We start from the raw sequence: 54,694 nt of genomic DNA, 5'->3' as shown, positions 1-54,694 counted from the left end.
AAACTGTCGGTGACCCCGGTCAATCAACACCGCCAATCGCACCCGTTCCGGTCGCCCAAAGTGGTTTAGGGCCTCCAAAGCCGCCCGGACGGTGCGACCGCGAAAGATCACATCATCTACCAGCACCACCTCTTGGCCGGTTAGGTCACGCGGCATTTCGCTGCGATCGGGGGTGCGCAACCCACCGGCACTCAAATCGTCGCGGAAAAAAGTGATGTCCAGCTCCCCTACTTGGGGCGGGATCCCCAGCAGAGTGGCAATCCGATCCCGCAGGCGGTAGGCCAGGGGAACTCCCCGGGTGCGAATGCCGATCAACGTCAACTTTTGGAGGTGGGGATGATCCCTGCCGATCGCCTCTGCCAGACCCTCGATCAGCCCGGCCAACTGCTCCGCATCGAAGACCTCGATCTCGGACATGGATCCCTGTCGCCCCCTCGCCAATCGCGGATCTGGTCTGTAGAAGACTTTAGTAGAAGACTTTAAGATAGCCCAACCTGCCGGCGGGATCCCTATCCGGTAAGATAAAACCAGAAGCAATTCCCAAGCCATGGAGGTTTCCTTGAGGGAGGGATCCACGATGTCTGTTGCTTGGCTGGCTTCGGTTCTGGCGAGGCGGTCTTGGCTGAGCCGTTTCCTGCGGGGGATGGTGCTTTGCGGGCTGATACTCTGCCTGGGGGTTACTCCGCTGGGATCCCCGGCCCAGGCAGAGGACTACACCAAACGAGATCTACAGGGGGTGAGCTTTGCAGGGCAAGACCTGAGCGGCTGGAAGTTTCTCAAGGCCAACCTGCGCCAAAGCGATCTCAGCCATGTGAAGGCGGCAGGGGCGAACCTGTTCGGGGCCAATCTCAGCAAAGCCAACTTGCGCGGAGCCGACTTGCGCGGGGCCACTTTGGACATGGCCAACCTACAGGGTGCGGATCTGCGAGAAGCGCAACTGCAGGACAGCATGATGTGGCTGGCCCGAGTCGAAGGGATCCAAATTGATGGGGCGGATTTCACCAATGCGTTGATACGGCAAGACGCCCTCTCCATCCTTTGCGAACGGGCCACCGGCGTTAACCCTGTAACTGGTCGGGCCACCCGCGACACTCTTGAATGTGACTGATCCTCACCCCCGGCTCTTCTCCCAGAGGGAGAGGGGAGATAGGCAGCAGAACCCATCGCCTCACTGCCCTCTGGAATCCGGATTTTAGGAGCTGGGAGCGGCTGCCTCAGAACGGGCGGGCTTGCGTTGAAACTGGCTGAGCAGCGAATTCCAGGCCAAGCGGGCCATCGACAACAGCCAATTCCCCTCCAACTCCCTAAACAAGTCCATGTTCAGCTTGAAGGCATAATTGGCCTCTGCCACAATGCGGTCGATGGTGGCTTGATCCAGCCCCAATGCATCCATCTGGGCACGGTAGCGCTGCTTGAACTTGCCCTCGTGAGGGATCTGCTCGAAATCGTAGAAGGCCGTTCCTTCCCCCTGCGGCAAGCCCATGGCCCGGCGGGCAATGTTTTTGAGGATTTGACCGCCCGACAGGTCGCCGATGTAGCGGGTGTAGGCGTGGGCGATCAGCAGAAGCGGATCTTTTTCCACCACTTCCCGAATGCGGTTGACATAGACCTGGCAGGCAGGGGAGGGCTTGACCAAAGAGCGCCAGTTGGGGCCAACAAAATAATTTAAATCCTTCTCCAGGCTGGCCTTGCGCCACAGCTCTGGGTAGTAGAGCCGGCCCACCAGGGGGTGCTCTCGCAGTTGGGCAAAGCCTTCTTCCAAAGCGCTGTAGACAAAGTAGAAATTGCCCAGGTAGCGGCTGTAGGCCCGTTTATCCACCACTCCCTTCAGGAAACACTTGATAAAGGCCATGTTCTCGGCCATGGTGTGGGACTGCTTGGTGCCCTCTCGCAACTGGGCCGACAGGCTGTTGTCCCGGTTACTCAAATCATTCTTATTCTGATTGTTGTGGCTTTGACTCACAAAACCCTCCTCGCCAACAAACTGTGCTTCATTAGATCACCCGCAGATCACCCGCAAGCCATCCCGAGGTTCCCCCAGCCTGAGAAGCTTTGTAAACCCATTCCTAACCCCTTCTCATGATTGTTGTTGATGGCTCCGCCACAGCCTGCATCAACAGCGTGCATCTCAAAAGCGACGCAAACCGGCGCCAAGTCCACTCTGTCGACCGGCTGAGCCTGTCAGAGCCACCCCTCCGATCCCCAAGGTTGACCGGAAATCCGAGCTGGAGCAGCGGATGATCCGCAAAAACGGTTAAAGATTAGAATAATCTGCTTGAGTGTGAATGGATGTGAACAATCCTTAAGGCATGGCGGAAACCGCCCCTGCCCCGGCAGCCAAAAGGGGATCCCCAGCGGTTTTGCCGAGATTTTCCAAGTGAGCCCTCAAGGGATCCGGACAGCCCCTCGACCTTTGTAACGTTCGTTGACGATCGTTGGCGGGGTTTCTATAATGGAAGGCCTGACTGCAGCGCGACCCCTCCCGAGCAACGCATGACACAATTAGCAGTGCCATCCCCTGTCGCTCCTACCTTTCCTGACCTGGTGGAGATTCAGCGGGAGAGTTTCTTGTGGTTTTTGCGAGAAGGGTTTGAAGAGGAGCTTCTCAGCTTTTCCCCCATCGTCGATTACACCGGCAAGCTGGAACTGCATTTCCTGCCCGAATATCGCCCTGGGGATCCCTCCAAAGGGTACAAGATCAACCGCCCCCGCTACGACCCCGAGGAGGCCAAGCGGCGGGATGCCACCTATCAAGCGCAGATCCGGGTGCCCACCCGCCTCATCAACAAAGAGACCGGCGAGATCAAAGACATGGACGTCTTCATCGGCGAACTGCCCTTGATGACGGATCGGGGCACCTTCATCATCAACGGCGCCGAGCGGGTGATCGTCAACCAAATTGTGCGCAGCCCCGGCGTCTATTACAAATCGGAGCTGGACAAAAACGGGCGTCGCACCTACAGCGCCAGCCTCATCCCCAACCGCGGTGCCTGGCTGAAGTTCGAGACCGACAAAAACGGCCTGGTGTGGGTGCGCATCGACAAAACCCGCAAGCTCTCGGCGGCAGTTCTGCTGAAAGCCTTGGGCCTGAGCGACTCCGAGATTTACGACAACCTGCGCCACCCCGAATTCTTCCAGAAAACCATGGAGAAAGAGGGGCCCTACACCGAAGAAGAAGCCCTAATGGAGCTGTACCGCAAGTTGCGGCCTGGGGAACCCCCCACCGTATCGGGTGGCCAGCAGTTGCTGGAATCCCGCTTCTTCGACCCCAAACGCTACGATTTGGGCCGGGTAGGGCGCTACAAGCTGAACAAAAAGTTAAATTTGAACGTAGCCGAAAGTGTGCGGGTGCTTACCGTCACCGACATTTTGGCCGTCATCGACTACCTGATCAATTTGGAGTACGACATCGGCCATGTGGACGACATCGACCACCTGGGCAACCGCCGCGTGCGCTCCGTGGGCGAGCTGCTGCAAAACCAGGTGCGGGTGGGCCTGAATCGCCTGGAGCGGATCATCCGAGAACGGATGACAGTCTCCGAGTCGGAAAACCTCACCCCGGCCTCTTTGGTCAACCCCAAACCCTTGGTGGCGGCCATTAAGGAGTTCTTCGGCTCCAGCCAGCTCTCCCAGTTCATGGATCAGACCAATCCCCTGGCGGAGCTGACCCACAAGCGCCGGCTATCTGCCCTGGGCCCCGGCGGCCTGAGTCGGGAACGGGCCGGCTTTGCGGTGCGGGATATCCACCCCAGCCACTACGGGCGCATCTGCCCCATCGAAACCCCAGAAGGCCCCAACGCCGGGTTGATCGGATCCCTGGCCACCCACGCCCGCGTCAACCAGTACGGCTTTATCGAAAGCCCCTATTACCGGGTCGAGAACGGCGTGGTGCGCAAAGATCTGGGCATGGTCTACCTCACTGCCGATGAAGAGGACGAGTACCGCGTAGCCCCTGGGGATGTGCCGGTGGATGCCGAAGGCCGCATCACTGCCGATTTGGTGCCGGTGCGCTACCGCCAGGAGTTCACCACCGCTCACCCCACAGAAGTCCACTACGTCCAGGTGGCACCGGTGCAGGTTATCTCTGTGGCCACCTCCTTGATCCCCTTCCTGGAGCACGACGACGCCAACCGCGCCTTGATGGGAGCCAACATGCAGCGGCAGGCGGTACCCCTGCTTAAGCCGGATCGGCCTTACGTGGGCACGGGCTTGGAAGCGCAGGCGGCACGGGACTCCGGCATGGTGGTGGTGTCGCGCACCAATGGCGTGGTGACCTACGTTTCCGCCGACGAAATCGTGGTTCGGCCAGATGACGGCGGCGATCCGATTGTCTACCGCCTGCAGAAGTATCAGCGCTCCAACCAAGATACCTGTCTCAACCAGCGCCCCCTTGTCTATACGGGGGATCGGGTATTGGCTGGCCAGGTGCTGGCGGATGGCCCGGCTACCGAGGGTGGCGAGCTGGCTTTGGGCCAAAACGTGTTGGTGGCCTATATGCCCTGGGAGGGCTACAACTACGAAGATGCCATCTTGATCAGCGAGCGGCTGGTCTACGACGATGTCTTCACCTCGGTACACATCGAGAAGCATGAGATCGAGGCCCGGCAAACCAAGCTAGGCCCGGAAGAGATCACCCGCGAGATCCCCAACGTGGGGGAAGATGCCCTGCGCGACCTGGATGAAAACGGCATTGTGCGCATTGGGGCTTGGGTGGAAGCCGGCGATATTCTGGTGGGCAAGGTCACTCCCAAAGGGGAGTCTGATCAACCGCCAGAGGAGCGGCTGTTGCGGGCCATTTTCGGGGAAAAAGCTCGGGATGTGCGGGACAACTCCCTGCGGGTGCCCAACGGCGAGCGCGGTCGGGTGGTAGATGTGCGCATCTTTACCCGCGAACAGGGAGATGAGCTGCCTCCGGGCGCCAACATGGTGGTGCGGGTCTACATCGCCCTCAAGCGCAAAATCCAGGTGGGGGACAAGATCGCGGGCCGTCACGGCAACAAGGGTATCATCTCCCGCATCTTGCCGATTGAGGACATGCCCTACCTGGCGGACGGCACACCGGTGGATGTGGTGCTCAACCCCTTGGGGGTGCCCTCTCGCATGAACGTGGGCCAAGTGTACGAGTGCCTGCTGGGCTGGGCAGCAGAGCATCTGGGGGTGCGCTTCAAGCTGATGCCCTTCGACGAGATGCACGGTTTGGAAGCCTCCCGTCTGACGGTGGAGGCCAAGCTGAGGGAAGCCCGAGAGAAGACCGGCAAGGACTGGATTTTTAACCCGGAAGGCAAGTACTGCGGCAAAATCCAGGTGTTTGACGGTCGCACCGGAGAACCCTTTGACCAGCCTGTTACGGTGGGCCGCGCCTACATGTTGAAGCTGGTGCATCTGGTGGACGACAAGATCCACGCTCGCTCCACCGGCCCCTATTCTTTGGTGACCCAGCAGCCGCTGGGGGGCAAGGCGCAGCAGGGCGGCCAGCGCTTTGGGGAGATGGAGGTGTGGGCTTTGGAGGCGTTTGGGGCGGCCTACATCCTGCAGGAGCTGCTCACCGTCAAGTCCGACGACATGGTGGGGCGCAACGAGGCTCTCAACGCCATCGTCAAGGGCAAGCCCATCCCTCGACCCGGCACGCCGGAGTCCTTCAAGGTGCTGGTGCGGGAGCTGCAGTCCCTCTGCCTGGATGTGTCGGTACACAAGGTGGAGGTGGACAGCGAAGGGCAAACCCACGATGTGGAAGTGGATCTGATGGCCGATACCTCCAACCGTCATACTCCCTCTCGACCCACTTATGAATCGGTTACGGCTGAGGATCTCTCGCCATCACCAGCCTTTACCAGAGTGCTCCGCACCGCTGACGCGAATGCCAGCCGCAGCCTTGAGGAAGATGAGGACGGAGAAGAGGAAGAGGACTTTTGAGTGTTGAGAGGGCTCCGTGCCGCTGACGCGAACGCGACGGGGATCCCCTTCAACCCACGAAGGAGGGTGGGGCTTCCCTCTCCTTTGGGTTCAGCAAGTCAGGAGGAGAATGGCGATGGCCAAAACAGAGCAACGCTTTGACTACGTCAAAATTGGCTTGGCTTCTCCAGAGCGGATCATGGAGTGGGGCCAGCGCACCCTGCCCAATGGTCAAGTGGTGGGGGAAGTCACCAAGCCTGAGACCATCAATTACCGCACCCTCAAGCCGGAGATGGATGGTCTCTTTTGCGAGCGCATCTTTGGGCCGGCCAAAGACTGGGAATGCCACTGCGGTAAGTACAAGCGAGTACGACATCGGGGGATCGTCTGCGAGCGCTGTGGGGTGGAGGTAACCGAGTCGCGGGTGCGCCGCCACCGCATGGGCTACATCAAGTTGGCCGCTCCGGTCACCCACGTTTGGTATTTGAAAGGGATCCCCAGCCACATTGCCACGCTGTTGGACATGCCGCTGCGGGATGTGGAGCAAGTGGTGTACTTCAACGCCTACGTAGTGGTGGATCCGGGCAATGCCCAGAATCTCTCTTACAAGCAACTGTTGACGGAGGATCAATTCCTCGAGATCGAAGATCAGATGTACGAGGAGGGATCCGAACTGCAACTGCCGGAGAACTGGGCGATGATCGGGGCGGAGGCCATCGAGCGCCTGCTCAAGGATATCGACCTGGAAAAAGAGGCGGAGCAACTGCGGGAGGAGATCACCACTGCTCGCGGCCAAAAGCGGGCACGCCTGATCAAGCGGCTGCGGGTAATCGACAACTTCATCGCCACCGGATCCCGTCCGGAGTGGATGGTGTTGCGGGTGCTGCCGGTGATCCCGCCGGATTTGCGTCCCATGGTGCAGTTGGATGGGGGCCGCTTTGCCACCAGCGACCTCAACGATCTCTACCGTCGTGTGATCAACCGCAACAACCGTCTGGCCCGGCTGCAGGAGATCATGGCGCCGGAGATCATTGTGCGCAACGAAAAGCGCATGCTCCAGGAGGCGGTGGACGCGCTGATCGACAACGGTCGGCGGGGGCGCGTAGTGGCGGGGGCCAACAACCGTCCCCTCAAGTCCCTCTCCGACATCATCGAGGGCAAACAGGGGCGCTTCCGGCAAAACCTGTTGGGCAAACGGGTGGACTACTCCGGGCGTTCGGTGATCGTGGTGGGGCCCAACCTGCGCATGCACCAGTGTGGCCTGCCCAAAGAGATGGCCATCGAGCTGTTCCAGCCCTTTGTCATCCACAAATTGATCAAGCGGGGCATTGTCAACAACATCAAGGCTGCCAAAAAGATGATCCAGAGCAATGACCCACAGATTTGGGATGTGCTGGAAGAGGTGATCGACGGCCACCCCGTCTTGCTCAACCGTGCCCCCACCCTGCACCGCCTGGGGATCCAAGCTTTTGAGCCAATCCTGGTGGAGGGAAGGGCGATTCAACTTCACCCCTTGGTCTGCCCTGCTTTCAACGCCGACTTCGACGGCGACCAGATGGCTGTGCATGTGCCCCTTTCTCTGGAAGCTCAGGCGGAAGCGCGCCTGCTGATGCTGGCCACCAACAACATCCTCTCCCCGGCCACCGGCGCTCCCATCATCACCCCCAGCCAAGATATGGTGTTGGGGTGCTACTACCTGACGGCGGACAACCCCCACGCGCCAGATATTGGCGATCGTTTCTTTGCCAGCTTGGAAGATGCTCTCATCGCCTACGACCGCGGCGCCATTGGCCTGCACAGCAAGGTCTGGGTGCGCTACCACGGCCCGATGGAGTTGGGCAAGGGCGAAAAAGAGTCCGAGCCGCAAATCATCGAAGAACCGGGCGGCATTCGCCTCAAGATCACCAACTACCGCCGTATCCGCGAGGATCAAGACGGCAACGTGATCAGCCAGTACATTCGCACCACGCCGGGCCGGATCATTTTTAACAAGACCGTGCAGGATATTTTGTCTGCGTAGTTACCCTCTGCCGTAGGACGGCTCTTCTCTCCCCTTCTCTCTAGCGAGGCATCATGAGCGAAAAAGGACGATTTTCCGCTGGCCTGTCGCGGCAGGCTGCCGACGGCAACAAAGCCGACGCCCCTTTGCCCCCTGTGCCCTTTCGCAACTATCAAATTGGCAAAAAAGAGCTGCGTAACCTGATTGCCTGGTCTTTTGCCCGCTACGGCACAGCCCGCACCGCTCAGATGGCGGATGCTCTGAAGACCCTGGGCTTCAAATACGCCACCCAGGCAGCCGTCTCCATCAGCGTCGAAGACCTGCGCGTTCCCCCCAGCAAGCGGCAGTTGTTGGCACAAGCGGAAGCCGAGATCGAGGCGGCCACCGAGCGCTACACCCGCGGGGAAATCACAGAGGTGGAGCGCTACCGAAAGGTGATCGACACCTGGAACCAAACCAACGACCAGATCAAGGAGGAGATGCTCAGCAACTTCCGCCAGAACGATCCCCTCAACTCCGTTTACATGATGGCCAACTCGGGGGCAAGGGGGAATGTCTCCCAGGTACGCCAGTTGGTGGGCATGCGCGGCCTGATGGCCAACCCCCAGGGGGAGATCATCGATTTGCCCATCAAAACCAATTTCCGCGAGGGCCTGACCGTTACCGAGTACATCATCTCTTCCTATGGGGCCCGCAAGGGCTTGGTGGATACGGCCCTGCGCACCGCCGACTCTGGCTACCTCACCCGCCGCTTGGTGGACGTGTCTCAGGATGTGATCGTGCGGGAATCTGACTGCGGCACTGAGCAGGGCATCCTTCTGGAATACCTGATGGACGGGGACAAGGTGGTGGTGTCTCTGGAGGAGCGCTTGGTGGGCCGAGTGCTGGCGCGCGACGTGGTGCACCCAGAAACCCAGGAGATCCTCGCCCGCCGCAACCAAGAGGTGGATCACGACCTGGCCAAGACGATTGTGGAGGCCGGCATCCGGCAGGTGATGGTGCGTTCTCCCCTCACCTGTGAAGCCAACCGCTCCGTGTGCCGGATGTGTTATGGCTGGAGCTTGGCCCACTCCCGCCTGGTGGATCTGGGGGAAGCGGTCGGGATCATCGCCGCCCAATCGATTGGGGAGCCGGGCACCCAGTTGACCATGCGCACCTTCCACACGGGAGGCGTGTTTACAGGGGAGGTGGCCCGCCAAATTCGCGCCCCCTTTGCGGGTGTGGTGCGGTTCCCGAAAAATCTGCGCACCCGCCCCTTCCGTACCCGCCACGGCGACGATGCTCTACAAGTGGAGGTAAACAACCAAATCATCTTGGAAGGCCCAGACGGTCAACGGGAGTCCTTCGACATGACTCAGGGATCCACCCTGCTGGTGCGGGACGGAGCCCAGGTGCAGCGGGATCAGTTGATTGCAGAGGTGTCCCTGGCCAAGGCCAGCCGTAAGAGCACCGAGAAAGCCCAGAAAGAGGTGGTGGCCGACCTGGCTGGAGAAATTCGCTTTGCCGATCTGCCCATCGAGGAGAAGACTGACCGCCAGGGTAACACCACCTACACTGCCCAGCGGCAGGGATTGATCTGGGTGATGTCTGGACAGGTGTACAACCTGCCTCCGGGGGCCGAGCCGGTGGTGAAAAACGGGGATCGGGTAGAAGCGGGGGATGTGATCGCCGAAACCTCGCTGGTGACGGAGCATGGCGGCATTGTGCGGCTACCGGAGCGCAGCGACACCAAAAGCGGGCGCGAGGTGGAGATCATCAACGCTTCCGTGGTGTTGCGGGAAGCACGGGTACGGGTGGAATCCCACCAGGGGCGGGAGCAGTTTTTGCTGGACACTTCTAGTGGGCAGACCTTCGTCCTCAAGGCCACTCCGGGCACCAAAGTAGGCAACGATGAGGTGGTGGCGGAGCTGATCGACAACCACTTCCGCAGTCAGACGGGAGGCTTGGTGAAGTTCGCCAGCATTGAGGTGGCACGGCGCGGCAAGGCCAAGCAAGGTTACGAAGTCATCCAGGGCGGCACCCTGCTGTGGATCCCGGAAGAGACCCACGAGGTGAACAAGGACATCTCCCTGCTGAACGTGGACGATGGCCAGTATGTGGAAGCAGGCACTGAGGTGGTGAAAGACATCTTTTGCCAGAATGCCGGTGTTGTCGAAGTCATCCAGAAGAACGACATTCTGCGGGAGATTGTCATCAAGCCGGGATCCCTGCATCTGGTGGACAACCCCGCCGACTTGGAAGTGAAAAGTGGCACCCTAATCCAGCCAGGGCAACCGGTGCTCAGCAGCATCGTTCCCGACCGACTGGTCTACCTGGAACACGTGGAAACTCCCGAAGGCCCAGGCTTGCTGCTGCGTCCGGTGCAGGAGTACGAGATCCCCGACCGGCCCTTGGTGCCCACTCAAGAGTCCACCAGCGAGTCCGGTCGCTCCATTCGTCTGCGGGCGGTGCAGCGGGTTCCCTTCAAAGATGGGGAGCGGGTGAAGTCGGTAGGCCCTGTAGAGCTCCTGCGCACCCAACTGGTGCTGGAAATCGATACCGACGCCCCACAACTGAAGGCCGATATCGAGCTGATCCAAGATGAGAAGGATCCAGATATTCGCCGCCTGCAACTGGTGATTCTGGAAACCCTGTTGCTGCGCCGCGACGTGGAAGCGGATCTGACGCAGGGGAGTACCCACACGCGGCTGTTGGTGAAGGAAGGAGACTCCATCGCCAGCGGAGATGTTATCGCCCGCACCGAAATCCAAGCCAAAAAGGCCGGGATCGTCCAAGGGATCCGCCAGGGAGCGGAAGTGGTGCGGCGGGTGCTGGTGATTACCGACGACGATCTGGTGCAGGTGCCCCTGACAGGTTCAGCCAGCGTGGCGGTAGGGGCGCTGGTGCGGGCCGGAGATGAGCTGGCGCCTGGGATCCCTTCTCCACAGTCGGGACAGGTGATGCAGATAACGGACGGCCAAGTCCTGTTGCGGATGGCGCGGCCCTACTTGGTTTCTGCGGGTGCCATCCTGCAGGTACGAGATGGCGATCTGGTGCAGCGGGGGGATTCCCTGGCCCTCCTGGTGTTTGAGCGGGCCAAGACAGGGGACATCATCCAGGGTCTGCCACGGATTGAGGAGCTGCTGGAGGCCCGCAAGCCCAAGGAAATGTGTGTTCTGGCCAAGCGGCCCGGCACCGTTCAACTGAGCTGGCGGGGAGAAGAGCCAGATCTCAAGGTCATCGAAGCCGATGGCACCGTTAGAGACTATCCTGGGCTGCCGGGGCAGAGCTTGATCGTGGTAGATGGACAGCCGGTGGGGGTGGGGGATCCCCTAACCGATGGCCCTGCCAACCCCCACGACCTCTTGGAGATCTACTACGAGTACCATCGCCAAACCTTGGGAGATGACCAAGCCGCACGGTTGGCTCTGCGGGAGGTGCAGCGCTTCTTTGTCAACGAAGTGCAGAACGTCTACCGCTCCCAGGGGGTGGAGATCTCCGACAAACACATTGAGATCGTGGTGCGCCAGATGACCTCCAAGGTGCGGGTGGATGATGGTGGCGACACCATCCTGTTGCCGGGGGAGCTGGTGGAGTTGCGGGAAATCCAGCAGATCAATGCCACCATGGCCATTACTGGAGGAGCGCCGGCCAAATACACGCCCGTCCTGCTGGGGATCACCAAGGCCAGCTTGAATACCGACAGCTTCATCTCAGCGGCCAGCTTCCAGGAAACCACCCGCGTGCTGACTGAGGCGGCCATTGAGGGCAAATCCGACTGGCTGCGTGGCTTGAAGGAAAACGTAATCATCGGGCGCTTGATCCCGGCAGGCACGGGCTTCACCACCTACGAGGAGATTGCCGCCGAGCCGGAGCCTGACGAAGAGGAGGAAGAGCCTGCGGTGTTGCCGGAGCTGCCTCCTCGTTTGATCTTGGAAGATGATCAATTGATCGACGATTCCACCCCTGCCTTCGACGAGCTAGAGGAGGATGACGACGAGGAGGAGTGAGGCGCTGGGTCTCCAGGATTGGGCCACTTTGCAAACTGAAATCGTCAGTTGCTGCCGCTGCCCCCGCTTGGTGGCCTGGCGAGAGTCAGTCGCCCTTCAGAGGGTGGCCCGTTTTCGCGACCAGCTCTACTGGGGCCGACCGGTGCCAGGGTTCGGGGATCCGCAGGCGCGGCTGTGGGTGATCGGGTTGGCGCCGGCAGCCCATGGGGGCAACCGCACTGGGCGCGTGTTTACCGGGGATCCCAGCGGGGACTGGCTGTTTCGCGCCCTGTACCGAGCCGGGTTTGCCAATCAGCCCACCTCTACCCACCGAGAGGATGGCCTGCAATTGCAGGATTGCTACATCTCGGCCGTGGTGCGCTGTGTGCCCCCGGAGAACCGCCCCACCGCCATAGAAGCCAAGACCTGCCTGGGCTACCTGAAGCAAGAGCTGGAGCTGCTAACCCAGGTGCGAGTGATCCTGACGTTGGGGCATTTTGCCTTCCAACACGCTCTGACGCTCTTGCCACCTCTCAGGCCCCGTCCCCGCTTTGGCCACAACTGCGTTATTCCCCTGGCAGAGGGTCGCTATTTGCTGGCGTCTTACCATCCCAGCCGGCGCAACACGGCCACACGGCTGCTGACGGAGCCGATGTTGGATGCCGTTTTCGCGCAAGCCCAGCAGTTGCTGTCTGGTAAGCCAGCCCGACCGGCTGAGGATTAGGCAGGTTGCCAAGATTCGAGGCGATAGGCACTGTCCCAAAACAGCCATTCCAACCGGGAGGCAGTGACAAAAGCTGCCCTCATCTTTTCCCGCAGCGGTTCTGTAGCCTGCTGAGCGACGGAGTCGGTGATGTCCAAAGCCTGCTGCACCACTTGGGCAAATTCTTCCCCGGCGTAGGTGTCGATCCACTGTTGGTAGGGATTGTCAGGCTGCGCGGTGCGATAGATGGTGGATCCCACCTCTCGGTAGATCCAAAAGCAGGGCAGCACAGCGGCAATGGCCACCTCATAGGGATCCACAGCCGCCGCAGCCAACAAAAAACGGGTATAGGCGAAGCAGGCAGGGGCATAGGCTGTTTCGGGTTGAATGTCGTAGAGGCGAAAATAGCTTTCGTGCAGGCTGCGTTCGGCCACAATGGCTCCCAGGGCAAAGTTCAAGAAACTCACCACCTGCTCAGCCCCTTCGGAACGAGCTCCAATCAAGGCCAGGGCGCGGGCAAAGTCGGTGAGATAAAGAGCATCCTGCTGCAAGTAAAACTGGAACCGCTGCCGCGATAGGCTGCCCGCTGCCAACTCTCGGTTGAAGGGGTGATCGAGGATTTGCTTGTAGATGGGCTGAATGGCTTGCCAAAGGTGGGCAGTAAAGGACTGGGGCATGGCGACCGTCTCTTGGTGTTTGGTCTTCAGGTTTCGTCCAGGTTCAGTCGATTGGTGATTGACCTGACCAGGGCCAGCACCTCTGCTGGGGCTGAGGCTTTCTTCATTTTGAATCTCAATTAGGCTTCGGGCATGAGGGGGCGGAACCCATGCTTGCGGGAAAGCTGCCCGATCAGATCCAATTTCTCAAGGGTGATCAAATTACGGCCCCAACTGAAATTGGTGTACAGCCCCTCAAACTCCAGCAGCATGGACTCGGCAAAGCAGGCGAAAAGCTGACGGGCCGGGTTGGCCACATTCAAAAACTGCATGATGTTCCATTCAATATCCAAAGAGTGCTCCACCATCCCCCCGTCAATGACGTAGAGTCCCTTTCGCTGCAAGCTGGAGGCGATGTTCTTCGGGTAGCCACCGTCGATGATGACACAGGGATCCGGCAAAACTTGGGGATCGAGGGCCATGCCTTGGCTCATGCTGGCCACCCAAACGATAAAGTCAGCGCGGGGCAGGGCCTCTTCCAGCGAAGAGATCTCCCCCTGCTTGAGCTTGGCCTGCAATTCCTCCAGACGCCGTCGCTCTCGGGCGATGAGCAACAATTTGCCCAAGTGAGTGCGGGCCACCAACCATTGACAAATGGCGCTGCCGATATCTCCGGTCGCCCCCACCACCGCAACCGTAGCGGCTGCCAAGTCCATGGCGTAGCGCTGGGCCGCCAACTGCAGTTGCTGACAGATGATGTAGGCCGTGTGGGTATTGCCGGTGGTAAAGCGTTGGATCTCCAAGTCAATGTTGCGGACTCGCCGGAGACTGTCGAGGCGAAAAGTCTCAAAAATGATGCTGCTAAATCCCCCCAAAGCAGTAATGTTCAAGCCGCGCCGCTGGGCTAGGGCCATGGCATTCAACACTTTCCGACAGGCGGCCTTTACCCGTCCCCCCGCCAACATCTCCGGCAAGAAACAGGATTCGACGTACTGCCCATAAATCTTTTGGCCGGTGATGCTGGTTACCGTGATCTCGTCCACCACCTGAGGGGGAGCCATGCACCAGAACTCCAGGTCGCTCTCCGCATATTCGGAATAACCCAGCTTGTCTGCCACCCGCTTCGCATGGGCCAGGCTGGTCAAGTGCCCAATCAGGCCGAACATAAAGGTTTACCCGCTTGGATAACTGATGGATCCCATCAAAACATGTCCATACCCGCCTGTAGCCAGCCTAGAACTGCAGTCCGCCGGCAGAGGATGAATGCTGAGGTGGGTCATGCTGCCCGCAAACCCTGGGCAGAGAGGCGCATCACCTCGCGGGTGCTGAAGCCGATGTTGGCCAGCGCCTCGCCATAGGCAATCATAAAATCCTCGACAATGGCCTCGCGATCCATGTAGATGGCTTCCACATCCTTGTCCACCTGCTGCAGCATCTGCCAGACCAAGGGCAGGTTCTGGGCGTTGGCCGCTTCGATCTGCGCTTTGACCTCGCCAAAATGCTCCCCTAGCCAGCGCTCTCCAAAATTGAGGTGCAGATATTCATCCTTGACCACCCCCTCGGTGATCTTGCGGGCAAACTCATCGGCGACGGGGATGTAAATGTTGTAGGCGGCAATGGCAAAGCATTCGATGATCAGCGACTGAATGACCAAGCAGGTAACTAGGTCTCCGGCTGCTGCCGCTTTTTGGAAATTGTTGCGCAAAGGGGCGAAGAAAGTGCGGGCAAACTCCCTATCCGGCTCTACCTGCAGGTTTTTGCCGCAGGATTGAAAGCCTTTCATGTGCCGCAATTCCATTTTGGCCAGCTTGCGCAGCTCCTCTGCCCCTTCCGGCAACATCTCGGCCAGCTTGAGGTAGTTGTCGTGGGCTTCTTGTTCCCCTTCGATCACAATGCCGTTGATGCGAGAGTAGGCCTGCCGGTAAACCGCGCTGCCATAGTCCAAGGTGGTGCCACCCTCATCGGCTAAAGGCTGGGGGGTATTGGGCAGGACGTTCACTGGGGCCATACTCATGCATCTCCTCTCGGTGTTGTTTGGGTGTTGTTGATTGTCTATGCTGACTCGACAATCGCCTCGATTGCAGTTGAATCGCTCTCTTAATCAGAATAGCTGTAGCTGCCGCAGAATTGGCGGGATTCCTTTTGCGGAATGATAGGGGTCTGCTAGGGTGAGGGTTCGAGTGCCGTTGTGGAGCCTGCTGTATGTCTGCTCTTGGGGATGGCCTGAACCAACTGCGCCAGTTGCTGGTGGAGCTGGAGGAACGATCCCTCGATCAGCCGATTGGCAGTGCCGAGGAGGTGTTGCAGGCCATTGAGCTAGCCACGGCTTTTGAGCTGTTTGAGGCGGAGAGCAGCGGTTTGCTGCTGCAGATTGTGGCCAATCTCTGGGATCGGGTACGGCAGCAGGATTTGTCTCCAGGGGAGATTCAGACGGTATCGGAGAAGTTGCGGGCGGTGGGCTATACCGATGCCGAAATTCAGGAGATCCTGGACTTGGAGCCGGAGGGCTAGCCCCATTTTCCCCTCTAGGCTTGAACCATGCCCAGCTCTGCTGGAGTGATATCCGCTTCCATCTGAGTGGTGGCGTCGTAGCAGGCCCCTCGCAGGTTGGCCAGCTTGAGTTTGCACCGGGCCAGAAGGGATCCTCTCAAGTTGGCCCCGGTGAGATTGGCCCCCGCCAAGTCCGCTTGGCTGAGATCGGCTTCGCTCAAATCCGCTTCGGCCAGGTTGGCCCCACGCAAGTTGGCTCCTTGCAATCGGGATCCCTGCAGTTTAGCTTTTTCTAGGTTGGCCAGCCGCAGGTTGGATCCCTGAAGATCCGCTTGGCTGAGGTCGGCACCGCTCAGGTAGGCCCGCTCCAGGTTGGCAGAAGCCAGCTTTGCCTGCTGGAGAATGGATCCCCCCAAGTCGATCCCGGCCAAGTCGGCCCCGGCCAGGTCAGCCCCGGCCAGTTGGCTGTTGCTGAAGTCCCGCTCACCGCTGCCGTAGCGTTGCAACAGTTCCGCTCCAGTTTCCACCATCGCCGTTTTCCACGCCGGACGAATCGGATCCTACCCAGGAATGGAAGGGCCGCCAAGAGCACGCTAGCATAGGCGCAAACCGTTTTCCGGGATCCCCCCTTATGAGCTTGCCCCGTGTGCCCCGAACTCGACCGCGCCCCAAGCTGCGCTCGATCCCTCGCCGCCAAACCGAATCCGCCCTCTATGCCGAAATGCAGCAGCTCACCGTGGAAAAGCAGCGGCTCAACCAGGAGCTGGAGTTTATTCGAGAGCGGCAGGGGCAAATCCACGCGCGACTCCAGGAAATCGAGCAGGCCATGCAGCACCTTCAGCAGGAGGCAAAAGCCTTTCGGGATCCCGCTCCTGCCTCTGAACCCGCCCAGCTCAGATCTCGCCCTTCCCGCTTCCCACCCATGACCTTTGAGTACTGAGGGATCCCCTTGGTTAAGTCCCATCACTCTGGAAGATCGGAAAATCCAAAGCCAACCCAAGCAACAAGTTGGGGGATTTTGTAGCCAAATTAACTATTTGCTGCTCGTCTCAAGCCGACCCTAGAATCCAGGCCAGCGAACAGCCATTCTCAAGCTGGCTGCACAGTTACTTGAACTTCCAGGCTTATGACTTCTTCTCCACAGATCTCGCGTCGCCGCCGGTTTTTGTCCTGGGTGCTGGGGTTGTTGCCCACCCTTTTGCTGGGAAGCTCCTCTCCCGCTCTGGCCCGACCCCCCATTCAGATGGGCTACAGCAATTGGGCAGGTTGGTGGCCGTGGGCCATTGGAGAAGAAGAGGGCATTTTCAAGAAAAATGGGGCCAACGTGCAGTTGCGCTGGTTCGATGGCTACATTGAGTCGATGGAAGCCTTTGCCGCCGGACAACTGGATGCCAATACCCAAACCCTGAACGATACGCTCTCCTTCGCGCCGAAATCTGTGAATGGTCAGGTGGTGGTGCTGGTCAACGACAACTCGGCAGGCAACGACAAGATCATCGTCCGGGAAGGGATCAACACCATTGCCGACCTAGTGGGTAAGCGGGTGGCTGTGGAAGAAGGCGTGGTGGGTGACTTTCTGCTGACGCTGGGGCTGGAGCGGGAGGGATTTTCCCGCGACGATGTGATCATTGTGCCCTTGGAAACCGGAGCCGCCGCCGCTGCTTTTGCTGCCGGTCAGGTGGATGCGGTGGGAGCCTTTCCGCCCTTTTGGTTGACAGCCCTGGAGCGCCCTGGAAGCAAGGAGCTGTTCTCTTCGGCGGAGTTCCCAGGGGCCATTCCCGATTTGTTGGTGGTCAGCCAAAAATTGATTGACGAGCAGCCGGATCAGGTGCAGGCTTTGGTGAATAGCTGGTTCGATATTCTGAAGTTCATGGAGGAGAACCCGCAGCGAGCCGACGAAATCATGGCCAGACGTGCCGGTGTCACCCCAGAGGAGCTGCAACTGTTCAAAGATGGCATTCGTTTCTTCACCATAGAAGACAACCTAAAAGCCTTCAGCCCCGGCGAGGGAATGCAGCACATGCCCTATGCGGCCAGACAAATGGTGGACTTCATGGTGAGAGTGGGCTTCATCTCGGAGGGGCCCAAGGATCTGGAGGCATTGTTCGATGACCGCTTCGTTCGCGCCTATGCCGAGTCGGTGGGTGTTAGACGGTGAGAGATATCCGGGATCCCTTCATGGGCCACCAGTGAGGTAAGGTACGATGCTGACTGCTCCGGCTGAATCGCCTCCACCCACCCGCCCCAGTCTGCCCCCGACGGTGTTTTGGCGCATTGCCGAAGAGATCCCGCGCCCCTTGGCCTTGCTGCTGACGGCGCTATCGGTGCTGGTGCCTTTCGGCTTGTGGTGGGGCCTATCGGTCTCGGGGTGGGTACCGCCGCGTTTTTTGCCTTCTCCCCCTTCGGTATGGGCGGCCCTGCTGCGCCTGTGGCGAGACGGCCTGCTGTGGAAGGATACCTTGGCCAGCTTCAGTCGGGTTAGCAGCGGTTTTCTGTTGGCAGCAGTGGTGGCGACCCCCATCGGCATTGCCATGGGCACCTTCGCCAGCATCCGCGCCTTGATCGAGCCGATTAGCGGCATCTTTCGCTACATGCCCGCTCCTGCCTTCACCCCGCTGTTGATTATTTACTTGGGTTTGGATGAGGCCCCCAAGATCGGGTTAATTTTCATCGGCACCGTTTTCTTCAACATGCTGATGATCATGGATGCGGTGAAGTTCATTCCCAAAGAGCTGATCGAGGCCACCTACACCTTGGGGGGGCGGCGCTGGCAGGTGTTGCTGCAGGTGATCACTCCATACATCACCCCGAACATTCTCGACACCTTCCGCGTCAACATGGCTGCCTCTTGGAACTTGGTGGTGGTGGCAGAATTGGTGGCCGCCAATGAGGGTTTGGGTAGGCGGATCCAGCTAGCCCAGCGCTTCTTTAGAACCGACGAGATTTTTGCGTGCTTGATTGTGTTGGGGCTGATCGGCTTTCTGCTGGATTGGCTGCTGCGACGCTTGGTACGTTTGACCTGTCGTTGGGCCTTTTTATGAGGTGGTGTCGTGCATTTGGAAGTGGTCGGCCTGAGCAAATCCTTCCCCACCCGTCGTGGACCTATCTTGGCTCTGGATGGGGTGAATTTGCATGTGGAGTCGGGGGAGTTTGTCTGTGTGGTGGGGGCTTCCGGCTCTGGTAAAACCACTCTACTGCGCCTGATTGCCGGGTTGGAGCAGCCTAGCCGAGGATCCATCAGCGTCGATGGGGAGCCGGTGATTGGGCCGGGAGCGGATCGGGGAGTCGTGTTCCAGTCCTACACCCTCTACCCCTGGATGACCGTGGCGGAGAACGTCGGCTTTGGCCTGAAATTGCAGGGGGTAAAACGGCAGGAAAGGGAAGCCCGTGTGGATTATTTTCTGGAGATCGTCGGCCTGGAGCGTTTTGCCAAGGCTCTGCCCAAGCAGCTTTCGGGCGGTATGCAGCAGCGGGTGGCGATTGCGCGAGCTCTGGCGGCCCAACCGAAGATTTTGCTGATGGATGAGCCTTTTGGCGCTTTGGATGTGCAAACCAAGGAGACCATGCAGGAGTTTTTGCTGGATCTCTGGCAGCGCACGCGCACTTCAATCCTGATGATCACCCACGATGTGGAAGAAGCCGTCTTTTTGGCCCAGCGCATCTATGTACTCACGTCCCATCCTGGGCGGGTGAAACGGGAGATCCGAGTTGATTTCCCCAGCCGGCGCGACTACAGCCTCAAGCGCACTTCTTCTTTTCAGGAGGTGAAGGACGAGATCTTGGCTCTCCTGCGAGAACAGAAAGGGATCCCGTTGAGCGACGCTGCGCCCGCGGGCTGATCAGGCAAACACCACCGTTTTGTTGTGGTACACCAGCACCCGATTCTCCAGGTGATACCGCACTGCCCGTGCCAGGACTAGGCGTTCCATGTCGCGGCCTTTGCGGACGAGGTCGGCAACGGTATCGCGGTGACTGACCCGCACCACGTCTTGCTCGATGATCGGCCCTTCGTCCAGATCTTCGGTGGCATAGTGGGCAGTCGCGCCGATGATCTTCACCCCCCGTTGATGGGCGCGGTGGTAGGGGTTGGCTCCGGCAAAGGCGGGCAGGGTGGAATGGTGAATGTTGATGACCGGCGGGGCTTGGCGGAGCAGCGACCCACTCAAGACCTGCATGTACTTGGCCAACACCACCAGGTCAATTCGATATTCCTGCAGGAGAGCGAGCTGACGGGCTTCGGCTGCGGCTTTGCCCTCTGGAGAAACGGGGATGTGGTAGTAATCGATACCGAAGGAGCGGGCCACCGATTCCAGGTCGGGGTGGTTGCTGATGATCAAGGGGATCTCGGCGGGCAGTTCTCCCGCCCTTTGCCGCCAGATCAGATCCAAAAGGCAGTGGCTTTGCTTGCTGGCCCACACTGCAAGGCGACGGCGCGTGTCGGAAAAATGCAGTTCCCAGTTGGCTTGGATCCCACGGGCAATGCCTGAAAAGGCGGGGACAATTTCCGCTCGCTCCAGTTGGAAGCCCTGCAAGTCCCACTCGATGCGGCTCAAGAACAGTCCTGCTTCGGGATCCGTATGGTGATCGGCGTGAATGATGTTGCCGCCGTAGCTGTAGATGAAGCTGGAGAGCTTGGCTACCAACCCTTTTTGATCGGGGCAAGATACCAACAGGGTGGCACTGGGCATAGGTGGACAAAAAGCCTCAACCTTCTTACCGTAGGGCTGGGTTTTACTGCGGAGCAAGCCGTTTTCAATCTACCCGGTTGATCGCTTCCAACAGCCAGGGATCCACCGGCTGGCCATCCCAACGCTTTAGGTCGATGCGAATCCACATCGCCGCAGAAGAGCCGGCAGGGGGCAGTTCCTGGTGAAACGAGATCTCATAGTCGGACGGGTTCTGACCATGTTGCCGCAGCCAGGTCTCCACCTTGGCAGGAGCGAAGTAGGACTGCCCTTGCTCGAACAAGCGCGTAATTTCCATGCCGAAGCAAAGGGGGTTAAAGCGGGGCATAGACTAAGCAGCGTCTGCGGTTTGAGCGTCGTCGGCTACGGATGGGACGGGATCCGTCTCTGGGGGGGGCGTATCGGCAACTGACTCGGTGACTGCTGTTCGGGAAACCTTGGGAGGGGCGGCAGCCGTTGTCCCGCGGGTGGCTTTTTCCAGCTCTTGGGCCTCTTTGTTCAGTTGCGCCTCGAACTCTTTGGAAGCGTCCTGCAGGCTGCGCAGGGTTTTGGCCAGCGTGCGACCGATCTCCGGCAGTTTGCGGGGCCCGAAAACCAGAAGAGCCACCGCAAAGATAACCAACATTTCCGGCAGTCCAACACCCAAAAAATTCATGAGCTTTGCAGAGTACGGTTTGCTCGGGATCCCTTCCCTAGACTGACATTTTCTCGCCGCGGACTGCAAGTAACTGCCGGCTCTCCTCATCTATCCGATGGCTCTGGTGTTTTGCTCTCAGCTCATCCAGGCCAACCTCTCCCTGGCCGGCCAAGTCAAAATGGTAGAATTGCATCGTTAATCAATCAATGTCCTTCATTGGCCTAGGCTTGCCCATGCTCCAAACCCTACAAAAGCTCCTTGGGGATCCCAACGATCGGAAGATCCGGCAGTACCGTCCTGTCGTCAAGCTGATCAACTCACTGGAGATCGAGATCGCCTCTCTTTCGGATGCGGAGCTCAAGGCCAAGACCACGGAGTTTCGCCAGCGCTTAGACAGAGGAGAATCTCTGGACGATCTCTTGCCGGAGGCATTTGCCGTGGTGCGGGAGGCTGCCAAGCGGGTCTTGAACTTGCGCCATTACGACGTACAGCTCATCGGCGGCATGGTGCTGCACGAAGGCCAGATTGCCGAAATGAAAACCGGTGAAGGGAAAACCCTGGTCGCCACCCTGCCTGCCTACTTGAACGGCCTGACTGGGAAGGGGGTTCACATCGTTACCGTCAACGGCTACTTGGCGCGGCGCGACTCGGAGTGGATGGGGCAGGTGCACCGTTTCTTGGGCCTGACGGTTGGTCTGGTGCAAGAGGGCATGTCGCCCGAAGAAAAGCGCCGCAGCTATAACTGCGACATCACCTATTGCACCAACAGCGAGCTGGGCTTCGACTACCTGCGGGACAACATGGCCACCGACATCAAAGAGGTGATGCAACGGCCCTTTAACTACTGCATCATCGACGAGGTGGACTCGATCCTGATTGATGAAGCCCGTACTCCCCTGATCATCTCCGGCCAAGTGGCTCGTCCTTCCGAAAAATATCTGCGGGCAGCCCAGGTGGCGCGGGAGCTGATCCGGGATGAACACTATGAGGTGGATGAAAAAGCCCGCAACGTCATCCTTACCGACGAGGGGTTTGAAGCCGCCGAGCGGTTGCTGGGAGTCTCTGACCTGTTTGATCCCAAGGATCCCTGGGCGCACTTTGTCTTCAACGCCGTGAAGGCCAAAGAGCTCTTCATCAAGGATGTCCACTACATCGTCCGCAACCAAGAGGTGGTGATCGTCGACGAGTTCACCGGGCGGGTGCTCCCCGGTCGTCGCTGGTCCGATGGGCTGCACCAGGCAGTGGAGGCCAAGGAGGGGGTGCCGATTCAAAGCGAGAGCCAAACCCTGGCCACCATCACCTACCAAAACCTTTTTCTGCTTTATCCCAAGCTCTCTGGCATGACGGGCACGGCCCGCACCGAGGAGGCCGAGTTCGGCAAAACCTACAACCTAGAAGTCACGGTGATCCCCACCAACCGACCCATCCGCCGCAAAGATGCCCCCGACTTGGTGTACAAGACCGAAAGGGGCAAGTGGCAGGCGGTTGCCGAGGAAATTGCCCAGATGCATGAGCGGGGGCGACCGGTACTGGTGGGGACAACCAGCGTGGAGAAATCCGAGCGCCTCTCGGCCATGCTCAAGGAAATGGGGATCCCTCACAACCTCCTCAACGCCAAGCCGGAAAACGTGGAGCGGGAGGCGGAGATCATTGCCCAGGCGGGGCGAAAAGGTGCCGTAACCATTGCTACCAACATGGCCGGGCGAGGCACGGACATCATCCTGGGAGGCAATGCGGAGTACATGGCTCGCCTCAAGCTGCGGGAACGGTTGATGCCCAAGCTGGCCCAATTGGACACCGACAACCCCTTGGGATCCGTTCAGATGCTAGGACGGGGAGGCGGCCAAGGATTTGGTGGGACAACACCCAAGCCGAAAAAATCCTGGACGGTGGTCTCCCCCAATTTTTACCCCTGTGAGCTGTCGGCCCGCACCAGCCAAGCCTTGGACGAAGTGGTGGCGGCAGCGGTGACCAAGTACGGGTTGAACCGTCTGCCGGAGCTGGTGGTGGAAGATCTTATTGCGGTGGCGTCGGAGAAAGCGCCGGTGCAGGATCCGCTGATTTTGCAACTGCGGGAGGTTTACAACAGCATCAAAGCCGAGTACGAAAAAATTACCGAGGCCGAGCACGAAGAGGTGGTGAGGCTGGGGGGCCTGCACGTGATCGGTACGGAGCGCCATGAATCCCGCCGCATCGACAACCAGTTGCGGGGTCGTGCCGGGCGGCAAGGGGATCCCGGCTCTTCGCGGTTTTTCCTCAGCTTGGAAGACAACCTGCTCAAGATTTTCGGTGGCGACCGGGTAGCCAAGCTCATGGACATGTTCCGGGTGGAAGAGGACATGCCCATTGAGCACCCGTTGCTCAGCAGCAGCCTGGAGAACGCGCAGAGAAAAGTGGAAGTGTACTACTTCGACATGCGCAAGCAGGTGTTCGAGTATGACGAGGTGATGAACAACCAGCGGCGGGCCATCTACTCGGAGCGGCGGCGCATCTTGGAGGGGGAGAACCTCAAGACCAAGATCCTCGACTACGTGCGCAAAACCGTCGGCGAGATTGTGCGGGCTCATGTCAACCCGGAGCTGCCCCCGGAAGAGTGGGAAATCGACAAGCTGACTGCCAAGATGCAGGAGTTTGTGCCGCTCTTGAAGCAGAACCTCAAGGTTGAGGATCTGCGGGATCTCTCCTACGAGCAGATCTTGGACTACCTGATCAAGCAGGCAGAGCTGGCCTATGAGGCCAAAGAGGCTTTTCTGGATACCTTTGAGCCCGGTTTGATGCGGAAGGCGGAGCGCTTTTTCCTGTTGCAACAGGTGGACACCCTCTGGCGGGAGCACCTGCAGCAGATGGAGGCGCTGCGGGAAGCTGTGGGCCTGCGAGGCTACGGCCAGAAGGATCCCCTGATCGAGTACAAGAACGAGGGCTACGAGCTGTTCCTGGAGATGATGGACAACATCCGCCGCAACACGGTGTACAACCTATTCATCTTTACGCCCCAGATTGTGCAAGTGCCCCAGGCGGCGCGAACGGTTCCGGCGCAAGCTGTTCCCGGCTCTGCTTCAGGGGTGGTGGAAGCCGATTTCACGGAAGAATAAGCTCCGGCACGAAGTCAAGGCGGGAGGAGGATCTGTCGCAATGCCTCTTTCAGGTGTGGGTACTGGAAGGTAAAGCCCATCTGCAAAGCCGCTTGCGGGATCACCTTTTGCCCCGTCAGCACCACTTGAGCTGCCTCGCCCAACAGCAGTTCTAGGGCCAGCTCCGGCACGGGCAGCCAAGAGGGGCGACCCAGAACCTGACCTAGCGTCCGGCAAAACTCTTCCATCTGCACCGGGTTGGGAGCGGTGGCGTTGAACACTCCGGATCCCTGCCCCAGCAGGAAGCAGACCAAGCTCACCCAATCCTCGCGGTGGATCCAAGACAGCCATTGTTTGCCGGAGCCGATCGTTCCGCCGATAAAAAATTGGAAGGGAGCCAACATCTGCCCCAGCGCTCCTCCATCCGGCCCCAACACAATCCCCGTGCGCACGATGGCCAAACGGATCCCCAATTCCTCAACCGGCCGGGCGGCAGCTTCCCAAGCTTGACAGACTTCTGCCAGAAAATCTTGGGCCGGGGGATCCGTCTCCGTCAGGGGATCCCCTTCTGGATGGGATCCGTAGTAACCCACCGCCGAGCTGCTGATCATCACCTGGGGCTTTTGGTTGAGGGAGGCGAGGGCTTGGACAAGGGCCTGGGTGGTTTCCACACGGCTACGACGGATTTCTTTTTTCTTGGTCTCTGTCCAGCGAGAAGAAGCCAAAGGCTCTCCGGCCAAGTTGACAATCCCCTCGTACCCTTCCAGGGCGGCTGCCCAGGCTTGCGGTTGGTAGGGATCGTAGGGCAGCAGCTTGAGGTTGGGGGATTCCCCCAAAATGCGGCGGGCCTGCTCCAGGCGGCGGGTCAAGACCAAAACCTGATCCCCTTGCTCCAGCAGACGGGCCACCAAGCGACGCCCGATAAAACCACTTCCACCCGTGATGACAATGCGCATGATGTGGATCCGACTTGCATCTGCACAAGCCCTGTGCCGCCCTTGTCCTTTGAACGGTGCAGAGCCTTTCCGCTATTCGAACCTCTAGCCTAGCGCGTTTCCTGCCCCGCGTTGGCCATTGCCTGGGATCCCGCCATCCGTTTGCTGAGCTTGGCGAAGTGGCAGAGCCCAAGAAAGCCCAAGAATAAAAATGTTTTGCGGCAAAGCGTAAACTACCCGACTCCGACCGCTAAGCGGTACGGAGCGGGCTTTCAGCAGCCCTGAGCCTGCTTTGCTCTACCAGAGAACAAAACAGGCCCGAACCTCTAGGCTGGTTTACGACAGCCCCCAAAAGCGCAATCACATTCGCACCATTAAAGTCCGCATCCCCTTCCCATCCACAGTGTCCACACTTGAACGACTTACCACTGCGGTAGGATTGCGCAGGGTCGGGATGGATGTGCAGGCACTTGTGGCAGGTCTGGCTGGTGTAGGCGGGCGGCACCAGCACCACAGTCACCCCCGCAACTCTCGCCTTGTATCCCAGAAACTGCCTCAGTTGGTAGAACGCCCAACTGTTGGCCCGCCTACGCTCTGTCTTGCTGCGTGGCTGTTGATTGACCCTTTCCCGGATCCCCGTCAGGTCTTCCAGGGCAATAGCGCTGTTTGTGGTCTTTGCCCTAGAGACAATAGCTTTGGAGATGCGATGATTGACCCACGCCTGAAAGCGTCTCTCCTTGCCAGACAGCCGTTGCAACAGTTCTCTGCATCTGCGCCGCGAACTGCGTGTGCCCTTACTGGCTTTGCGTTGGAGTGCCGCCCTCAATCGGGAGTAGTGGTCTCGAACTCGGCTCAACTGCTGTCCATTCCAGTTGTCCCCTTCTGACGTATGGGCAATATCTGTCCTTCCAAAGTCCACCCCGATCACCTTGTCGGTATCTTGTTGCTTGGGTGGTTTTTTCTCTACGCAAATCTGGATGTAGTAGGAGCCATCCTTCCGCTGGACTAGGGTGGCCGATTTGGGGTTAGAGCCAGCCAGCATTCCCCTCTGGTAGTTGCCAATGGCTAGCTCAAAGCGTTCTCTCCCTTCAACCGTGGTCAGCGACACCGTCCAGTCTTTCTCGCGAAATGAGAAGATACGTGCATCGTAGGTAACGAACCTACGCTTGAACTCTTTAACTGGACGGTTGCGCTGTCTCGCCACTTTGCGAGCGCCTGCCACCCGTCTGCACACCTGTTGAGCCAAGTTACTGGACAAGCCGAACCGAGCTCGAATCTCGTAGTAGCAAAGGGATTGCAGTTTGACCGCGTTGACGATCTTCTCCGGCGTGTTCTGGTTGACCCAGTTCAAGGCTTGGCCAAAAGCCTCCAAAGTCGCGTCCAATTTGGCGGCTTGCGACGGGGACACCTTGAGCTTACAGGAGACGGTCAGGACTTGGCTCATAAGTTCATTGTACTTCATCAAAGCGCATTCCTCCCGACACTGACCCTACGGGTACAGTGCGGGGCTCCTGCGCTAGTAAGCTGACACACCTGGAAAAATCGGCTTCAATAGGCCCTAGCTGCGCTTCTTGGCAGCAGAGGTGGTTCATCGTCCCCCTATTTTCTTCCCTTCACCCGTGACACCCAAGTCTTCTTCCCGTACCCCGGCTCGCCACGTGTCTATGCGTGCAGAGCAGGTTGCTGGGCCGCGGCTGGACATCTCTGTTGCTCCACGAGTGCATCGCTCCCAAGGGCAGGGATCCCTGGTTCGGGCAGGGTTTCCCTCCTCTCTCCCAATTTCCGGTCGGCGGACGATCCCTGTCCAGCGCTCCCGCCGGCGCGGACGGCAAGAACCTGGCCACGAGCCTCAAGTCTGGGAGATGGCCTGTCACATCGGGGTGAATGTCTTGTTTACGGCGGCTGCCCTCAGTGGTTTGTATCGCCTCTTGCCGGTGCAGTTGGCTCAGCACCACCGGCTCCAGGTTCTGGAGCGGCATATCGAGGTCTTGTCCACTCGGATTTCTCGGCTGCAGGAGGGGGTGGATCGAGGTATGGATCCCTTGCAGCAGGAGGCCCTGATCAAGGAACGGCTGAATCGGGTGCCACGCAATCAAATTCAGGTGCGTTTGGTGGATCCCAGTACCTGGGTGGCGGACGACGAGAAGAACACCCACCCTTCCTGGATCGGGCAGTCCACCCAGTCGCCTGCCAGGCCGTAGGCTGCCTCTGCCTAGGCTTGTTTGAGAAGCAGGGCCACCTCTTTGGCAAAGTAGGTGAGGATGATATCGGCGCCAGCCCGCTTCATGGCCAGCAGGGATTCCATCATCACTTTTTTGCCGTCGATCCAGCCCTTTTGTTCGGCGGCTTTGATCATGGCGTACTCGCCGCTGACGTTGTAAGCGGCCACGGGCAGATCCGTTGATTCCTTGACTCGGTAGATGATGTCCAGGTAGGCCAGGGCCGGCTTCACCATCACCATGTCCGCCCCCTCGGCTTCGTCCAGCTCCACCTCTTTGATGGCTTCCCGAGCATTGGCGGGATCCATTTGATAGCTTTTCTTGTCTCCCGATTTGGGCGCGGATCCCAGGGCATCGCGGAAGGGGCCGTAGAAGGCAGAGGCATATTTGGCAGAATAGGCCAGGATCGCCACATCGGTGTAGCCTTGGTCGTCCAGGGCCTCCCGAATGGCACCGACACGACCGTCCATCATGTCCGAGGGGGCCACAATATCCGTTCCCGCCTCTGCTTGGGAGAGGGCTTGCTTGACCAAAACTTCCACCGTCTCGTCGTTGAGGATCACCCCATCCCGCACAATGCCGTCGTGGCCGTCGCTGTTGTAAGGATCCAAGGCCACATCGGTTACCACCAAGATCTCGGGAATTTCCTGTTTAATCCGCCGCACCGACCGCTGGATCAAGCCTTCCGGGTTGAAGCACTCCCGCCCGGTGGGATCCTTTTTCTCTTCCGGCACCACCGGGAACAGGGCCACCGCCGGGATCCCCAGTTGAGCGGCTTCTTCCACCTCCTTTAGCAGCAGGTCTAGGGTGTAGCGGTAGCAGCCGGGCATCGACTCCACTTCCTGCCGCTGGTTCTCCCCCTCCATGACAAACAGGGGATAGATCAGATCCTGCACCCGCAGGTGGGTTTCCTGCACCATCTGGCGGAAGGCCTCTGTGCGCCGCAGCCGACGGGGACGGTAGATCAGGTCTTGGCTCATGGGAGCAGCAGGAAAGAGGGCGTTTCTATTTTGCCATGAGGTCGGTAGGGGCTGAGTTGGTCGTCCGGCGAGAGGCGACATCCGGGGCAGAGGGAAAATGCCGAGCCAGCCAGCGGCGAAGGGTCTCTTTTACCGCTTCCGCTTGGCAGTCGTGCAAAAGATCGTGGCGGGACTGGGGAAAATCGTGGATTTCTCCCTGGGGCAGCCGACGGGCAAAATCCACAGCTCCCGCAGGATTGACGACGATATCGGCGGAGGTGTAAAGCAGCAAAACCGGCAGGCAGAGCCGATGGGCTTGGTCGAGGCAGCGCTGCCCGCTGCGCGCCAGTTCGGCTGTGAATCTGGCCCGCGTTACACCACACATGTAGGGATCCGCCGCAAAGGCGGCTTGCTGCTCGGGTAGGGAAGTCACCCGCGCCGGCTCGTAGAGGCCAGTTAAGGCCAGCTGGGGAGCAACCCTGTCCAAAACTTGCAAAAGGGCGTGGGTCAAAGGGGTGAAATAGTGGTCGATGCGAAAAGCGGGAGAGATGAGGATCAGGCCCTGCACCTGGCCGGGATGGGCGAGGGCATATTCCGTAACCCAGTTGGCCCCCGCGCTATACCCACACCAGATCTGCGGGATCCCTTTCTGCGGCCAAATCTGCTGCGTGATCCTCTCCAGATCCGCTTGATATTGGCTGAAACGGTCGATCCAGCAGCGGATCCCGCCGGAGCGACCAAATCCCCGCATGTCAGGCGCCAAAACCTCCCACCCTTGAGCAGCCAACTCGCCGGCCAAAGGGCAAAACCCGCCGCCGTGATCCCCTTTGCCGTGCAAAAGCAACACCCGTCCGCAAGGGGATCCCTGGGGCCAGTGGTGCAGAAAAGCCGGGATCCCATCGGAAAGCGGCAACTCCTGAGGCCGATAGATCCCCGACGCAGTTTGCGGCTGAGTTTCCGACCGCCCATCCAGAGCCTCTAAGTCACCTAACCGATCAAAAGGCATGGGCAAATCCAACACACGTCCGGCAAGACCCGGCAAAGCCACAAATCCTATCTTCCTATGTCCCAGTCGCCCGCGAGCGCTGCCGCCGCTGAGGAGTTGCAATCTTTGTTTCCAGCCCAGCATATTTCTTAACAATCTCTGCTCTTGCCGGGGATCCCCGACATGCCGGGCTTTGCAGCCTTTTCTGAGGATGGGATGAAAGGATCTCTCGGGGGGAGACTGGGGCCATTTGCGGGAAAAAGGCCCTCTGAGAGGTATGATGTTGTGAAGAAGTTTTGCGGGGTCTCAGGTTTGACGGGATCCCCTCTCTGGGGTGGTTCACCCTTGTTTTACGATTGCCTTATCGCTTCATCAGTTCACTCAGTCGGAAACGGGTTGCTGAAACTATGCTGTTACTGAAAATCTCTGTTTACGCGGTTGTCATCTTTTTTGTGGGGCTTTTTGTGTTTGGTTTTTTGAGCAACGACCCCTCCCGCAACCCCAACCGTCGAGACCTGGAGTAGGGGATCCCGCCTTGGGCAGCTTGCGAACTCCAGTGATAACTGGCTCATCGCTTGAGGGAGCATGCCTCTGGCCCTATTTTTGTGGAACTCTGCCGGTCGCACCGGCGGCGCGGAACGCTAGCCCTGGGGAAATTGACGCCTGTGGAGATCCCTCCGGCGGTGCGGCGACGCAAGCTGCTGCTGGTTAGGGGTTGTGGAAGCAGGAAGAAAGCCGCAGCGGTGAGCAAGATTCAGTCCTTGTTCGGACTTCGGCCCGCTGGTGGGCATTCCCCTCTAGAGTGAGTGGCCTCACCCCAAAACCGGCAACTCTGCTTGCCTACTGGAAGGCGGTAATCAGCAATGTCTGGGATCCGGAGCGATTCTGTTGGTCAAACGCGGTAATCCGGAACTGCCAAACGCCGATGGGATCCCCGAGGGCAACGCGGAAATCGGTACTGAAGCTACAAAAGGTGGCCCCAGGGTCACAGCCGGCCTGCTGTGGGCTGAAGAATTCCCTTTGCACGCGCACGCCACTGGGGTTGAAAGTTTCCAGCTCGAGGAACTGCGTTGGACGAGCACCACCCGGCACACTCACCTGCACCGTGAAGGCCGGCGTGGAGGTGCCCACCCGCACCGAGGTGGGCGCATTGATAAACGAAACCGTTGGGCCTTGGGGTGGGGGCAGGATCGAGCCCCCTGAGCTGCCGCCATCTCCACAGGCAGCCAGGCCAGTGGCCAAAAGGCCAGTGGCCAAAAGGGTGAGAGCAGTCCGTTGCATCCCGCAGTTCCTCACGCAAACCCATCCATCCTGGCAAGACTTGACCAGAATCTGTACCACCGCTTGAGCGGCACAGCTCTAAGTTACTTTTCTAAGTTACTTTCTGCCTCTGCAGCTTGAGAAAAGATGCGCCCCGACCCAAATCTGCATGGGCCTTTGCGCACAGTTGGTTCCTCCGCTTCAGAGCAGCAGCAAGCGCCGCAACAGCAACGCTATCACCGCAACAAAGCTGGCCACGATGATCTGTCCCGGCAGAGTATAGCCGGAGTAAAGCCCTATCAACCTCAGCAACTCCTCGTTCCAGGGTTGCGTGGCCAAAAGGTAGAGAATCCCGGTCAGGTGAACCAAGGCCAAAGCCACCAAGCTGCCGGATCCCAACTCTTGGAGGCCCACCGGGGAGTCAGGGATCCCTCCTGCCAACCGCTTCCCATCGACAGCACGTTGGCGGGCCAGAGGAGAAGGATAGGGATCCCGTTGCGGAAAAGCAATTGTCCCGCAGGCCCAGGCTCCTGGCAGAAACCCCAGCAAGTAGCCAAAGGCAGGCTGGTATAGGTACTGCCACCCTCCCCCTTGGGCAAACACCTGTAGCCCTGCCAGCCCCAACCCTAGGTAGACGATCTGGGCGCACACCGCCGCCACCGGCCCCGCCAAACAAGCCGTCAGCAACACGCCCCCAATTTGCAGCGAAAAGCTGTATCCCCCCAACCCAGGCAGCCCGGGCGGAAAACTCAAATGGGTTAGGGTGCCCAAAATGGTCAGGAGGACCCCAATCGCCGTCCAAAGCCATTCCAGAGGAGTTAAGAGCAGGCCAGACCGCATAACCGGGGGGAAACCCTTACTCTATGCTAAGAGGGGAGACGCGCAAATAGGGTGGGCAAAAGGTGGTCAAGGCAGAGTGGATTGAACTGGCCCAGGCCCTGGCCGATGCTGCCGGAGCAGTGATTCGCCCCCTGTTTCGCGGAGAACTGCAAGCCGAATACAAAGAGGCCCGCTCCCCAATTGTGACGGTGGCCGACCGGGAGGCAGAGCGAGCTATGCGGGCTTTGCTGATGGCCCAAGTGCCAGAACACAACATCCTTGGCGAAGAGTTTGGTTTTCACCAGACGGGATCCCTCTATACTTGGGTTCTGGATCCCTTGGATGGCACCATCGCCTTTTCCACCGGCAAGCCCACCTTTGCTACTCTGATTGCCCTCTTGGAAGAAGACCGCCCCATTTTGGGCATCATCGATCAGCCGGTGTTGCGGGAACGCTGGCTGGGGGTGCGGGGACAACCTACCCAATGGATGACCCCCTCTCACCGACAGGCTGCTCAAACCAAGGCCAATACCGACCTCAGCCGCGCCTACTTGAGCTGTACCACCCCTGATTTGTTCACCCAACCCGACCAACAACGGTGCTTCCAGGGGCTCAGCCAAGCAGTTCACATTACCTCCTATGGGGGCGATGGCTACCAGTACGGCCTGCTGGCCAGCGGCTGTGTGGATCTGGTGATGGAGTGTGGCCTTGCCCTCTACGATTTTGCTGCCCTTGTGCCGGTGATTGAGGGATCCGGTGGCGTGATTACCGATTGGCGAGGGGATCCCTTAACCCGCACCTCCACGGGAGAAGTGTTGGCGGCAGCCAACCCCAGCTTGCATCGACAGGCCCTGGCCGCGATTCAAAAAAGCAGGATCTACCCAGCGAAATAAGCAGGCTCATTGCCAGGTTTCCACTTGATGTTGCAGCCCAGGCTGGGCTTTTGGTCGGGATCGATGGGCTTGCCGGCCAGAAGGTTATCCAGCGCAGCCCGCAAATCTTTGCCCGTCACCGGCACATCGGTCAGGCTGGGACGGCTGTCGTCCAGTTGACCCCGATAGACCAACTTGCGATCCGCGTCGAACAAGAAAAAGTCGGGGGTGCAGGCAGCGGTGAAGGCTTTGGCCACCTCTTGGGTTTCGTCGTAGCAGAAGGGGAAGGTAAAGCCCAAGGTCTCGGCCATCTTCTTCAAGTTCTCTGGGCTGTCATCCGGGTATTTCTCCACATCGTTGGCGCTGATGGCTACAATGCCGACGCCGCGATCCTTGTAATCTCTGCCAAGGCGGGCCAGCTCCTCTTGCACGTGCTTCACATAGGGACAGTGCTGGCAGATGAACATCACCAGCAGGGCCGGCTTGTCGGCAAAGGTGGAGAGGGAGATGGTTTGGCCGCTCACCACATCCGGCAGGCTGAAGTCAGGGGCTGGGGTGCCCAAAGGCAGCATGGTTGAGGGGGTACGGGCCATAACAAACCTCCGGCGTAAGGTTTCCTCAATCATTGTGGATCATCCTGCTCCCACAGGAGCCGTCGCAAGGGGATCTCGCCGGCAAACGGGAGCGCCGGAAGGGATCCCAAGCAGGCCGGGGACAGCTTTTACAATTGGATAAGGTTGGCAACACGATTGTTGGGGAGCTGAGCCTTGAGCACCGCCGTCTTACCTGCTGCTCCTTTGGTGGATACTCACGTCCACCTCAATTACCCCGATTTTGCCGCGGATCTGCCCCAGGTGGCCGAGCGCTGGCGTCAGACGGGGATCCGGCGTTTGGTGCATTCTTGTGTAACACCAGCAGAATTCCCCCAGTTGCAGGCCATTGCCGACCAGTATCCGGAAGTATTTTTGTCGGTGGGGCTGCACCCTTTGGAGGCGGGCCAGTGGCAGCCCGATTTGGCCGAAAAGATTGCCCACCTGGCCGCCAGCGACGAGCGAGTGGTGGCTATCGGGGAGACGGGCCTGGATTTCTACAAGTCCAACCCGGCGGATATCGAGCGGCAAAAAGAATCCTTCTGGGCCCAGATTGCCATTGCCCAAGCGCAGGATCTGGCGTTGATCGTCCATTGCCGCGAGGCGGCAGCAGCCACCTACGCCATCCTCAAGGAGGCCATGGCCACGGGGGGGCCAGTGCGGGCGGTGATGCATTGCTGGAGCGGATCCCCGGAGGAGACGCGGCTGTTTGTCGAGCTGGGCTGCTTCATTAGCTTCAGCGGCATTGTCACTTTCAAAAATGCCGAGACTGTCCGCCGGTCGGCCTTGGAGGTGCCCCTATCCCAGCTTTTGGTGGAAACCGATTGCCCTTTTCTGGCTCCCACCCCCTTCCGCGGCAAACGCAATGAGCCGGCCTATGTGCAGCGGGTGGCCCAAACCTTGGCGGAGCTGTTGGGAATCCCGCCGGAAAAACTGGCAGAAGAAACCAGCCAAAATGCCGCTCGCCTGTTTCAGCTGCCTCTCCTCTAGCTCTGCTTTCCGATGGCGCGGGTGGACCGTAGGCCATTCCCGGCTCCAGATCTCAGGCGATTCCAACCCGGGAAACCCTGAGTTACCATTTTTAACTTTTTCTTTAACTTTTCTTTTGAACTCCGACTGCTCTTCTCAAAGGCATCCTATGCTGGAAAAAAGGGATGTATTTTTAGGTACTTTCCGCTAATTCCAGGGGCTAGGGGCTTGTAACTATGGATACTGAAACGTGGGCTGCCGCAGCTCGACCCAGCCGAGATGCCCTCATCAACCGCATCACCCACCAGATTCGGCAATCCCTGGAGCTGGAGGAAATCCTCAAGGCAACAGCGGAAGAGATACGGTCTTTTCTGGAAACGGATCGGGTGAAGGTTTACCGCTTTGATCCCGAAGGTCACGGAACGGTGGTGGCGGAAGCACGAGGCGGGGAGCGGCTGCCCTCGCTCTTGGGGCTGACTTTTCCGGCAGGGGACATTCCCGAGGAGGCGCGGCGGTTGTTTCGCCTAGCTCAGGTGCGGGTGATTGTGGATGTGGAGGCGCAGAGCCGTTCCATCAGCCAGCCGGAGTCTTGGGGGTTGTCTGCTAGGGTTCCTCTGGGCGAGCCGCTGCAGCGGCCCGTGGATCCCTGCCATGTCCACTATTTGAAATCCATGGGGGTGGCCTCTTCCTTGGTGGTTCCCCTGATGCATCACCAGGAGCTATGGGGGCTGTTGGTCTCCCATCATGCTGAGCCTCGTCCCTACTCCCAAGAAGAGCTGCAGGTGGTGCAGTTGCTGGCGGATCAAGTTTCCATTGCCATTGCTCAGGCGGAATTGCTGGAGCAGGCGCGGCAGAAGGCGCAGCAGGAACGCCTAATCAACCAAATTGCTGCTCTAGTTTACTCGCCCCTACACCCGGAGACGACCTTGACTACGGTGCTGGAGCAGCTTGCTGCCGGTTTGCAGGGGATCGGGGCGCGGCTGCGGATCCACTTTATGGGCGCAGACACCCTCTGTTGTCATGGTGTGCAACCCCCGGCCAGCTACGACACCTGGCTACAGGAGCAGCTCGGAAGGGCCGGAGGAGCGGGGGGCTGGGTGAAGATGTGGTCGCTCTCCCACTTGGAGAAATGGCCGGAGCTGCAAGAGCAGATGAAGCAGACACCCATTCGTGGCCTGCTGGTGGCCCAGCTTGTCTGGAATGACCAGCCGGTGGGCTGGCTGAGCGTGTTTCGCGCGGCCATCTGCCAAGAAACCCACTGGGCGGGCTACCGTTGGTTTGCTCAGGGGGATCCCAGACAAGAACTGCCTTTGATCTCTTTTGCTGCCTGGCGGGAGCTGAAAATTGACGAGCCTAAGGCTTGGTCAGCTGCAGAGCAAGAGCTGATGAGTCGGGTCGGGGTACATTTGGCCCTGTCCATTACGCAAAATCAGCTCTACCGGCAGTTGCAAACCCTCAACGCCCGTCTGGAGCAGGAGGTGCAGGAGCGGACGGCGGCCCTGCAGCGATCTCTGGCTATGGATGCCCTCTTGCAGCGGGTCACCGACCAGGTGCGCAGCAGTTTGGAGGAAGCCCAGATCCTGCGGGCAGTGGTGCAAGAATTGGCTCTGGGGCTGTCCATCCAAGGGTGCGATCTCTGTCTCTACGATTGGGCAGCCGGCCAAGCCACGGTGCGCTACGAATACACCTCTGCCCTACCGCCCGTCGGCGGGATTACCCTGACTTTGGCCGACTACCCCGATCTTTACCGGCACCTGCAAGGGGGTCAAGCGGTGCAATTCTGCCACTTGCCTGGGCAGGGCTGGATCCCCCGTCGGGAAGGGCTGACCCTGCTGGTGTGCCCGCTGCGGGATGACCAAGGGGTGCTGGGGGATCTCTGGCTGGCGAAGCCGGCAGCCGAGTGCTTTGATGAACTGGAGGTGCAGGTGGTGCAGCAGGTGGCGGATCACTGCGCCATTGCCATCCGCCAGGCCCGCCTCTACCAGGCTTCTGTGCAGCAAATTGGTGAGCTGGAGCGCCTCAACCGCCTCAAAGATGATTTTTTGAGCACCGTCTCCCACGAGCTGCGCACCCCCATCACCAACATGAGGATGGCCATCCAACTGCTGAAAACCGCCCGCGCCCCCCAAAAACGAGAGCAATATCTCAAGATCTTGGAGCAGGAGTGTGAGCGGGAGGCGGAATTGGTGAACGACCTGCTGGATCTGCAGCGGTTGGAGCAGGGATCCAAAACGCTCCATCTGGAAGAAGTGCCGCTGGCAACCTGGCTGCCCAGCGTGCTGGAGCCGTTTCTACAGCGGGCCCAGGCCAACCAGCAACGGTTGCAGTGGCAGATTGCGCCAAATGTGGGCAAGGTGCTCACCGATCGGGGCGGCCTGGAGCGGGTGGTGCAGGAGCTGGTCAACAACGCCTGCAAGTATACTCCCCCAAGGTGCAACATCTGGGTAACAGCGCAGCGCTCTGGCCCGCAGCAGGTGGAAATTCGGGTGATCAACGAGGGAGTAGAAATTCCCCACAGCGAGTGGGAGCGCATCTTCGAGAAGTTTTACCGCATTCCCAGCGGGGATCCCTGGAAGCGGGGCGGCACCGGCCTGGGCCTGGCTTTGGTCAAGCAGTGGATGCAGCGGCTGGGGGGCAGTATCTCGGTGGAGAGTTCTCAAGGCAAAACCTGCTTTACCCTGGTGCTGCCGCAGGGATCCCTGCCTGTGCAGACATCCCCCCTGGCCTGTGCCTAGCGACATGAGCGACGCCCCCTCAGAAGCGCTGCGTCTGGCCGCCGAGCAGTTTAACCGGGGGGAATTTTACGCCTGCCACGACACCCTAGAGGCCCTGTGGATGGAGGCAGTGGATCCAGAGCGGCGCTTCTACCAGGGGCTTTTGCAAACCGCCGTGGCCTACTATCACCTGCAGAACGACAATCGCCGTGGCTGCATGATCCTGCTGGGGGAAGCTAACCGCAAGCTGGCGGACTTTCTGCCCACCTACGCTGGATGGGATGTGCAAGCTCTGTGGCAGGCTAACCAGGGCATCCTGCGGCATCTTTCTCAACTGCAACCCCAGGATCCCCTGCCTTACCTGGCCATCCCCACCCTGAGTTGGGTTGAAGACTGACCTGAGCAGGCCCAACAGCGGCGCTAGCGCTTGGAGCGACGGGCTTTGCGCTCAACTTCGTTGCGTCGCCGCCGATCCCGCCAGTCGATGAAGGTAATGTAGCCAACGCCCAGGGTTACGGCTGTCAACAGCAAAAAGATGCTTCCGTAGGCGATGCGGGCGACCAAGGGAAGATCGGTTTCCATGGTGTGAGCGGGGGTAACCCCGTCAATATCGGCGGCAGGAACAACAAGATGAATGCAAGATGGATGTGAGGCTCAATCCAGGCATGACAAATTACATGCCGTTGCGCCCCCAGACCACCAGGGCAATGGAAAGAACGAAGAAGGTGGGGACGGCAATCCAGCCAAGGGTGATGATGTCCATGGTGATGATGTCCATAGGTCTAGCCCAGCTAAAGAGGGGTTATCTCGAGGTGATCCCATTTTACGAGAGGAGATCCCTTGTCAACGGACATCTACGAACACCTGTTTTCAGTTCAAGCTGGCTACAGTGGAGTTAAATCTGAAACATCTGAGCCAAACGAGGTGGGATCCGATGGTACTGGACACATTGCCGCTGGTTGCCGCTGTAGCCATCGCCATTTTTATGCTGGTTTTTTGGGTGCGGGTGGTTCGAGAGGCCATCTGGACAACGGTGGGGATTGTAATCATCTTGGCCGTGTTGTACGTGGTCTTTAGAATTGGCCCGCGGCAGGTGCTGCAGGAGTTGCGGGATCCCTTTGCCCTTCTAGAACAGGTTTGGCAGGTGATCGTCGGTTGGTTCCAGGCCCTTCTCCCCTAGGGTCTCGCTATCTGCTACACAGCCCTTTGATACAAACAGCCCTTTGATACAATAGGTAACTCACAAGGCCAGCCTGTTGGAGCCGGTGGACAACGGTCTGGTCAAAAGACAGTTTCCTCTCCTGTTTCTGCGCTGCTCCACAGCGCCTACGCGACTGAAGCTCTCGCCATGCCTTCTGACCTTGAATGGGATCCCCAAGACCTGACCCCAGAAGAGGGGATCCCTATTCCTGCTTGCGTCAGCGGGACGGAGTCCTCAGGTATCCAGTCAGATATTCAGATTGAGGTGGTGGATTTGGGGGAACGCTGCCGAAAATTGCAAGGCAGTGTGTGGATCCCGGCAGAGCGGCAGCAGGTTTGGCAGGTTTTGACCGACTACGACCATCTGGCGGAGTTTATTCCCAACTTGGTGGAAAGTCGCGTCATTGGCCGTGAGAATGGCCGCACACTGGTACGTCAAGTGGGATCCCAAAAGGTTTTATTTGCCCAATTTTCTGCTGCGGTGGTGCTGGCTATCGAGGAGATCTTTCCTCAGCAGCTTCGCTTCCAAAAAACACAAGGGGATTTTCTTATCTTCGAGGGGTTTTGGGATCTGGCCGATTGGTCGGCCCATCAAACCTTGCTCACCTACCACCTGCAGGTCAAGCCTCCCCGCAGAATGCCTGTCGGTCTGGTGGAGCGCCGCATTTGCCAAGATTTGGCCCTGAACTTACAAGCCATTCGGGAGCGCTGCCTGAGTTTGTCGGATCATTCCAAGCCCGTCTAGGGTGCGCCCAAGCGGCTTTGTGCTATGCTGCCCGCAGTGGCAGGGTAGTTAACTGCTCTCGCCTACGGCGGCACGGAGCGCTATAAAAACCCAACAGTCTCACGACTGGATGCAGCTTCAATAGGTTTTGTAGTGGTTGTTCGCAGCGGTACCTAAGGGCATAAGGACTCCGTCCCGCTGGCGCGAGAGGGAACCGCCCTGCAAGGGGTAACGCCTGGGGAGATGAGCACCGCTGTCGTGGAGGGGCAACCCAACACGGTAAGTGCTGTCGCAGAACCAGGAACCAGAATCCCCTGCCTAAAGGCAGGGGGCATGCCAACGCAGGATCCCTGCTTGCTCGTCAGAGGGTTCGGGGATCCCGCCCATCTCCACGTTGTCCCCTGCCGGAGAAAAGTTAATCGATTGTTAATCTTTTTGTCCTGATCTCTCAACATCGCCCGGAGCGATGCGGTAGATTAGTGCAGCAACCCCCGCAAAGGGGATTTTTTGTGCCATCTACGGACTGTAGGAGAAGCTCTTGGCAAACGTCGTGGTTGTCGGTGCCCAGTGGGGCGATGAAGGAAAAGGGAAGATCACCGACCTCCTCAGTGAAAAGGCCCATGTGGTCGTCCGCTATCAAGGTGGGGTGAATGCAGGGCATACCCTGGTGGTGGGGGGCCAAACCTTCAAGCTACACTTGATCCCCTCTGGCATTCTCTACCCCGACAAACGCTGCATCATCGCCAGCGGCACGGTGATCGATCCCGAGGTTCTGCTGGCCGAGATCGACCAACTGCATCAATTGGGCATTTCCACCGACAACCTGTTCATTGCCGAAACAGCCCACGTTACCCTGCCCTACCACCGGGTCATCGACATCGCAGAAGAGGAGCGGCGCGGCATCTACAAGCTGGGCACCACCGGACGGGGTATTGGCCCCACCTATGCCGACAAGGCAGAGCGCATGGGCATTCGCGTTGTGGACTTGATGTACCCTGACCAGCTGCGGGAGCGCCTCAGTTGGGCCATTCCCTACAAAAATGTCTTGCTGGAAAAGATCTATAACTTGCCGCCCTTGGATCCCGAGCCAATTATCGAGCAATACCTGGCCTATGCCGAGCGGCTGCGCCCCTATGTTACCGACGCTGCTCTGCTTCTGACCCAAGCCATCGAAGACCGGGAGAACATCCTGTTTGAAGGGGCTCAGGGCACCCTGTTGGATCTCGACTACGGCACCTACCCCTACGTCACCTCCTCCCATCCCATTGCCGGTGGCGCTTGTATTGGCGCTGGGATCGGCCCCACCAGCATTGACCGGGTGATCGGGGTGGCTAAAGCCTATACCACCCGCGTTGGGGAAGGCCCTTTCCCCACCGAGCTCAAAGATGAGATCGGGGCGTACCTAGGGGCAACCGGTGCTGAATTTGGCACCACCACCGGACGACAACGGCGCTGCGGCTGGTTTGACGGGGTGATCGGGCGCTACGCGGTGCGGATCAATGGCCTAGACTGCCTGGCCATCACCAAGCTGGATGTGCTGGATGGCTTGGATGAGATCAAGGTGTGCGTTGCCTACGAGTACCAGGGTCGGGAAATTCGTCACTTTCCCAGCGATGCCCGTGTTTTCGCCCAGTGCAAACCTATCTACGAAACCCTGCCGGGCTGGAAATGTTCCACCAAAGATTGCCGCTCCATCCAAGACTTGCCCCCCGAAGCCCACGATTACCTGAAGTTTTTGGCGCAGTTGATGCAGGTGCCGATTGCCATTGTTTCTTTAGGGGCCAGCCGCGACCAGACGATCATTGTCGAAGATCCCATCCACGGCCCCAAACGTGCCCTTCTCTATCCCAATGGTGGCAAGCGCGTCCACGCCCTCATGCCCGACTGAGTGGGCCTCAAGCACAATTGGGAACAAGGACAATACTGTAGTGATCAGTAAGTTATAGTCATTTCAGTTTAGGGTGAGACGCCTGAGCCACTGAGAAAGTCTTCCGCCCGAGGGTGGTTGCAGAAGCAGCGTGGAGCATTTTGAAAGCGTCTTAATCTAACTTGAAATAACTGCAATGGGTCATAAAATCAATGGTTTAGCTAGTCCGCTGGGAAGCCTCGCCCTCTATGCATCAGCATGAGGGTCGGGATGAAAGGCGGTCTTTGTGCTGTGGTCAACCTAGCTGTACAGAACAGCTTTGTTGGAATCTGGTGCAGCTACGCGGTGGGACATCCTGTGTCTGCTCGCTGAGGGTTCTTGCGATAGCTACCCGTTGAGGCGAGAAGCCTGCTCCGTACTACCTAGCAGTCGGAGTCGGGAGTACGTCACGGAAAACAATATTGCCGTAGCTGGGCCAGTTCTGCCTCGCTGAGATCTTGCCACTGGCCGGGAGCAAGCCCCACCAGAGAAAGAGGCCCCAGTCCAACCCGAACCAACCGCAAAGTTGGGATCCCAACGGCGGCAGTCATGCGGCGCACCTGGCGATTGCGACCCTCCCGCAGCGTCAGTTCCAGCCAGGTGGTGGGGATGGAGCGGCGAAAGCGGATGGGGGGATCCCGTGGCGGCAGGGTGGGTTCCTCAGCCAAGACCTTAACCTGGGCCGGGCGCGTTTTTCGCCCTTGGATGATCAGCCCCTGTTGCAACTGTTGCAGGGCTTGGGGGGTGGGGATCCCTTCCACCTGAACCCAGTAGATGCGCTCATGGCCGAACTTGGGATCGATCAAGCGGGCATTGAGGCGACCATCATCGGTCAGCAGGAGCAGCCCTTCGCTGTCGCGATCCAGTCGCCCCACCGGATAAACCCTGGGCACCGGGATAAAAGACTGGAGGGTGGGCCGTCCCGCTTGGTCGGTGAATTGGGTGAGCACGCCATAGGGTTTGTAAAACTTGAGATAGCGCATGACACACAAAATGACAAAACTGGTGAACCCAATCTTTCCAATCTTTAAGATTTGGCAGAAAGATTTGGCAGAGCGGCTTCAACGGTAAGATCAAGCCTTAAGGAGCAACATCCCTCCACCGCCAGCAGCGTTTGACGGAGCTCACCCCATGACCATAGACAACAATTTACTTTGGGTTTTGATTGGAACAGCGGGGCTCTCTCTCCTCAGCCTGGTGTACGTGCTGGTGGACGAGGGCAACAAACGCCGCCGCTACGAACAGCAAAAGGAAGAAAAAGAAGAAAGAGAAGCTGCTCAACCACCTGCGGTCGTTCCTGAAGAAGAAGCCGGGATCCCAACTGCCCCTCCTCCTTCTGCTCCGGAACCTGTTGCCGCCCAGCCTGCTTCAGTGCCACACACCGCCGACGTGCTCACAGAAGCGTCGCCTGGCGATAACGAGGAGCCAGAAACCTCCCCGGAAGCCGTTCGCGCCAGCGGGACGGAGTCCTTGCCTAACCTTGAGGACTCTGCTCTTGCTCAGGAGCCGGACACAGCGCCCGAACCAGCAGAGGAGAGGCCGAAAGACACCCCGTAGCCGCTTTTTCCGGCTTTGGGGAAGTTTTGGGGATAGATGGGATGGGGTCGCGCAAGGGGGGAGCTTCATGTCCTCAGCAGGGTTTGTTCTCCATAGCGCAGCATCATCTCCTCAGCAGGGTTTGTTCTCCATAGCGCAGCGTCATCTCCAAAGCCGCGAGACGGTTGCCCCAAACTTGAACTCGATAGGGATTGCGCAGAGATTCCAACCGCATCCAAGTGGCAAGATTGGCTTTCAAGTTGCCCAGTTGATGAAGATTCCTGCCAGTGGGAGAAAAATCCACAGGCGGTGCCAGGGCAGGCGAGGGATCCTGTTGCTTGTTCAGGCTGAGAAGTAGGGCTTATCCTGAAGCCTAAAACCAAACCGAAAATGGAAGAAGTTTACATACCTGAGGAGACCCTTCGCGCTTGGCTGTGGGAAGACCTGGGGCACGGCGACCTCACCACAGAGCTGACCCTACCCCCAGGACTGGAGGGTGAAGCGGTAATCCTGGCCAAGGAGACAGGGATCCTGGCCGGTCTGGAGATTGCCAAGCGGGTTTTTCGGCTGGTGGATCCCCAGGTAGAGTTCACCCCTGGGGTGGAGGAAGGGGCCAGGGTGGCTGTCGGTCAAGAAGTGGCCCACCTCAAGGGATCCCTGCGGGGCATCTTGGCAGGAGAGCGGCTGGCCCTCAACCTTCTCCAAAGGCTGTCCGGCATTGCCACCCTCACTCGCACTTATGTAGAGGCTCTCCGGGGAACCTCAACCCAGCTCCTGGACACCCGCAAGACCACTCCCGGCCTGCGCGCCCTGGAGAAGTATGCAGTACGGGTAGGGGGCGGCAAAAACCACCGCTTTGGGCTGTTCGACGGCATCTTGATTAAGGAAAACCACATTATTGCTACGCAACACTGTCGCGACCGCGGCACGGGAGGCGTTTTGGCAGCCGTCAAGCGGGCCAAGGAAGGCGCTCCCCACCACCTCAAGGTGGAGGTGGAGGTGCGGGATCTCCAGGAACTGGAAGAGGCTTTGGCAGCAGGAGCCGATCTCATCCTTTTGGATAACTTCACCCTGGAAGAAATCCAGACAGCCGTCCAACGGGTGGGAGGAAGAGTTCCCCTCGAGGCCAGCGGCAACATGACCCCGGAACGGGCCAGGCAAGTGGCCGAGGCAGGCGTGAATTACGTCAGCGTCGGGGCTCTCACCCACTCGGCCAAGGCTTTGGATCTCTCTTTGCTGGTGGTGTGACCAAGAAAACTGGGTTTGGCGCTCCGCGCCGCTAAAGCGAACAAGCTCCGCCCTACCGCTACGCGGTTCCCCTTGGTGGGCCGTAGGCCTTAGCAAGCTAGTAGAGCGGCTTTTGCTTTATCGCACAGCCCACTCAAGTAGACCGTCGGGTCGTGGTCGAACAACACTGTGCCCACCCCTGGGATGCTGTGGGAACAGATTCATCGCAGAACCCGAGAGCCTATCATGGGATCCAGTATGGAATCCATCGTGCCAGTGGTGCGGGGCACTTTAACCCTTCCACCCTCCTCTTCTCTGACAAATCCGGCAGCCAGCCTGACGGGCCCATCCGCTGCTGCGTCAGCAGTAGGGATCACTTTGCCTTGGGCAGCGCAGCGGGATCCCATCCTTGTCCTCGGGGCTGGGCTGATGGGGCGTTTGTTGGCCGCCAGCCTTGTCGAGGTTGGGCATCCCGTCCGCATTGTGGAGGCGGCCACTGCTCCTGAGAGCAGTGCTGCCCATTTTGCCGCTGCTATGCTGGCTCCCCTAGCCGAGTCTGCCATCGCCGAAGCCAGTGTGGTGGCCCAGGGATACTACGCCCTTTCTCGTTGGCCCTCTCTTTTGGCCAGCTTGCCGCAGCCGGTTTTCTTTCAGCAAGAAGGCACTCTGATCCTCTGGCACCGCCAAGATGCCGGGGAAGCCAGACGTTTCTCGTCCCTGCTGGCCGCTGTGGTGGAACACCTCCCGCATCTCCCCCGCCCTCAGCCGCTGGATGCCCAGGCTATTGCCGAGCTGGAGCCATCGGTAGCCGGGCGATTTGCGCAGGGCCTGTATCTTCCCCAAGAGGGCCAACTGGACAACCGCCAACTGTTGTCGGCTCTGCTGGCCAAGCTGCGGCAGCACGAGGTGGAGGTGGAGTGGGGTTGCCCCTGGGATCTGAAGCAGGCCCAAGCCTGGCAGCAACAAACCGGAGGCTGGGTTTTGGATTGCCGCGGCCTGGGGGCCCAAAAAGAATGGGGCGGGCCAAGACTGCTGCGCGGAGTTCGGGGTGAGGTGGTGCGCCTGTATGCCCCGGAAGTCTCTTTGCGGCGCCCAACCCGGCTGTTGCATCCTCGCTATCCGATCTACATCGCTCCCAAGCCGGGACACCTGTTCGTAGTGGGAGCCACCGAGATCGAATCTGAGGATCGCTCGCCGGTGAGCGTTCGCTCGGCTTTGGAGTTGCTCAGCGCCGCCTACGCCGTACATCCTGCCTTTGCAGAAGCGCGTATCCTGGAATTGGGCAGCCAATGTCGTCCCACCTTGGCGGATAACCTGCCAGCCGTGGTGGAGCGCTCACCTCGCCTGTTGCAGATCAACGGCCTCTATCGCCATGGCTTTCTGATCTCCCCGGCCATCCACGATGCTGTCTTGGAGTATCTTCACCAGGGTAGTTGTCGCTTGGCTCAGCAGCTTGGGATCCCCTTTCAGGTGCAGGCTGCCCCTTTTTCCGGTGAGTCCCCATTGCCATGCGTGTCTTGATCAACCAGAAGCCTTACGATTTGCCGGAAGGCACCACTTTGTCCGAAGCAGTGGCTCAGGTGGGGGCCAGCGGCCCTTTTGCGGTAGCGGTTAATCTGAAGTTTGTGCCGCGTGCGCAGCACGAGCAAACCCGTCTGCAAGAAGGCGACCAGGTGGAGATCGTCACTCCGGTTGCTGGCGGCTAGTGCCCCCCTTGCTTCCTGCTCTGTCCTGACTTTGCCCCGACAATGTCCACCCTTCTCCAGCTTTCCCCCTCCACTTGGGCCAATGAGGATCCCTTGGTGCTCTATGGCCAACCATTGCCCAGCCGTCTGATGTTGGGTACGGCTCGCTACCCTTCGCCAGCCATTTTGGAGCAGGCGGTGGCGCGCGCGCAGCCCTGTTTGTTGACGGTTTCTCTGCGGCGGCAAGGGGCACTGGGGCCAGAAACTTCCCAGAGGTTCTGGGCTCTGTTGCAGAAGATGGGGATCCCAGTTCTGCCCAACACCGCCGGCTGCCACAGCCTGCAGGAGGTGATCACAACGGCGGAGATGGCGCGTGAGGTTTTTGGCACCGACTGGATCAAGCTGGAGTTGATCGGGGATGACTACACGCTGCAGCCGGATCCCGTGCAACTGCCCACTGCTGCTGCTGAGCTGGTCCGGCGCGGCTTTAAGGTGCTGCCCTACAGCACCGACGACCTGGTGCTCTGCCAGCGGCTTTTGGATGCTGGCTGTGAGGTGGTGATGCCCTGGGCGGCCCCCATCGGCACCGGCAAAGGCCCTCTCAACCCCTACAACTTGCGCCTGCTGCGGGAGCGGATCGAGGCGCCGCTGATCGTGGATGCCGGCTTGGGCCTGCCCTCCCATGCCTGCCAGGTGATGGAGTGGGGGTTTGATGGGGTGCTGCTAAACACGGCGGTGGCCTTGGCCCGGGATCCGGTGGCCATGGCCGAGGCCTTTGCAGAAGCGGTGCGCTCAGGCCGCCGAGCCTACCTGGCCGGGGCCATGATCCCTCAGGAAACAGCTCAGCCCAGTACGCCCGTCCTTGGCACCCCCTTCTGGCATCAAGGCTAGAGTCTTTTGGGCCTGTTTAGGGTTGCCATCTCTCTTGGTTTTCGTCAGTGGTGTGGAGCGCGTTGAGCAGCTCATTCGGCAGGCTGCTATCGCGAATGGGCTTGGATCACCTGTAGGGCTCCCCCAGCGTGCAAGGTTTGCCGGATGGACTGCCACCCCTGCTGATGCAAATACTCGGGCAAGTCCAGCTTGAGTAGCTCCCAGGCGGTCTCGGTTTCAAACAGGGCCAAAAAGAGGGCCAGCCCAGGCCAGATCAAGGGTTGTCGAGGCGCGTGCAGATCCAGGATCAAGAGTCCTCCCCCCGGCTTGAGCACCCGCCACACTTCCCGCAGCACCTGCTCCAAATCGGCGAAGGACAATTCGTGCAGAGCCAAGCTGGTATGCACCCAATCAAAGCTGGCATTGGGAAAGGGCATATCTTGGGCAAAGGCCTCCACAAACTCCACCTGGGGAAGGCGTTTGCGGGCTGCCGCTAGAGCTTTGGGGGAAGCATCCAGGCCCACCACCTGCTGGCTCAGCTCCGCCAACAGTGGGGTTACTTCAGCTGGGCCACAGCAGAGATCCAACACCCGATCCTGGGGATGAATCTGGATCCCTTGCATGGGCAATCTCCGCAACCGCTCATATCCGCCCACTGCCAGGGCAGCCCCGCGACTGATGCTGCGGTAAAGCCAAGGAAATTGATAGCTCCAATCCCGCAGGAAGGTGGCCATCGCCAGGGATCCCTCAGAGTCTTTTTCAGCCTACCTGACCTACATCCATTGCAAACTGGTTTGAGACATATGTTTTTCTGGATTTTCTCGGGGTTGGCTTGGAACTCTCCTCTGCCGGCAGTCGTCTAAGAAGACGAGGCGTTTTAGGCTTTTTTCTGTCTACCCACTGCTGCTCTATGACTCAGTTTGAGCTGCCTCCCTCCCCTTCCGAGAAACCTGGCCGGCACAGCTTGGTTTGGTTGGTGGCTGCTGCAGGTCTGACGGTCTTGCTCTGGCAGCTCCCCTGGGGCAACTATATCCTCTACCCCTTTACGATTCTGGCCACCTGGTTTCATGAGATGGGCCACGGCTTGACGGCAGTGCTGTTGGGTGGGGAGTTTCATCGTCTGGAGATCTATCCCGACGGGTCGGGGTTGGCCTTTCACAGTGGGCACTTGTTTTTGGGGCCGGTGGGTCGAGCTTTGGTGGCCGCCGGTGGGCCAATGGGGCCCCCAATGGCCGGGGCGGTTTTTATCCTGGCTTCTCGTCGTCAAGGTACGGCCCAGTTGGGGTTGTTGGCTTTGGGATCCCTGCTGTTGCTGTCGGCGGTGCTCTGGGTGCGCTCTCTATTTGGCCTGTTGCTGATCCCGGCTATTGGGCTGGGGATCCTGGCGGTAGCTCGCTGGGCCTCCCCCTGGCTGCGGGGCTTCGCTGCACAATTTTTGGGGGTGCAGGCCTGTGTGAGCACCTACCACCAGCTTGACTACTTATTTACGGCCTCTGCTGTGATCAACGGGCAGGTGATCCACTCCGATTCCAGCCAGATTGCCCAAAACTTGTTCTTGCCCTACTGGTTTTGGGGAGGGGTGATGGCGGTATCTTCTTTGGTGCTGCTGATAACCAGCTTGCAACTGACGTTCCGAGACTAGCCGGCAGGGGGCAAAGCCGCAATTTTGGCAGTGGTTCGTGTTATGTAAAAATCCGTCCTCTATCCCTGCCAAGTCGAGAAAACCGCCGCTACAGTAATGGGCAAGAGGAGTGAGGAGTTGAGGAGTGGAGCATGTGGCGGGATGTTATTGGGCTGGCCCTGGCGGCGACCTTACTGTTGATCAGCAGAACCGCCGCAGATACGCTTGGCCAAAGCCAGGTGCAGACTTTCACCGAACCTGAGCCGATGCCCTACTCTGCACCGGTGGAATGAGGTACTTGAGTCTGCTGACGGAGGTCGTAGCAGCGTTGCCGTTTTGTGCAACACTCATTCTAGAGTCTTTGAGGACTCCGTCCGAGTGGCGCGGTCGCAGCAGCGTTGCGGAGCAATAACAGTAGGCTTGGGATCCCTGATGCGCATAGCCCTGTTTACGGAGACGTTTCTGCCCAAGGTGGACGGCATTGTTACCCGCCTCTGCCACACGGTGCGTCACCTAACCGCTCGTGGTAACTCGGTGCTCATCGTCGCGCCCCGGGGAGCCCCGCGGCGGTTTGCACGGGCACGGGTCTACGGGATCCCGGGGATGCCGCTGCCTCTGTATCCAGAGTTGAAGCTGGCCGCCCCTGGCCCGGCCATCGGTAAGTTGCTCAGCCGTTTCCGACCGGATGTGATCCACGTGGTGAACCCGGCAGTTTTGGGATTGGGGGGCCTCTACTACAGCCAGACGATGGGGATCCCACTGGTGGCGTCCTACCATACCCATCTGCCGAAGTATCTGCAGCATTATGGGCTGGGCTTTCTGGAAGGGGTTTTGTGGAATCTCCTGAAGCTGGGGCACAATTTGGCGCGGGTCAATCTTTGCACCTCGACGGCCATGATGCAGGAGCTGAGCGCCCACGGCATTGAGCGGGTGCAGCTGTGGCAGCGGGGAGTGGATACGGAGTTGTTTCATCCCCAGGCGGCCAGTCCAGAGATGCGGGCTCGGCTCACCGCAGGGCAACCGGAACGGCCTCTTTTGCTCTACGTGGGGCGGCTTTCGGCTGAGAAGGAAGTGGGGCGGATCCGGGTGTTGCTAGAGCGGATCCCGCAGGCGCGCCTAGCTATTGTGGGGGATGGGCCAGAGCGGGGATCCCTGGAGCAACATTTTGCCGGCTACGATGTGGTGTTTACGGGCTATCTGCAGGGGGAGTCTCTGGCAGCGGCCTTTGCTTCGGCGGATTTGTTCGTGTTCCCCTCCCGCACCGAGACCTTGGGGCTGGTTCTGTTGGAAGCCATGGCTGCCGGTTGTCCGGTGATCGCCCCCCGCTGCGGCGGCATTACCGATGTGGTGGACAGTGGGCGCAATGGCTTTCTGTTCGATCCCAATTCGGATAGCGACTTTGTCCAGGTTACCCAGCAACTCCTGAGCAGCGTCGGGCAGCGACAGCTCTTCCGACAGCAAGCCCGCCAAGAGGCAGAACGTTGGAGCTGGTCGGCAGCCACCCAACAGTTGGAAGGCTACTACCGGGCTGTTATTGCCGCCGATTAGCGGTGCGGAGCACAGAGTCCCCTACTGGGAAATACTCAGGGCAGAACTCCGTCCTGCTCTCGGGGTTCTCCATAGCACCAGTGCGAACGGCCAGCCTAGGCAGAGACCGGATGATCCCCTTCAATGGCCCGCACTTGCTCCACAAAGAATTCTTCTAGGGATTGCCGTTGCCAATGCAAGTCGGTGACCAGTGCCCCCGCTTGGTTCAAAAGGCTCAGCAACTCCGGTAGGGATCCACTCCATTCCCCCGACCAATGGGATCCCTGAATCGAGAAGTGCTCTAGGCGGTCGCGGAACTGTTCGACGGCGCCACCGTGCCCCTGTACCCGATAGCTTTTGCTCTCTCCCAGCAAGTCATCCAAAGTTCCCTGATGCACCAATTTGCCGCCGATGATCAGGCCGACTCGGTTGCAGATAACTTCCACATCCGCCAGGATATGGCTGTTGAAAAACACCGTTTTGCCCTGCTGCTTGAGGGACAGAATGATCTCGCGCATTTGATAGCGGCCCATGGGATCCAGTCCCGACATCGGCTCATCCAGAAACACCAGCTCTGGGTCGTTGATCAGCGCTTGGGCCATGCCAGTGCGCTGCAGCATGCCCTTGGAGTAGGTGCGCAGTTGTTTTTTGCGGGCCGTATCTATAGAAAGCCCCACCAGCTCCAGCAGTTGCGGGATCCGCTCCTTCAACAGGCTATTGGGCAGACCAAACACCTTGCCGGCAAACTGGAGAAACTCCCATGCCGTCAAGTAATCGTAAAAATAGGGGTTCTCCGGCAAATATCCCACCTGTTGCTTGATGGAGCGATCTCCCAGGGGTTTGCCCAGCAAAGTGCCGCTGCCGCGGGTGGGCTCCACAATGCCCAGTAGGCATTTGATGGTGGTGGTTTTCCCGGCCCCGTTGGGCCCCAGCAGCCCAAAGGTTTCTCCGCGGGCCACAGTCAGAGAAAAATCTTTGAGGGGGCTGACCACCTTGTTCAGCCAAAATCCTGTGCGATAGGTTTTGGTCAGGCCGGTGATGGCAATGACCGGCTCTGGTGCCGCGAACGCTTCTGCTGGGGAAGTGGGGGTCTCGCTCATGGACTCGCTCGTAGGTATGTTGGAGTTGAGGGAGAAAAAGGTGCCGCGAACACCGAGTTAAGGAGCACACAGTCCGCCAGGCGATAGGCTACCCAGCCTAACCTTTAGTTTACCCACAGGCTTTGTCCCAGCCTAGGCTTGCCGCAGCACTTCCGGTAGAGGAAAGGGGCCAGAGCAAACATACTCCGCGTAGGTATCCGCTTCATTCGCAACAGCGGTGCGGTTCCTTTGCCGTAGGCACAGCACTTTGCTCTGACCTCCCTTCAGTAGCATTCTCATCATCTGGGATGATTCTGGGATGATGATTTCCATCGCGTTGGCGGTGCGGAGCAAGAAAATTGAATCCAGAGGTTTTGTGCCTCTGGCCTCTGGGATCCCAGCCGGTGGTGATCATCGGCAACAGCGTTGCAGAGCAATAAGAAAGGAGTGTTTCTTGCTGGATAAGGTGCTTAGGCAGTGGAAGGAGCGGCTGTTGGCTCCAGTGCTGCGAACCCCTCTCCAACAGGTGCATCCCCTGGCCATTACCTTGTCGGGGTTTGCCATGGGCCTGGCCTCTGGGACAGCGGCAGCTTACGGGGCCTACGGGTGGGGGCTGGGCCTGTGGTTGCTGAACCGGTTTATGGACGGGCTGGACGGCACGTTGGCTCGTCTGCAGGGGCGGCAGAGCGATCTGGGGGGCTACCTGGATATGCTGCTGGATGTGGTGGTCTACGCGGTCGTTCCCCTGGGGCTGGCCTTTCACCAGGGATCCCTGCTGGGCTATGCTTCTCTGGCTCTGATGCTGGCCAGCTTTTACATCAACCTTTGCTCCTGGATGTATTTGGCAGGGCTGTTGGAAAAACGGCGTTCGCGACAGCGTTGCGGGTCAATGAGGACAGATGGTTCCGGCGGGGCAGGATCCTTGGATGAACTGACCAGCTTAAGTATGCCGTCGGGGCTTATCGAGGGCAGTGAAACCATCTTTTTCTACGGTTTGTTTTTCCTTTTCCCGGAGTACATGGTGGGCTTGTTTGGGCTGATGGCGATTCTGGTGCTCTTGAGTGCTGTGCAGCGGTTGGTTTGGGCGCTGGGATCGCTTTCTGCTCCAAGGTGAGTTCGGAAGGAGTCTGTCCCTATGGCTCCGTCCGGCTGGCGCGAGTTGGGTTACAAGGGTTCCCCATCAGATTTCACCGGGCGAGAGGATCCAAAATAAAAAAGCCATGGAGATCTGTTGCCATGACCTCCACCCTCAACCAACGCATTCGCCACTTCTACGATGCCTCCTCCGGCCTCTGGGAGCGGGTGTGGGGGGAGCACATGCACCATGGCTATTACGAGCCGGGCCAAACCGGTAAGGATCGCCGCCAAGCTCAGATTGACTTGATTGATAGGGTTATCCAGTGGGGCCAGATCGGGGATCCCTGCCCTCCCCAGCACATTCTTGATCTTGGCTGTGGCATTGGGGGGAGCAGTTTGGAATTAGCCCAGCGCTTCGGGGCACAGGTTACGGGCATTACCCTCAGCCCCGTCCAAGCCCAGCGGGCTACGGAGCGCGCCCAAGAGGCCGGCCTGAGCAGCATGGTGCAATTTCAGGTGGCCGATGCTCTGGAGATGCCCTTTGCAGCCGACACCTTCGATTTGGTGTGGTCTTTGGAAAGCGGCGAGCACATGCCGGATAAGCAGCGGTTTCTGGCCGAATGCTGGCGGGTCTTGCAACCGGGCGGGCAGGTGATGGTGGTAACCTGGTGCCACCGCGAGGGATCCCTGAGCCAGCAGGATCAACAGCTTTTGCAGAAAATCTACGAGGTGTACTGCCTGCCCTATGTGATCAGCCTCTCCAGCTACGAGGCTCTGGCCCAACAGGTGGGCTTTGAGCAGGTGCGCAGCGCCGACTGGTCGGAGCGGGTGGCCCCTTTCTGGGATGAGGTGATCGCTTCTGCCCGCGACTGGCGCTGGATCTGGGCTTTGCTGCGCAGCGGCTGGGTTACCGTTCGCGGGGCGCTGGGGCTGGGCCTGATGCGTCAGGCTTATGCCACCGGCTTGCTCCGCTTTGGCCTCTTGACTGGGTTCAAACCTGGGGATCAGCCAAGGTAGGGATCCCTTGCTCCCCTTTGGGAGAAGGGGCGCTTGGGAAAATGGGCTCAAAAGTTGGGCTGGGGCGGTGCTGTGCCGGTGAGTTCCAGATACTTTTGCTTCACCGCCTGAATATCCTGCCACATCAACCACTTGGGGCTGCCAGGGGTGCGGTCTGGGTTGCGCAGCAGATAGGCCGGGTGAAAAATGGGCATACACCAGCGTCCCTGCCACTGGATCCATTCCCCGCGGATCTTGGTGATCCCTCGCTTCTCGCCCAAAAGGGAGCGCACCGAGGTGGCCCCCGTGAGCAGAATAATCCAGGGATCCACCAGGCGAATCTGCTCCAACAGATAGGGACGGCAGGCGTCCATCTCCTCCTGGGTGGGCACGCGGTTGTTAGGGGGGCGGCACTTGACCACATTACAGATGTAGGTGTCCTGCTCGGGATCCAGCCCCACCGAAGCCAGGATTTTATCCAGCAATTGTCCCGACTTGCCCACAAAAGGCAGCCCCTGCAGGTCTTCGCTTTCCCCTGGCCCCTCTCCGATGATTAAAATCCTTGCCTTGGGGTTGCCCCGATGCACCACCACATGGGTACGGCTGGCTGCCAAGTCGCAGCGCTGGCATACCAAACAATGCTGCTTCAGTTGCTCCAAATCCCTGTAAGTGCCGGGGGGGATGGACACCTGGGCCGACAGGGGGATCTGATCCCACTGGGGGAGTGTCTCCTCCGCCGGGGCTGGCGGCTCGATGGGATCGTCAAACAGGCTGGGCTGAAGCTCCGGCGGTTTTTTCTTGGCAGCCATTGCAAGTCGAGGTTTCCTTGTGCAGCGATCTTCGATTGCTCCCCCGCCCTTGTCAAGCTCAAGGCCAACCTGCCGGCAGGGGAGAACCTTTACTCCTTGTTAAACTGAGAAAACGAAAACTTGCGCCGGCCTTAGCTCGTCTCTACTCCCTGAGCCTGCCATGCTGCTTTTGTCCAAAGAACTGCCCAACCTGAACTACCGTCATACTCTACAGCGCTTCGACGAGGATTGGCGGGATCCCCTCTCTGCCCTGTTGGGCTGGGGGCGCGCTGCCGGTGCCGATTTGGTGGAGATTTTTCTAGAACGGGGCAATTCCATCAGTTGCCTGGCCGAAGATGACGCCATCACCAGCATCACCCCACGGCTCTCCACCGGGGCCGGCGTGCGGGTGTTTCGCGGCTTGGCCGACTGCTACGTCAGCACCAACGATCTGTCCTTTGCCGGTCTCAAGGCTGCTCTGGAGAAGGGCCTTTCGCTGATGGGCTTCACCCCTCCTGGCCCCACAGCGCTGGTTTCTGCCATCAACCTGGAGATGCTGCAGGACTACGGCGAGCGTCGCCGCAAAGATGGCTGGTTGAAGGAATGTAGCCCCATTGCGGAGATGGGGGAGATCCTGCTCAAAGCCAACGAGCAACTGGGTCGCCAAGCCCGCCATGTGCAGTCCCGCCGCACCACCTATTTCCGCGATTGGCAAGAGATTCTGGTGGCCTGCAGCGATGGCACCTTTGTGCGGGATGTGCGCCTCACCCAATCCGTGAGCTCTACGCTGCTCTGTGCCGATGGATCCCATCGCGCCTCTGTCAGTCAACGCTCCGGCGGTACGGGGGATCCCAACTTTTTGCGCCGTTGGGATCTGGAGGCCCATAGCCGGGAACTGGCAGAAGCCGCCGGCCAGATGCTCTATGCCGACTACGTGGAATCCGGCACCTACCCGATTGTGATGTCCAACGCTTTTGGCGGCGTTATCTTCCACGAAGCCTGCGGGCATCTGTTGGAAACCACCCAGATTGAGCGCAAAACCACTCCCTTTGCCGACAAAAAAGGCCAGAAAATTGCCCACAAAAACCTCACCGCCTGGGACGAAGGTCTCTCTGAAGGGGCCTTTGGCAGCCTGGATGTGGATGACGAGGGGATGCCCGTCCAGCGCACTCTGCTGATCGAGAAGGGCATTTTGAAAAACTTCTTGGCGGATCGGGCTGGCTCAATGCGCACCGGCCACCCCCGCACCGGCAGCGGTCGCCGCCAAAACTACACCTTTGCCCCCGCCAGCCGTATGCGCAATACCTACATTGCCCCCGGAGATGCAGAATTGGACGATCTTTTTGCTTCTATCGACAAAGGCATCTATTGCAAGCGCATGGGGGGAGGGAGCGTCGGCCCAACCGGGCAATTTAACTTTGCCGTCGAAGAAGCTTATCTTATCCAAAACGGCAAAATTACCAAGCCCCTCAAGGGAGCCACTCTGATCGGAGAAGCCAAAGACATCTTGACCAAAATCTCCATGTGTTCCAAAGACCTCAGCTTGGCAGCTGGGTTCTGTGGCTCTGTAAGTGGCAGCATTTACGTCACCGTCGGGCAGCCTCACATCAAGGTAGATTCCATTACCGTGGGCGGTCGCTAATTCCAGGGATCCACCTCGACATGGCCTATGACAACGTCTGCAAATATCTGGCCGAGCGTTTCCCAGAGCAGTTTGCCCGCTGGCTCATGGGAGAAGTGGCTCGGCTCCGACTCTATCGGAGGTATCCTCACCTATCGGTGCAGCAGGTGGTCATTGACTTGCGCAAAACGGGGTCGGAGCGAGTTTTCCAGACCTGATACATTTACGCTGAACACTGCTGAGCATTACTGCTCAGCGGTGAAGCGATAGCATTCTGTCCGTTTCCGTTGTCACTACGCGACGCTGACGCGACCGCGTTAGCGGGACGGAGTCCAAACAGAAAGGCGGTATCCCGCAAAGCCCTGAGCATAACACCCAGAGCGCCTTGCCAATCTCGTGGTAGCCTGTGGTTGC

The 54,694-nt window shown here is 59.2% G+C and carries 55 protein-coding genes and 1 pseudogene (1 of these 56 cut by a window edge); 32 read left to right on the top strand and 24 right to left on the bottom strand.

Annotated elements, in window-relative coordinates; all coding sequences use genetic code 11:
* Positions 1–417: the 5' portion of a bifunctional pyr operon transcriptional regulator/uracil phosphoribosyltransferase PyrR gene (pyrR, locus tag ACVWVQ_RS07330; RefSeq protein WP_414358057.1), read on the bottom strand. Its footprint begins 132 nt before the window's first position; only the first 417 of its 549 coding nucleotides appear in the window; the start codon lies at positions 415–417; its stop codon lies off the left edge, out of view.
* A 160-nt stretch (positions 418–577) separates the two neighbouring features.
* Here pyrR and ACVWVQ_RS07325 point away from each other — a divergent pair, with 160 nt between their 5' ends.
* Complete coding sequence (locus ACVWVQ_RS07325; RefSeq protein ID WP_414356737.1) at positions 578–1,108, top strand: pentapeptide repeat-containing protein; 531 nt, start codon at positions 578–580, stop codon at positions 1,106–1,108.
* Positions 1,109–1,192: 84 nt separating this feature from the next.
* On the opposite strand, the gene ACVWVQ_RS07320 is transcribed toward ACVWVQ_RS07325, so the two are convergent.
* Positions 1,193–1,906 (bottom strand): biliverdin-producing heme oxygenase, encoded by a 714-nt coding sequence (locus ACVWVQ_RS07320; RefSeq protein ID WP_457507696.1) that lies wholly within the window; start codon positions 1,904–1,906, stop codon positions 1,193–1,195.
* A 587-nt stretch (positions 1,907–2,493) separates the two neighbouring features.
* On the opposite strand from ACVWVQ_RS07320, the gene rpoB reads away from it, so the two are divergent.
* The 4 genes from rpoB (at position 2,494) to ACVWVQ_RS07300 (ending at position 12,583) form a co-directional block, all read left to right on the top strand.
* Positions 2,494–5,913: a DNA-directed RNA polymerase subunit beta gene (gene rpoB / locus ACVWVQ_RS07315; RefSeq protein ID WP_457507666.1), complete on the top strand. Its 3,420-nt coding sequence runs from the start codon at positions 2,494–2,496 to the stop codon at positions 5,911–5,913.
* Positions 5,914–6,028: 115 nt separating this feature from the next.
* Entirely contained in the window at positions 6,029–7,912 is a 1,884-nt protein-coding gene (locus tag ACVWVQ_RS07310) for a DNA-directed RNA polymerase subunit gamma (RefSeq protein ID WP_414388674.1), read from the top strand.
* A gap of 53 nt (positions 7,913–7,965) precedes the next feature.
* The gene (locus ACVWVQ_RS07305) at positions 7,966–11,880 is read left to right on the top strand and encodes a DNA-directed RNA polymerase subunit beta' (RefSeq protein WP_457507664.1); all 3,915 of its coding nucleotides are present in this window, start codon (positions 7,966–7,968) and stop codon (positions 11,878–11,880) included.
* The gene (locus ACVWVQ_RS07300; protein ID WP_457507662.1) at positions 11,861–12,583 is read left to right on the top strand and encodes a uracil-DNA glycosylase; all 723 of its coding nucleotides are present in this window, start codon (positions 11,861–11,863) and stop codon (positions 12,581–12,583) included. Before ACVWVQ_RS07305 ends, ACVWVQ_RS07300 begins: the two co-directional genes overlap by 20 nt.
* Here the strand turns inward: ACVWVQ_RS07300 and tenA are convergent.
* The 3 genes from tenA to ACVWVQ_RS07285 all read right to left on the bottom strand — a co-directional run bounded on the left by tenA (position 12,580) and on the right by ACVWVQ_RS07285 (position 15,226).
* Positions 12,580–13,239 (bottom strand): thiaminase II, encoded by a 660-nt coding sequence (gene tenA, locus ACVWVQ_RS07295; RefSeq protein WP_414416477.1) that lies wholly within the window; start codon positions 13,237–13,239, stop codon positions 12,580–12,582. The genes ACVWVQ_RS07300 and tenA overlap by 4 nt on opposite strands.
* A 119-nt stretch (positions 13,240–13,358) precedes the next feature.
* Positions 13,359–14,384 carry a long-chain acyl-[acyl-carrier-protein] reductase gene (locus ACVWVQ_RS07290; RefSeq protein WP_457502398.1) on the bottom strand — a complete coding sequence of 342 codons (1,026 nt, stop codon included), beginning with the start codon at positions 14,382–14,384 and terminating at the stop codon, positions 13,359–13,361.
* Between the two features lie 110 nt (positions 14,385–14,494).
* Positions 14,495–15,226 (bottom strand): aldehyde oxygenase (deformylating), encoded by a 732-nt coding sequence (locus tag ACVWVQ_RS07285; protein WP_457507694.1) that lies wholly within the window; start codon positions 15,224–15,226, stop codon positions 14,495–14,497.
* A gap of 194 nt (positions 15,227–15,420) precedes the next feature.
* On the opposite strand from ACVWVQ_RS07285, the gene ACVWVQ_RS07280 reads away from it, so the two are divergent.
* Positions 15,421–15,729: a hypothetical protein gene (locus ACVWVQ_RS07280; RefSeq protein WP_457507660.1), complete on the top strand. Its 309-nt coding sequence runs from the start codon at positions 15,421–15,423 to the stop codon at positions 15,727–15,729.
* Between the two features lie 14 nt (positions 15,730–15,743).
* Here ACVWVQ_RS07280 and ACVWVQ_RS07275 read toward each other — a convergent pair whose 3' ends face one another.
* Positions 15,744–16,238, bottom strand: coding sequence for a pentapeptide repeat-containing protein (locus ACVWVQ_RS07275; protein ID WP_414409265.1), 495 nt, complete (start codon positions 16,236–16,238; stop codon positions 15,744–15,746).
* Between the two features lie 101 nt (positions 16,239–16,339).
* On the opposite strand from ACVWVQ_RS07275, the gene ACVWVQ_RS07270 reads away from it, so the two are divergent.
* The 4 genes from ACVWVQ_RS07270 (at position 16,340) to ACVWVQ_RS07255 (ending at position 19,547) form a co-directional block, all read left to right on the top strand.
* Positions 16,340–16,648, top strand: coding sequence for a gas vesicle protein GvpV (locus tag ACVWVQ_RS07270; protein ID WP_238376787.1), 309 nt, complete (start codon positions 16,340–16,342; stop codon positions 16,646–16,648).
* 186 nt (positions 16,649–16,834) lie between these two features.
* Positions 16,835–17,866, top strand: coding sequence for an ABC transporter substrate-binding protein (locus ACVWVQ_RS07265; RefSeq protein ID WP_414409266.1), 1,032 nt, complete (start codon positions 16,835–16,837; stop codon positions 17,864–17,866).
* A gap of 46 nt (positions 17,867–17,912) precedes the next feature.
* Positions 17,913–18,749: an ABC transporter permease gene (locus ACVWVQ_RS07260; protein WP_414343731.1), complete on the top strand. Its 837-nt coding sequence runs from the start codon at positions 17,913–17,915 to the stop codon at positions 18,747–18,749.
* A 9-nt stretch (positions 18,750–18,758) separates the two neighbouring features.
* Positions 18,759–19,547, top strand: a complete 789-nt coding sequence (locus ACVWVQ_RS07255; RefSeq protein ID WP_457507658.1) for an ABC transporter ATP-binding protein — start codon at positions 18,759–18,761, stop codon at positions 19,545–19,547.
* Here ACVWVQ_RS07255 and purU read toward each other — a convergent pair whose 3' ends face one another.
* The 3 genes from purU to ACVWVQ_RS07240 form a co-directional block, all read right to left on the bottom strand.
* Complete coding sequence (purU, locus tag ACVWVQ_RS07250; RefSeq protein ID WP_457507656.1) at positions 19,548–20,396, bottom strand: formyltetrahydrofolate deformylase; 849 nt, start codon at positions 20,394–20,396, stop codon at positions 19,548–19,550.
* Positions 20,397–20,460: 64 nt separating this feature from the next.
* Positions 20,461–20,721 (bottom strand): hypothetical protein, encoded by a 261-nt coding sequence (locus ACVWVQ_RS07245; RefSeq protein ID WP_457502395.1) that lies wholly within the window; start codon positions 20,719–20,721, stop codon positions 20,461–20,463.
* A 3-nt stretch (positions 20,722–20,724) separates the two neighbouring features.
* Complete coding sequence (locus tag ACVWVQ_RS07240; RefSeq protein WP_414356721.1) at positions 20,725–21,048, bottom strand: TatA/E family twin arginine-targeting protein translocase; 324 nt, start codon at positions 21,046–21,048, stop codon at positions 20,725–20,727.
* A gap of 215 nt (positions 21,049–21,263) precedes the next feature.
* Between ACVWVQ_RS07240 and secA the strand changes: the two genes are divergently transcribed.
* A complete protein-coding gene (secA, locus tag ACVWVQ_RS07235) occupies positions 21,264–24,122 on the top strand; it encodes a preprotein translocase subunit SecA (protein ID WP_457507654.1) in 2,859 nt (952 codons plus the stop codon).
* Between the two features lie 14 nt (positions 24,123–24,136).
* On the opposite strand, the gene thyD is transcribed toward secA, so the two are convergent.
* Both thyD and ACVWVQ_RS07225 read right to left on the bottom strand, forming a co-directional pair.
* Complete coding sequence (gene thyD / locus ACVWVQ_RS07230; protein WP_457507652.1) at positions 24,137–25,057, bottom strand: thylakoid membrane protein ThyD; 921 nt, start codon at positions 25,055–25,057, stop codon at positions 24,137–24,139.
* Between the two features lie 229 nt (positions 25,058–25,286).
* Entirely contained in the window at positions 25,287–26,480 is a 1,194-nt protein-coding gene (locus ACVWVQ_RS07225) for an RNA-guided endonuclease InsQ/TnpB family protein (RefSeq protein WP_457507650.1), read from the bottom strand.
* 220 nt (positions 26,481–26,700) lie between these two features.
* On the opposite strand from ACVWVQ_RS07225, the gene ACVWVQ_RS07220 reads away from it, so the two are divergent.
* The gene (locus ACVWVQ_RS07220) at positions 26,701–27,237 is read left to right on the top strand and encodes a slr1601 family putative cell division protein (RefSeq protein WP_414344726.1); all 537 of its coding nucleotides are present in this window, start codon (positions 26,701–26,703) and stop codon (positions 27,235–27,237) included.
* Positions 27,238–27,248: 11 nt separating this feature from the next.
* Here ACVWVQ_RS07220 and hemB read toward each other — a convergent pair whose 3' ends face one another.
* Entirely contained in the window at positions 27,249–28,235 is a 987-nt protein-coding gene (gene hemB / locus ACVWVQ_RS07215) for a porphobilinogen synthase (RefSeq protein WP_414331419.1), read from the bottom strand.
* 25 nt (positions 28,236–28,260) lie between these two features.
* A complete protein-coding gene (locus tag ACVWVQ_RS07210; protein ID WP_457507648.1) occupies positions 28,261–29,256 on the bottom strand; it encodes an alpha/beta hydrolase in 996 nt (331 codons plus the stop codon).
* A gap of 350 nt (positions 29,257–29,606) precedes the next feature.
* On the opposite strand from ACVWVQ_RS07210, the gene ACVWVQ_RS07205 reads away from it, so the two are divergent.
* Entirely contained in the window at positions 29,607–29,723 is a 117-nt protein-coding gene (locus tag ACVWVQ_RS07205; RefSeq protein WP_011434021.1) for a photosystem II reaction center protein I, read from the top strand.
* A gap of 316 nt (positions 29,724–30,039) precedes the next feature.
* Here ACVWVQ_RS07205 and ACVWVQ_RS07200 read toward each other — a convergent pair whose 3' ends face one another.
* Together ACVWVQ_RS07200 and ACVWVQ_RS07195 are read right to left on the bottom strand one after the other, a co-directional pair.
* Positions 30,040–30,480: a hypothetical protein gene (locus tag ACVWVQ_RS07200; RefSeq protein ID WP_457507646.1), complete on the bottom strand. Its 441-nt coding sequence runs from the start codon at positions 30,478–30,480 to the stop codon at positions 30,040–30,042.
* Between the two features lie 180 nt (positions 30,481–30,660).
* The gene (locus ACVWVQ_RS07195) at positions 30,661–31,299 is read right to left on the bottom strand and encodes a biotin transporter BioY (RefSeq protein ID WP_457507645.1); all 639 of its coding nucleotides are present in this window, start codon (positions 31,297–31,299) and stop codon (positions 30,661–30,663) included.
* Between the two features lie 62 nt (positions 31,300–31,361).
* Between ACVWVQ_RS07195 and ACVWVQ_RS07190 the strand changes: the two genes are divergently transcribed.
* Entirely contained in the window at positions 31,362–32,171 is an 810-nt protein-coding gene (locus tag ACVWVQ_RS07190; protein ID WP_457507643.1) for an inositol monophosphatase family protein, read from the top strand.
* On the opposite strand, the gene ACVWVQ_RS07185 is transcribed toward ACVWVQ_RS07190, so the two are convergent.
* Positions 32,156–32,743: a thioredoxin family protein gene (locus ACVWVQ_RS07185; RefSeq protein ID WP_041437584.1), complete on the bottom strand. Its 588-nt coding sequence runs from the start codon at positions 32,741–32,743 to the stop codon at positions 32,156–32,158. The genes ACVWVQ_RS07190 and ACVWVQ_RS07185 overlap by 16 nt on opposite strands.
* 207 nt (positions 32,744–32,950) lie before the next feature.
* Between ACVWVQ_RS07185 and ACVWVQ_RS07180 the strand changes: the two genes are divergently transcribed.
* The 3 genes from ACVWVQ_RS07180 to ACVWVQ_RS07170 all read left to right on the top strand — a co-directional run bounded on the left by ACVWVQ_RS07180 (position 32,951) and on the right by ACVWVQ_RS07170 (position 36,820).
* A complete protein-coding gene (locus tag ACVWVQ_RS07180) occupies positions 32,951–33,730 on the top strand; it encodes a TatD family hydrolase (RefSeq protein ID WP_457393310.1) in 780 nt (259 codons plus the stop codon).
* Positions 33,731–33,945: 215 nt separating this feature from the next.
* Complete coding sequence (locus ACVWVQ_RS07175) at positions 33,946–36,444, top strand: sensor histidine kinase (RefSeq protein WP_457507641.1); 2,499 nt, start codon at positions 33,946–33,948, stop codon at positions 36,442–36,444.
* 4 nt (positions 36,445–36,448) lie between these two features.
* The gene (locus ACVWVQ_RS07170; protein WP_414383667.1) at positions 36,449–36,820 is read left to right on the top strand and encodes a DUF309 domain-containing protein; all 372 of its coding nucleotides are present in this window, start codon (positions 36,449–36,451) and stop codon (positions 36,818–36,820) included.
* Positions 36,821–36,843: 23 nt separating this feature from the next.
* On the opposite strand, the gene ACVWVQ_RS07165 is transcribed toward ACVWVQ_RS07170, so the two are convergent.
* The gene (locus ACVWVQ_RS07165; RefSeq protein WP_011434030.1) at positions 36,844–37,005 is read right to left on the bottom strand and encodes a hypothetical protein; all 162 of its coding nucleotides are present in this window, start codon (positions 37,003–37,005) and stop codon (positions 36,844–36,846) included.
* Positions 37,006–37,096: 91 nt separating this feature from the next.
* Positions 37,097–37,201 (bottom strand): cytochrome b6-f complex subunit PetN, encoded by a 105-nt coding sequence (locus ACVWVQ_RS07160; protein WP_457507639.1) that lies wholly within the window; start codon positions 37,199–37,201, stop codon positions 37,097–37,099.
* 156 nt (positions 37,202–37,357) lie between these two features.
* On the opposite strand from ACVWVQ_RS07160, the gene ACVWVQ_RS07155 reads away from it, so the two are divergent.
* From ACVWVQ_RS07155 to ACVWVQ_RS07145, 3 genes are all read left to right on the top strand, one after another.
* Positions 37,358–37,603: a hypothetical protein gene (locus ACVWVQ_RS07155; RefSeq protein ID WP_049749597.1), complete on the top strand. Its 246-nt coding sequence runs from the start codon at positions 37,358–37,360 to the stop codon at positions 37,601–37,603.
* A 168-nt stretch (positions 37,604–37,771) separates the two neighbouring features.
* Entirely contained in the window at positions 37,772–38,368 is a 597-nt protein-coding gene (locus ACVWVQ_RS07150; RefSeq protein WP_457507638.1) for an SRPBCC family protein, read from the top strand.
* A 517-nt stretch (positions 38,369–38,885) separates the two neighbouring features.
* Positions 38,886–40,235 (top strand): adenylosuccinate synthase, encoded by a 1,350-nt coding sequence (locus ACVWVQ_RS07145; protein WP_457388781.1) that lies wholly within the window; start codon positions 38,886–38,888, stop codon positions 40,233–40,235.
* Between the two features lie 425 nt (positions 40,236–40,660).
* On the opposite strand, the gene ACVWVQ_RS07140 is transcribed toward ACVWVQ_RS07145, so the two are convergent.
* Positions 40,661–41,236, bottom strand: a complete 576-nt coding sequence (locus ACVWVQ_RS07140; protein ID WP_414399499.1) for a pseudouridine synthase — start codon at positions 41,234–41,236, stop codon at positions 40,661–40,663.
* A 148-nt stretch (positions 41,237–41,384) separates the two neighbouring features.
* Here ACVWVQ_RS07140 and ACVWVQ_RS07135 point away from each other — a divergent pair, with 148 nt between their 5' ends.
* The 5 genes from ACVWVQ_RS07135 (at position 41,385) to ACVWVQ_RS07115 (ending at position 45,592) form a co-directional block, all read left to right on the top strand.
* Positions 41,385–41,810, top strand: a complete 426-nt coding sequence (locus ACVWVQ_RS07135; RefSeq protein ID WP_414374820.1) for a hypothetical protein — start codon at positions 41,385–41,387, stop codon at positions 41,808–41,810.
* A 369-nt stretch (positions 41,811–42,179) separates the two neighbouring features.
* On the top strand, positions 42,180–43,037 hold the full coding sequence (gene nadC, locus ACVWVQ_RS07130) for a carboxylating nicotinate-nucleotide diphosphorylase (protein ID WP_414357502.1): 858 nt from the start codon (positions 42,180–42,182) through the stop codon (positions 43,035–43,037).
* Positions 43,038–43,394: 357 nt separating this feature from the next.
* A complete protein-coding gene (locus tag ACVWVQ_RS07125; RefSeq protein ID WP_457507692.1) occupies positions 43,395–44,537 on the top strand; it encodes an FAD-dependent oxidoreductase in 1,143 nt (380 codons plus the stop codon).
* Positions 44,525–44,722 carry a sulfur carrier protein ThiS gene (gene thiS, locus ACVWVQ_RS07120; RefSeq protein ID WP_414350083.1) on the top strand — a complete coding sequence of 66 codons (198 nt, stop codon included), beginning with the start codon at positions 44,525–44,527 and terminating at the stop codon, positions 44,720–44,722. The genes ACVWVQ_RS07125 and thiS overlap by 13 nt, the downstream gene beginning before the upstream one ends.
* A 42-nt stretch (positions 44,723–44,764) precedes the next feature.
* On the top strand, positions 44,765–45,592 hold the full coding sequence (locus ACVWVQ_RS07115) for a thiazole synthase (protein WP_457507635.1): 828 nt from the start codon (positions 44,765–44,767) through the stop codon (positions 45,590–45,592).
* A gap of 86 nt (positions 45,593–45,678) precedes the next feature.
* Here the strand turns inward: ACVWVQ_RS07115 and ACVWVQ_RS07110 are convergent, their stop codons facing one another.
* The gene (locus tag ACVWVQ_RS07110) at positions 45,679–46,305 is read right to left on the bottom strand and encodes a class I SAM-dependent methyltransferase (RefSeq protein ID WP_457507634.1); all 627 of its coding nucleotides are present in this window, start codon (positions 46,303–46,305) and stop codon (positions 45,679–45,681) included.
* Between the two features lie 176 nt (positions 46,306–46,481).
* On the opposite strand from ACVWVQ_RS07110, the gene ACVWVQ_RS07105 reads away from it, so the two are divergent.
* The 3 genes from ACVWVQ_RS07105 to ACVWVQ_RS07095 all read left to right on the top strand — a co-directional run bounded on the left by ACVWVQ_RS07105 (position 46,482) and on the right by ACVWVQ_RS07095 (position 48,740).
* Positions 46,482–47,213, top strand: a complete 732-nt coding sequence (locus ACVWVQ_RS07105) for a M50 family metallopeptidase (RefSeq protein ID WP_414419234.1) — start codon at positions 46,482–46,484, stop codon at positions 47,211–47,213.
* A 131-nt stretch (positions 47,214–47,344) separates the two neighbouring features.
* Entirely contained in the window at positions 47,345–47,485 is a 141-nt protein-coding gene (locus ACVWVQ_RS07100; protein ID WP_457507633.1) for a hypothetical protein, read from the top strand.
* 139 nt (positions 47,486–47,624) lie between these two features.
* The gene (locus ACVWVQ_RS07095) at positions 47,625–48,740 is read left to right on the top strand and encodes a glycosyltransferase family 4 protein (protein WP_414390806.1); all 1,116 of its coding nucleotides are present in this window, start codon (positions 47,625–47,627) and stop codon (positions 48,738–48,740) included.
* 95 nt (positions 48,741–48,835) lie between these two features.
* Here ACVWVQ_RS07095 and ACVWVQ_RS07090 read toward each other — a convergent pair whose 3' ends face one another.
* Complete coding sequence (locus tag ACVWVQ_RS07090; protein WP_414344385.1) at positions 48,836–49,819, bottom strand: ABC transporter ATP-binding protein; 984 nt, start codon at positions 49,817–49,819, stop codon at positions 48,836–48,838.
* Positions 49,820–49,951: 132 nt separating this feature from the next.
* Positions 49,952–50,101 carry a hypothetical protein gene (locus tag ACVWVQ_RS07085; RefSeq protein WP_187147236.1) on the bottom strand — a complete coding sequence of 50 codons (150 nt, stop codon included), beginning with the start codon at positions 50,099–50,101 and terminating at the stop codon, positions 49,952–49,954.
* A gap of 16 nt (positions 50,102–50,117) precedes the next feature.
* Between ACVWVQ_RS07085 and ACVWVQ_RS07080 the strand changes: the two genes are divergently transcribed.
* Together ACVWVQ_RS07080 and ACVWVQ_RS07075 are read left to right on the top strand one after the other, a co-directional pair.
* A complete protein-coding gene (locus ACVWVQ_RS07080) occupies positions 50,118–50,912 on the top strand; it encodes a CDP-alcohol phosphatidyltransferase family protein (RefSeq protein ID WP_457507631.1) in 795 nt (264 codons plus the stop codon).
* 122 nt (positions 50,913–51,034) lie between these two features.
* Positions 51,035–51,892 (top strand): methyltransferase domain-containing protein, encoded by an 858-nt coding sequence (locus ACVWVQ_RS07075; protein WP_457507629.1) that lies wholly within the window; start codon positions 51,035–51,037, stop codon positions 51,890–51,892.
* A 47-nt stretch (positions 51,893–51,939) separates the two neighbouring features.
* Here the strand turns inward: ACVWVQ_RS07075 and ACVWVQ_RS07070 are convergent, their stop codons facing one another.
* A complete protein-coding gene (locus ACVWVQ_RS07070) occupies positions 51,940–52,680 on the bottom strand; it encodes a uracil-DNA glycosylase (protein WP_457384204.1) in 741 nt (246 codons plus the stop codon).
* Positions 52,681–52,840: 160 nt separating this feature from the next.
* Here ACVWVQ_RS07070 and ACVWVQ_RS07065 point away from each other — a divergent pair, with 160 nt between their 5' ends.
* Positions 52,841–54,301, top strand: coding sequence for a TldD/PmbA family protein (locus ACVWVQ_RS07065; protein ID WP_414358310.1), 1,461 nt, complete (start codon positions 52,841–52,843; stop codon positions 54,299–54,301).
* Positions 54,302–54,321: 20 nt separating this feature from the next.
* Positions 54,322–54,498, top strand: coding sequence for a hypothetical protein (locus ACVWVQ_RS07060; protein ID WP_457507627.1), 177 nt, complete (start codon positions 54,322–54,324; stop codon positions 54,496–54,498).
* A gap of 5 nt (positions 54,499–54,503) precedes the next feature.
* Here ACVWVQ_RS07060 and ACVWVQ_RS07055 read toward each other — a convergent pair.
* Positions 54,504–54,694: pseudogene (locus ACVWVQ_RS07055) on the bottom strand (RNA-guided endonuclease InsQ/TnpB family protein); the annotation flags it as partial.

The organism is Thermostichus sp. MS-CIW-36 (assembly GCF_054059035.1).
The sequence above is the reverse complement of the archived record's forward strand: the minus strand, read 5'-3'. Positions and strand labels throughout refer to the sequence as shown.

What these genes read in the sequence shown, in the direction of transcription:
- ACVWVQ_RS07325 (WP_414356737.1), top strand. Translation starts at nt 578, where the DNA reads ATGTCTGTTGCTTGGCTGGCTTCGGTTCTGGCGAGGCGGTCTTGGCTG.
- rpoB (WP_457507666.1), top strand. Translation starts at nt 2,494, where the DNA reads ATGACACAATTAGCAGTGCCATCCCCTGTCGCTCCTACCTTTCCTGAC.
- ACVWVQ_RS07310 (WP_414388674.1), top strand. Translation starts at nt 6,029, where the DNA reads ATGGCCAAAACAGAGCAACGCTTTGACTACGTCAAAATTGGCTTGGCT.
- ACVWVQ_RS07305 (WP_457507664.1), top strand. Translation starts at nt 7,966, where the DNA reads ATGAGCGAAAAAGGACGATTTTCCGCTGGCCTGTCGCGGCAGGCTGCC.
- ACVWVQ_RS07300 (WP_457507662.1), top strand. Translation starts at nt 11,861, where the DNA reads ATGACGACGAGGAGGAGTGAGGCGCTGGGTCTCCAGGATTGGGCCACT.
- tenA (WP_414416477.1), bottom strand. Translation starts at nt 13,239, where the DNA reads ATGCCCCAGTCCTTTACTGCCCACCTTTGGCAAGCCATTCAGCCCATC.
- ACVWVQ_RS07290 (WP_457502398.1), bottom strand. Translation starts at nt 14,384, where the DNA reads ATGTTCGGCCTGATTGGGCACTTGACCAGCCTGGCCCATGCGAAGCGG.
- ACVWVQ_RS07285 (WP_457507694.1), bottom strand. Translation starts at nt 15,226, where the DNA reads ATGGCCCCAGTGAACGTCCTGCCCAATACCCCCCAGCCTTTAGCCGAT.
- ACVWVQ_RS07280 (WP_457507660.1), top strand. Translation starts at nt 15,421, where the DNA reads ATGTCTGCTCTTGGGGATGGCCTGAACCAACTGCGCCAGTTGCTGGTG.
- ACVWVQ_RS07275 (WP_414409265.1), bottom strand. Translation starts at nt 16,238, where the DNA reads ATGGTGGAAACTGGAGCGGAACTGTTGCAACGCTACGGCAGCGGTGAG.
- ACVWVQ_RS07270 (WP_238376787.1), top strand. Translation starts at nt 16,340, where the DNA reads ATGAGCTTGCCCCGTGTGCCCCGAACTCGACCGCGCCCCAAGCTGCGC.
- ACVWVQ_RS07265 (WP_414409266.1), top strand. Translation starts at nt 16,835, where the DNA reads ATGACTTCTTCTCCACAGATCTCGCGTCGCCGCCGGTTTTTGTCCTGG.
- ACVWVQ_RS07260 (WP_414343731.1), top strand. Translation starts at nt 17,913, where the DNA reads ATGCTGACTGCTCCGGCTGAATCGCCTCCACCCACCCGCCCCAGTCTG.
- purU (WP_457507656.1), bottom strand. Translation starts at nt 20,396, where the DNA reads ATGCCCAGTGCCACCCTGTTGGTATCTTGCCCCGATCAAAAAGGGTTG.
- ACVWVQ_RS07245 (WP_457502395.1), bottom strand. Translation starts at nt 20,721, where the DNA reads ATGCCCCGCTTTAACCCCCTTTGCTTCGGCATGGAAATTACGCGCTTG.
- ACVWVQ_RS07240 (WP_414356721.1), bottom strand. Translation starts at nt 21,048, where the DNA reads ATGAATTTTTTGGGTGTTGGACTGCCGGAAATGTTGGTTATCTTTGCG.
- secA (WP_457507654.1), top strand. Translation starts at nt 21,264, where the DNA reads ATGCTCCAAACCCTACAAAAGCTCCTTGGGGATCCCAACGATCGGAAG.
- thyD (WP_457507652.1), bottom strand. Translation starts at nt 25,057, where the DNA reads ATGCGCATTGTCATCACGGGTGGAAGTGGTTTTATCGGGCGTCGCTTG.
- ACVWVQ_RS07225 (WP_457507650.1), bottom strand. Translation starts at nt 26,480, where the DNA reads ATGAGCCAAGTCCTGACCGTCTCCTGTAAGCTCAAGGTGTCCCCGTCG.
- ACVWVQ_RS07220 (WP_414344726.1), top strand. Translation starts at nt 26,701, where the DNA reads ATGCGTGCAGAGCAGGTTGCTGGGCCGCGGCTGGACATCTCTGTTGCT.
- hemB (WP_414331419.1), bottom strand. Translation starts at nt 28,235, where the DNA reads ATGAGCCAAGACCTGATCTACCGTCCCCGTCGGCTGCGGCGCACAGAG.
- ACVWVQ_RS07205 (WP_011434021.1), top strand. Translation starts at nt 29,607, where the DNA reads ATGCTGTTACTGAAAATCTCTGTTTACGCGGTTGTCATCTTTTTTGTG.
- ACVWVQ_RS07200 (WP_457507646.1), bottom strand. Translation starts at nt 30,480, where the DNA reads ATGCAACGGACTGCTCTCACCCTTTTGGCCACTGGCCTTTTGGCCACT.
- ACVWVQ_RS07195 (WP_457507645.1), bottom strand. Translation starts at nt 31,299, where the DNA reads ATGCGGTCTGGCCTGCTCTTAACTCCTCTGGAATGGCTTTGGACGGCG.
- ACVWVQ_RS07185 (WP_041437584.1), bottom strand. Translation starts at nt 32,743, where the DNA reads ATGGCCCGTACCCCCTCAACCATGCTGCCTTTGGGCACCCCAGCCCCT.
- ACVWVQ_RS07175 (WP_457507641.1), top strand. Translation starts at nt 33,946, where the DNA reads ATGGATACTGAAACGTGGGCTGCCGCAGCTCGACCCAGCCGAGATGCC.
- ACVWVQ_RS07170 (WP_414383667.1), top strand. Translation starts at nt 36,449, where the DNA reads ATGAGCGACGCCCCCTCAGAAGCGCTGCGTCTGGCCGCCGAGCAGTTT.
- ACVWVQ_RS07165 (WP_011434030.1), bottom strand. Translation starts at nt 37,005, where the DNA reads ATGGAAACCGATCTTCCCTTGGTCGCCCGCATCGCCTACGGAAGCATC.
- ACVWVQ_RS07160 (WP_457507639.1), bottom strand. Translation starts at nt 37,201, where the DNA reads ATGGACATCATCACCATGGACATCATCACCCTTGGCTGGATTGCCGTC.
- ACVWVQ_RS07155 (WP_049749597.1), top strand. Translation starts at nt 37,358, where the DNA reads ATGGTACTGGACACATTGCCGCTGGTTGCCGCTGTAGCCATCGCCATT.
- ACVWVQ_RS07150 (WP_457507638.1), top strand. Translation starts at nt 37,772, where the DNA reads ATGCCTTCTGACCTTGAATGGGATCCCCAAGACCTGACCCCAGAAGAG.
- ACVWVQ_RS07140 (WP_414399499.1), bottom strand. Translation starts at nt 41,236, where the DNA reads ATGCGCTATCTCAAGTTTTACAAACCCTATGGCGTGCTCACCCAATTC.
- ACVWVQ_RS07135 (WP_414374820.1), top strand. Translation starts at nt 41,385, where the DNA reads ATGACCATAGACAACAATTTACTTTGGGTTTTGATTGGAACAGCGGGG.
- nadC (WP_414357502.1), top strand. Translation starts at nt 42,180, where the DNA reads ATGGAAGAAGTTTACATACCTGAGGAGACCCTTCGCGCTTGGCTGTGG.
- thiS (WP_414350083.1), top strand. Translation starts at nt 44,525, where the DNA reads ATGCGTGTCTTGATCAACCAGAAGCCTTACGATTTGCCGGAAGGCACC.
- ACVWVQ_RS07115 (WP_457507635.1), top strand. Translation starts at nt 44,765, where the DNA reads ATGTCCACCCTTCTCCAGCTTTCCCCCTCCACTTGGGCCAATGAGGAT.
- ACVWVQ_RS07110 (WP_457507634.1), bottom strand. Translation starts at nt 46,305, where the DNA reads ATGGCCACCTTCCTGCGGGATTGGAGCTATCAATTTCCTTGGCTTTAC.
- ACVWVQ_RS07105 (WP_414419234.1), top strand. Translation starts at nt 46,482, where the DNA reads ATGACTCAGTTTGAGCTGCCTCCCTCCCCTTCCGAGAAACCTGGCCGG.
- ACVWVQ_RS07100 (WP_457507633.1), top strand. Translation starts at nt 47,345, where the DNA reads ATGTGGCGGGATGTTATTGGGCTGGCCCTGGCGGCGACCTTACTGTTG.
- ACVWVQ_RS07095 (WP_414390806.1), top strand. Translation starts at nt 47,625, where the DNA reads ATGCGCATAGCCCTGTTTACGGAGACGTTTCTGCCCAAGGTGGACGGC.
- ACVWVQ_RS07090 (WP_414344385.1), bottom strand. Translation starts at nt 49,819, where the DNA reads ATGAGCGAGACCCCCACTTCCCCAGCAGAAGCGTTCGCGGCACCAGAG.
- ACVWVQ_RS07085 (WP_187147236.1), bottom strand. Translation starts at nt 50,101, where the DNA reads ATGATGAGAATGCTACTGAAGGGAGGTCAGAGCAAAGTGCTGTGCCTA.
- ACVWVQ_RS07080 (WP_457507631.1), top strand. Translation starts at nt 50,118, where the DNA reads ATGATGATTTCCATCGCGTTGGCGGTGCGGAGCAAGAAAATTGAATCC.
- ACVWVQ_RS07075 (WP_457507629.1), top strand. Translation starts at nt 51,035, where the DNA reads ATGACCTCCACCCTCAACCAACGCATTCGCCACTTCTACGATGCCTCC.
- ACVWVQ_RS07070 (WP_457384204.1), bottom strand. Translation starts at nt 52,680, where the DNA reads ATGGCTGCCAAGAAAAAACCGCCGGAGCTTCAGCCCAGCCTGTTTGAC.
- ACVWVQ_RS07065 (WP_414358310.1), top strand. Translation starts at nt 52,841, where the DNA reads ATGCTGCTTTTGTCCAAAGAACTGCCCAACCTGAACTACCGTCATACT.
- ACVWVQ_RS07060 (WP_457507627.1), top strand. Translation starts at nt 54,322, where the DNA reads ATGGCCTATGACAACGTCTGCAAATATCTGGCCGAGCGTTTCCCAGAG.